The sequence below is a fragment of the Methylibium sp. genome (assembly GCF_013817345.1).
GTDB lineage: Bacteria > Pseudomonadota > Gammaproteobacteria > Burkholderiales > Burkholderiaceae_C > Methylibium.
In genome coordinates, this window is record NZ_JACDCW010000016.1 from 1 (window position 1) to 51,975 (window position 51,975).

The 51,975-nt window shown below is 69.0% G+C and carries 43 protein-coding genes; 21 read left to right on the forward strand and 22 right to left on the reverse strand.

Annotation, left to right across the window (positions count from 1 at the left end):
• Positions 1-1,345, forward strand: a 1,345-nt coding sequence (locus H0W40_RS04730; protein ID WP_292443762.1) for an aminopeptidase P N-terminal domain-containing protein, incomplete at its 5' end; no start/stop codon positions are given.
• A 134-nt stretch (positions 1,346-1,479) separates the two neighbouring features.
• On the opposite strand, the gene H0W40_RS04735 is transcribed toward H0W40_RS04730, so the two are convergent.
• Both H0W40_RS04735 and H0W40_RS04740 read right to left on the reverse strand, forming a co-directional pair.
• Entirely contained in the window at positions 1,480-1,854 is a 375-nt protein-coding gene (locus H0W40_RS04735; protein ID WP_367153736.1) for a helix-turn-helix domain-containing protein, read from the reverse strand.
• Positions 1,855-1,948: 94 nt separating this feature from the next.
• A complete protein-coding gene (locus H0W40_RS04740) occupies positions 1,949-3,040 on the reverse strand; it encodes a tartrate dehydrogenase (RefSeq protein WP_292443765.1) in 1,092 nt (363 codons plus the stop codon).
• Between the two features lie 305 nt (positions 3,041-3,345).
• Here H0W40_RS04740 and H0W40_RS04745 point away from each other — a divergent pair, with 305 nt between their 5' ends.
• The gene (locus H0W40_RS04745; RefSeq protein ID WP_292443767.1) at positions 3,346-4,614 is read left to right on the forward strand and encodes an FAD-dependent monooxygenase; all 1,269 of its coding nucleotides are present in this window, start codon (positions 3,346-3,348) and stop codon (positions 4,612-4,614) included.
• A 217-nt stretch (positions 4,615-4,831) separates the two neighbouring features.
• Here the strand turns inward: H0W40_RS04745 and H0W40_RS04750 are convergent, their stop codons facing one another.
• Together H0W40_RS04750 and H0W40_RS04755 are read right to left on the reverse strand one after the other, a co-directional pair.
• Positions 4,832-5,653: a carbon-nitrogen hydrolase family protein gene (locus H0W40_RS04750; protein ID WP_292443769.1), complete on the reverse strand. Its 822-nt coding sequence runs from the start codon at positions 5,651-5,653 to the stop codon at positions 4,832-4,834.
• 16 nt (positions 5,654-5,669) lie between these two features.
• The gene (locus H0W40_RS04755) at positions 5,670-10,229 is read right to left on the reverse strand and encodes an AsmA-like C-terminal region-containing protein (protein WP_292443771.1); all 4,560 of its coding nucleotides are present in this window, start codon (positions 10,227-10,229) and stop codon (positions 5,670-5,672) included.
• A gap of 179 nt (positions 10,230-10,408) precedes the next feature.
• On the opposite strand from H0W40_RS04755, the gene glnE reads away from it, so the two are divergent.
• Both glnE and rrtA read left to right on the forward strand, forming a co-directional pair.
• Positions 10,409-13,240, forward strand: a complete 2,832-nt coding sequence (glnE, locus tag H0W40_RS04760) for a bifunctional [glutamate--ammonia ligase]-adenylyl-L-tyrosine phosphorylase/[glutamate--ammonia-ligase] adenylyltransferase (RefSeq protein ID WP_292443772.1) — start codon at positions 10,409-10,411, stop codon at positions 13,238-13,240.
• Positions 13,241-13,393: 153 nt separating this feature from the next.
• Positions 13,394-14,002: a rhombosortase gene (gene rrtA, locus H0W40_RS04765; RefSeq protein ID WP_292443773.1), complete on the forward strand. Its 609-nt coding sequence runs from the start codon at positions 13,394-13,396 to the stop codon at positions 14,000-14,002.
• On the opposite strand, the gene rfaE2 is transcribed toward rrtA, so the two are convergent.
• The 3 genes from rfaE2 to H0W40_RS04780 form a co-directional block, all read right to left on the reverse strand.
• Positions 13,963-14,442, reverse strand: coding sequence for a D-glycero-beta-D-manno-heptose 1-phosphate adenylyltransferase (gene rfaE2, locus H0W40_RS04770; RefSeq protein WP_292443825.1), 480 nt, complete (start codon positions 14,440-14,442; stop codon positions 13,963-13,965). The two genes, rrtA and rfaE2, sit on opposite strands and share 40 nt — an antisense overlap.
• A 327-nt stretch (positions 14,443-14,769) precedes the next feature.
• Positions 14,770-15,636 carry a ferritin-like domain-containing protein gene (locus H0W40_RS04775; protein ID WP_292443775.1) on the reverse strand — a complete coding sequence of 289 codons (867 nt, stop codon included), beginning with the start codon at positions 15,634-15,636 and terminating at the stop codon, positions 14,770-14,772.
• A gap of 131 nt (positions 15,637-15,767) precedes the next feature.
• Complete coding sequence (locus H0W40_RS04780) at positions 15,768-16,760, reverse strand: MerR family transcriptional regulator (protein ID WP_367153737.1); 993 nt, start codon at positions 16,758-16,760, stop codon at positions 15,768-15,770.
• A gap of 51 nt (positions 16,761-16,811) precedes the next feature.
• Between H0W40_RS04780 and H0W40_RS04785 the strand changes: the two genes are divergently transcribed.
• The 4 genes from H0W40_RS04785 (at position 16,812) to H0W40_RS04800 (ending at position 21,087) form a co-directional block, all read left to right on the forward strand.
• Positions 16,812-17,429 carry a glutathione peroxidase gene (locus tag H0W40_RS04785; protein ID WP_292443777.1) on the forward strand — a complete coding sequence of 206 codons (618 nt, stop codon included), beginning with the start codon at positions 16,812-16,814 and terminating at the stop codon, positions 17,427-17,429.
• 97 nt (positions 17,430-17,526) lie between these two features.
• Positions 17,527-18,873, forward strand: coding sequence for an FAD-dependent oxidoreductase (locus H0W40_RS04790; protein ID WP_292443779.1), 1,347 nt, complete (start codon positions 17,527-17,529; stop codon positions 18,871-18,873).
• Positions 18,874-19,010: 137 nt separating this feature from the next.
• Positions 19,011-19,811, forward strand: a complete 801-nt coding sequence (locus H0W40_RS04795) for a DUF1365 domain-containing protein (RefSeq protein ID WP_292443782.1) — start codon at positions 19,011-19,013, stop codon at positions 19,809-19,811.
• 13 nt (positions 19,812-19,824) lie between these two features.
• On the forward strand, positions 19,825-21,087 hold the full coding sequence (locus tag H0W40_RS04800; RefSeq protein WP_292443783.1) for a cyclopropane-fatty-acyl-phospholipid synthase family protein: 1,263 nt from the start codon (positions 19,825-19,827) through the stop codon (positions 21,085-21,087).
• 30 nt (positions 21,088-21,117) lie between these two features.
• Here the strand turns inward: H0W40_RS04800 and corA are convergent, their stop codons facing one another.
• Positions 21,118-22,092 (reverse strand): magnesium/cobalt transporter CorA, encoded by a 975-nt coding sequence (gene corA / locus H0W40_RS04805; RefSeq protein ID WP_292443785.1) that lies wholly within the window; start codon positions 22,090-22,092, stop codon positions 21,118-21,120.
• 348 nt (positions 22,093-22,440) lie between these two features.
• On the opposite strand from corA, the gene raiA reads away from it, so the two are divergent.
• From raiA to hprK, 3 genes are all read left to right on the forward strand, one after another.
• Positions 22,441-22,785, forward strand: a complete 345-nt coding sequence (gene raiA, locus H0W40_RS04810; RefSeq protein ID WP_292443787.1) for a ribosome-associated translation inhibitor RaiA — start codon at positions 22,441-22,443, stop codon at positions 22,783-22,785.
• Between the two features lie 208 nt (positions 22,786-22,993).
• Positions 22,994-23,464: a PTS sugar transporter subunit IIA gene (locus H0W40_RS04815; protein ID WP_292443789.1), complete on the forward strand. Its 471-nt coding sequence runs from the start codon at positions 22,994-22,996 to the stop codon at positions 23,462-23,464.
• Positions 23,465-23,504: 40 nt separating this feature from the next.
• On the forward strand, positions 23,505-24,464 hold the full coding sequence (gene hprK / locus H0W40_RS04820; RefSeq protein WP_292443791.1) for an HPr(Ser) kinase/phosphatase: 960 nt from the start codon (positions 23,505-23,507) through the stop codon (positions 24,462-24,464).
• A gap of 24 nt (positions 24,465-24,488) precedes the next feature.
• On the opposite strand, the gene fur is transcribed toward hprK, so the two are convergent.
• Entirely contained in the window at positions 24,489-24,923 is a 435-nt protein-coding gene (gene fur / locus H0W40_RS04825; RefSeq protein WP_292443793.1) for a ferric iron uptake transcriptional regulator, read from the reverse strand.
• A 236-nt stretch (positions 24,924-25,159) separates the two neighbouring features.
• Here fur and H0W40_RS04830 point away from each other — a divergent pair, with 236 nt between their 5' ends.
• The 5 genes from H0W40_RS04830 to holA all read left to right on the forward strand — a co-directional run bounded on the left by H0W40_RS04830 (position 25,160) and on the right by holA (position 31,023).
• Positions 25,160-25,603, forward strand: a complete 444-nt coding sequence (locus H0W40_RS04830; protein WP_367153738.1) for an outer membrane protein assembly factor BamE — start codon at positions 25,160-25,162, stop codon at positions 25,601-25,603.
• Positions 25,604-25,701: 98 nt separating this feature from the next.
• Positions 25,702-26,514, forward strand: coding sequence for a 4-hydroxy-tetrahydrodipicolinate reductase (dapB, locus tag H0W40_RS04835; protein ID WP_292443828.1), 813 nt, complete (start codon positions 25,702-25,704; stop codon positions 26,512-26,514).
• 183 nt (positions 26,515-26,697) lie between these two features.
• Positions 26,698-29,373 (forward strand): leucine--tRNA ligase, encoded by a 2,676-nt coding sequence (gene leuS, locus H0W40_RS04840; RefSeq protein WP_292443796.1) that lies wholly within the window; start codon positions 26,698-26,700, stop codon positions 29,371-29,373.
• Between the two features lie 8 nt (positions 29,374-29,381).
• Positions 29,382-29,906 (forward strand): LPS assembly lipoprotein LptE, encoded by a 525-nt coding sequence (gene lptE / locus H0W40_RS04845; protein WP_292443797.1) that lies wholly within the window; start codon positions 29,382-29,384, stop codon positions 29,904-29,906.
• A 28-nt stretch (positions 29,907-29,934) separates the two neighbouring features.
• Complete coding sequence (holA, locus tag H0W40_RS04850; RefSeq protein ID WP_292443798.1) at positions 29,935-31,023, forward strand: DNA polymerase III subunit delta; 1,089 nt, start codon at positions 29,935-29,937, stop codon at positions 31,021-31,023.
• A gap of 97 nt (positions 31,024-31,120) precedes the next feature.
• Here holA and H0W40_RS04855 read toward each other — a convergent pair whose 3' ends face one another.
• The 6 genes from H0W40_RS04855 to H0W40_RS04880 form a co-directional block, all read right to left on the reverse strand.
• On the reverse strand, positions 31,121-32,050 hold the full coding sequence (locus tag H0W40_RS04855; RefSeq protein WP_292443799.1) for a glyoxylate/hydroxypyruvate reductase A: 930 nt from the start codon (positions 32,048-32,050) through the stop codon (positions 31,121-31,123).
• Positions 32,051-32,206: 156 nt separating this feature from the next.
• Positions 32,207-32,668 carry a CinA family protein gene (locus H0W40_RS04860; RefSeq protein WP_292443829.1) on the reverse strand — a complete coding sequence of 154 codons (462 nt, stop codon included), beginning with the start codon at positions 32,666-32,668 and terminating at the stop codon, positions 32,207-32,209.
• 73 nt (positions 32,669-32,741) lie between these two features.
• Positions 32,742-33,302: a phosphatidylglycerophosphatase A gene (locus tag H0W40_RS04865; RefSeq protein ID WP_292443801.1), complete on the reverse strand. Its 561-nt coding sequence runs from the start codon at positions 33,300-33,302 to the stop codon at positions 32,742-32,744.
• Positions 33,299-34,270: a thiamine-phosphate kinase gene (gene thiL, locus H0W40_RS04870; RefSeq protein ID WP_292443802.1), complete on the reverse strand. Its 972-nt coding sequence runs from the start codon at positions 34,268-34,270 to the stop codon at positions 33,299-33,301. The genes H0W40_RS04865 and thiL overlap by 4 nt, the downstream gene beginning before the upstream one ends.
• A gap of 276 nt (positions 34,271-34,546) precedes the next feature.
• A complete protein-coding gene (locus tag H0W40_RS04875; RefSeq protein ID WP_292443804.1) occupies positions 34,547-35,206 on the reverse strand; it encodes a response regulator in 660 nt (219 codons plus the stop codon).
• A gap of 58 nt (positions 35,207-35,264) precedes the next feature.
• Positions 35,265-37,400 carry an ATP-binding protein gene (locus H0W40_RS04880; protein ID WP_292443806.1) on the reverse strand — a complete coding sequence of 712 codons (2,136 nt, stop codon included), beginning with the start codon at positions 37,398-37,400 and terminating at the stop codon, positions 35,265-35,267.
• A 191-nt stretch (positions 37,401-37,591) separates the two neighbouring features.
• On the opposite strand from H0W40_RS04880, the gene H0W40_RS04885 reads away from it, so the two are divergent.
• The 3 genes from H0W40_RS04885 (at position 37,592) to H0W40_RS04895 (ending at position 41,001) form a co-directional block, all read left to right on the forward strand.
• Positions 37,592-39,886 (forward strand): NADP-dependent malic enzyme, encoded by a 2,295-nt coding sequence (locus tag H0W40_RS04885; RefSeq protein ID WP_292443807.1) that lies wholly within the window; start codon positions 37,592-37,594, stop codon positions 39,884-39,886.
• 229 nt (positions 39,887-40,115) lie between these two features.
• Complete coding sequence (locus H0W40_RS04890; protein WP_292443809.1) at positions 40,116-40,565, forward strand: ribonuclease domain-containing protein; 450 nt, start codon at positions 40,116-40,118, stop codon at positions 40,563-40,565.
• A gap of 37 nt (positions 40,566-40,602) precedes the next feature.
• Positions 40,603-41,001 (forward strand): barstar family protein, encoded by a 399-nt coding sequence (locus H0W40_RS04895; protein ID WP_292443812.1) that lies wholly within the window; start codon positions 40,603-40,605, stop codon positions 40,999-41,001.
• A gap of 231 nt (positions 41,002-41,232) precedes the next feature.
• On the opposite strand, the gene rsmA is transcribed toward H0W40_RS04895, so the two are convergent.
• The 3 genes from rsmA to H0W40_RS04910 form a co-directional block, all read right to left on the reverse strand.
• Entirely contained in the window at positions 41,233-42,000 is a 768-nt protein-coding gene (gene rsmA / locus H0W40_RS04900) for a 16S rRNA (adenine(1518)-N(6)/adenine(1519)-N(6))-dimethyltransferase RsmA (RefSeq protein WP_292443813.1), read from the reverse strand.
• Between the two features lie 103 nt (positions 42,001-42,103).
• Positions 42,104-43,447 (reverse strand): peptidylprolyl isomerase, encoded by a 1,344-nt coding sequence (locus H0W40_RS04905; protein WP_292443815.1) that lies wholly within the window; start codon positions 43,445-43,447, stop codon positions 42,104-42,106.
• An 8-nt stretch (positions 43,448-43,455) separates the two neighbouring features.
• Positions 43,456-45,855, reverse strand: a complete 2,400-nt coding sequence (locus H0W40_RS04910; protein ID WP_292443816.1) for an LPS-assembly protein LptD — start codon at positions 45,853-45,855, stop codon at positions 43,456-43,458.
• 249 nt (positions 45,856-46,104) lie between these two features.
• On the opposite strand from H0W40_RS04910, the gene H0W40_RS04915 reads away from it, so the two are divergent.
• Complete coding sequence (locus H0W40_RS04915) at positions 46,105-47,172, forward strand: phosphotransferase (protein ID WP_292443818.1); 1,068 nt, start codon at positions 46,105-46,107, stop codon at positions 47,170-47,172.
• On the opposite strand, the gene H0W40_RS04920 is transcribed toward H0W40_RS04915, so the two are convergent.
• Complete coding sequence (locus tag H0W40_RS04920; RefSeq protein WP_292443820.1) at positions 47,160-48,167, reverse strand: LysR family transcriptional regulator; 1,008 nt, start codon at positions 48,165-48,167, stop codon at positions 47,160-47,162. The two genes, H0W40_RS04915 and H0W40_RS04920, sit on opposite strands and share 13 nt — an antisense overlap.
• A gap of 98 nt (positions 48,168-48,265) precedes the next feature.
• On the opposite strand from H0W40_RS04920, the gene H0W40_RS04925 reads away from it, so the two are divergent.
• On the forward strand, positions 48,266-49,003 hold the full coding sequence (locus tag H0W40_RS04925; protein WP_292443821.1) for a 16S rRNA (uracil(1498)-N(3))-methyltransferase: 738 nt from the start codon (positions 48,266-48,268) through the stop codon (positions 49,001-49,003).
• A gap of 191 nt (positions 49,004-49,194) precedes the next feature.
• Here H0W40_RS04925 and H0W40_RS04930 read toward each other — a convergent pair whose 3' ends face one another.
• The 3 genes from H0W40_RS04930 to atpG are packed head-to-tail and all read right to left on the reverse strand — an operon-like array spanning position 49,195 to position 51,954.
• A complete protein-coding gene (locus H0W40_RS04930; protein WP_292443823.1) occupies positions 49,195-49,611 on the reverse strand; it encodes a F0F1 ATP synthase subunit epsilon in 417 nt (138 codons plus the stop codon).
• Between the two features lie 9 nt (positions 49,612-49,620).
• Complete coding sequence (gene atpD / locus H0W40_RS04935; protein WP_292443830.1) at positions 49,621-51,027, reverse strand: F0F1 ATP synthase subunit beta; 1,407 nt, start codon at positions 51,025-51,027, stop codon at positions 49,621-49,623.
• Between the two features lie 42 nt (positions 51,028-51,069).
• Positions 51,070-51,954, reverse strand: a complete 885-nt coding sequence (gene atpG / locus H0W40_RS04940; protein WP_292443831.1) for a F0F1 ATP synthase subunit gamma — start codon at positions 51,952-51,954, stop codon at positions 51,070-51,072.
• Positions 51,955-51,975: the final 21 nt, after the last annotated feature.

The following is a 51,975-nucleotide window of genomic DNA, read 5'->3' on the forward strand; positions in this document are numbered from 1 at the left end:
GCGCGCGGCCGGCGGCGGGCTCGCGCTGCTGCCCACCGCGCCCGAGCGCGCGCGCAACGCCGACAGCGAGCACGCGTTCCGGCACGACAGCGCCTTCTTCTACCTGACCGGCTTCACCGAGCCGGGCGCCTGGTTGCTGCTCGATGCCGTCGGCAGCAGCCTGCTGCTGTGCCGGCCCAAGGATCCGGAGCGCGAGATCTGGGACGGCTATCGGCTCGGCCCCGAAGCCGCGGCCGAGGCGCTGGGCTTCGACGAGGCGCTGCCGATCGCGCTGCTCGACGAGCTGCTGCCCGAGCGCCTGGCCGACCAGCCGGCCGTGTGGTTTCCATTCGGCGGCCACGACGGGCTGGCCGCACAGGTAAACAGATGGCTCGACGCGGTGCGCGCGCGTTCGCGCAGCGGCGTGCAGGCGCCGACGCAGCAGCGCGATCTGTCCGTGGTGCTCGACGAAATGCGCGTGTTCAAGGACGCCCACGAGATCGCGCTGATGCGCCGCGCCGGAGAGATCGGCGCCGCGGCCCATGTGCGCGCCATGCGTGCGTGCCGCCCGGGCCTGCGCGAGTACGAGCTCGAAGCGGAGCTGCTGCACGAGTTCCGGCACAGCGGCGCCAGCGGGCCGGCCTACGGCAGCATCGTTGCGGCGGGACGCAACGCCTGCATCCTCCACTACCAGGCCGGCAGTGCCGATCTCGGGCTCGGCGGCGCGGGCGATGCGGCGCTGAAGGCCGGTGAACTTTGCCTGATAGACGCCGGCTGCGAATACGGCGGCTACGCCAGCGACATCACCCGCACGTTTCCGGTGAACGGCCGCTACACACCGGCGCAGCGCACGCTGTACGAGCTGGTGCTGGCAGCGCAGGAAGCCGCGATCGCGCAGACGCGCCCCGGCGCGCGCAAGCAGGACAGCCACTGGGCGGCGGTGCGCGTGCTGAGCGAAGGGCTGCTCGAGCTCGGCCTGCTCGACCGCAACACGGTGGGCGGCGTGGACGACGTCGTGGCCAGCGCCGCCTACCGCCGCTTCTACATGCACGGCACCGGCCACTGGCTGGGCTTGGACGTGCACGATGCGGGCGAGTATTCAGCCCTGGACGAAGCGCCCGCCGAGCAGCCCGACGGCACTGGCGGGCGCGTCGTGAAGAAGCCCTCGCGCGTGCTGCAGCCGGGCATGGTGCTCACGGTCGAGCCGGGCCTTTACGTGCGCCCGGCGCCCGATGTGGATGAGCGCTGGTGGCACATCGGCATTCGCATCGAGGACGACGCGCTGGTCACGCCCGAGGGCTGCGAACTGCTCAGCCGCGGCGCGCCGGTCAGGCCGGACGAGATCGAGATGCTGATGCGGAAATAAAGCGACGATTACGAGGCGCCTTCGACGGCGTCCCGGCGAGTCACTGCGAATTCGGTGAGTCGGCGCTTCGGGAACGGACCACCCAGGCGACCTCGATCAGTCGCGCAAGCAGCGAGATGCAGTCTGCTCGGCCATCAGGCACTTCCTGGGTCTCCCCGGGGAGGCTCACCCGAGTCCTCGGAGTCTGTCTTGCGCCGACGCGGAGCGCGGCGCTCGGGAATTTCCTGGTCTTGCAGCATGCGTCCGAGCGTGTCGTCGCGCGCCACCAACTCCAGGTCGTTCTCTAGTTTGAGGACGGCCAGGATACGCAGGTAAGTTCCGAGCGACACCGCGGAGTTGCCGGACTCCGCCCGGTACAAGGTCATGCGAGAAACGTCCGCACGAGCGCAGACTTGTTCGAGCGTCATGTGGCGGCGAAGACGAGCCACTCGGAGTCGCTCGCCGAAGCCGGCGAGCAGACGATTGAGCGATGGGAAAAGGGCGGGTTGTGGGGCAGGCATGTATCTCATCTTAGACAAGCAACATGGTCTTGTAAACAATGAGATACATCGTTGTCGGAGCACCTCCCGTGAATTTCCGCTGGTTTGCCCCGGAGGTGTGGAGTCAAAGCGACGCAGCGATGGCTTTGCCGATCTCCTGCGTGCCTGCTGTGCCGCCCAGGTCTCGCGTGCGAGGCCCCTCGACCAGCACGCGTTCGATCGCCGCGACGATGGCGTCGTGCGCCTGCACGTGCTTGGCGGTGTCCGCGCCCGGCGCGCGGCCCAGGAAATCGAGCATCAGCGCGCCCGACCAGATCATCGCGATCGGGTTGGCGATTTGCTGGCCGAAGATGTCCGGCGCCGAACCGTGCACCGGCTCGAACAGCGACGGAAACCTGCGCTCCGGGTTGAGGTTGGCCGACGGCGCCAGCCCGATGGTGCCGGTGCACGCCGGGCCCAGGTCGGAGAGGATGTCGCCGAACAAGTTGCTCGCCACCACCACGTCGAAGCGCTCGGGCTGCAGCACGAAGCGCGCGGAGAGGATGTCGATGTGCTGCTTGTCCCAGCGCACGTCGGGGTGGTGCGCAGCCATCGCGGCAACGCGCTCGTCCCAGTACGGCATGCTGATCGAGATGCCGTTGCTCTTGGTGGCCGCGGTGAGTGTCTTGCGCGGGCGGCGCTGGGCCAGCTCGAAGGCGTATTTCAGGATGCGATCGACGCCGTGGCGCGTGAACACCGCTTCCTGCAGCACGAACTCGCGCTCCGTGCCTTCGAACATGCGCCCGCCGACCGACGAGTACTCGCCCTCGGTGTTCTCGCGCACGATCATCATGTCGATGTCGCCCGGCTTCTTGTTGGCCAGCGGCGAGGGCACGCCGGGCAGCAGACGCACCGGCCGCAGGTTCACGTACTGGTCGAAGTCGCGGCGGAACTTGAGCAGCGATCCCCACAGCGAAATGTGGTCGGGCACCACGGCCGGCCAGCCGACGGCGCCGAAGTAGATCGCGCTGAAGCCGCTGAGCGTGGCCGCCCAGTCGTCCGGCATCATCTGGCCGGTGCGCTGCCAGTAGGCCGCCGAGGCCCAGTCGAATTCCTCGAATTCGAGCGCGAGGTCGAAGCGCTTGGCAGCGGCCTGCAGCACACGCACGCCTTCGGGCATCACTTCCTGGCCGATGCCGTCGCCGGCGATCACGGCGATGCGATGGGGTTTGATCATTGGGAGCTCCTTGAATGAAGTGGCGACTGATTTCGCTGGCCGGCTCGTTTCGGTAGCTTGCGAAGGACCAGGGGCCGGGAAGCGGCTGCAGCAGGCCGCCGATACCGCCGAGTTTCGCCGCTCCGCAATAGGCGCGCTGCAAGTGCGTGGCCGGCGATGAAGGAGGCAGCCGCGCAGTGTCGCGCCGCATGACAGGCTGCATCGCAGGGAACCGCGCCCTGCGCCCACAATGTTCGCACCCTCGAAACGCCGCCCCGAGCCTGCTTCGGGCACGGCGCATGACCTGCAGGAACGAAAGCCTCAGCATGACCCCCGATCTTTCCCTTGCCGTGGTGGGCGCCGGCCCCGTGGGCCTGACCTTGGCACTGCACGCCGCGCGCGCGCTACCGGCCGCGCGCATCAGCGTCTTCGACTCCCGGCCGGCCGAACTCGACGTGTCTCGCGACCCGCGCACCCTGGCGCTCGCGCTGGGCAGCGTGCAGGAATTCGAGCGCCTGGGCGTGTGGCCGCAGATCGCGCCGAACAGCGTGCCGATCGCCGCGGTGCACGTGTCGCAGCAGCAGCCTTCGATGCTCGCCTCGGTGCTGCGCCTGCCCGAGCCCGAGCTGCTGCTCACCGCGCAGGACTGCGGGGTCGACCGGTTCGGCGCCGTGGCCAGCTACGGCGCCATCGTGGCCCCCTTGCAGGCGGCCTGGCTGGCCGCCGTGGCGGCGGAGCCCGGGCGGCTGGCCGCACGTTTCGCCACGCCAGTGGCGGCGCTGAAATCGCTGCCCCCAGCGGAGAGCGGCGGCAGTGGCGGTGTGGAAGTGGATGCCGGCATCGCCGAGCGTTTCGATCTCGCTGTCGTCGCCGAGGGCGGCGTGTTCGCCCTGCAGGCCCGCAAGTCGCTGACCCACGATTACCGCCAGACCGCCTGGGTCGGCCAGGTCACGTTGCAGCCCGGTGCTGCCGGCCCGGCGCTGGCCGGCACGGCTTATGAGCGCTTCACGCCGCACGGACCGGCTGCGCTCCTGCCGCTGCCGCCCGCCGAAAATGGCGCCCGCCGAGCCGCGCTCGTGTGGTGCGTCGATGCCGACGACGATCCGGTGCAGGACTTGACCGACATGCAGCGCCTCGCCTTGCTCAACACCATGTTCCACGAGCGCGTCGGCCGCCTCACGGCCATCACGCCCCTCAAACGCTTCGCGCTCGGCCTGAACGCCGAGCGCACGTTGGTCGAAGGGCGCAAGCAGGGCGAAGCAGGCGGCCGAGGCCGGGTGGTGCGCATCGGCAATGCCGCGCAAACGCTGCACCCCGTCGCTGGACAGGGCCTGAACCTCGGCCTGCGCGACGCGCATGCGCTGGTCGCCTCGCTGCAGCGCAGCCCCGACATCGATACCGCCTTGCAGCGGGTCGAGTGGCAGCGCGCCCCGGACCGCTGGACGCTGATCGCCGCCACCGATTTCCTGGCGCGCAGCTTCACCTGGCGACTGCCCGGACTGACCAGCGCGAGAGGCCTCGGTCTGGCGGGCCTGCAACTGCTGTCGCCGGCCAAGCGGCTGCTGGCAAGGCAGATGATGTTCGGGTGGCGCTGAGCTCGCCTAATCAGGTACTGCCATGAATGATCGATACGCAGCAGAACGGGTCGCACCCGCGTTCCGCCGTGCGCACGAGCGCAGATAGCGCTCTGGTTCGATGGTCATGTGCTGACCGGATAAGGCTCGAAGGTCGTCATCGTCTATACGGCCGTTTCGGGAACGGTGATCGAAGGCAAATTAGTTGAAGCGGCTGCGCATTTCGCGTACTTCGCTTCTACAGCACCCGATGCTCCAAGGCCGGCAAGGCCGTCCTCACCTCGGCCAGCCGCTGCGCGTCGAACTCGGCCAGCACCACGCCTGCACCTTCCTCCTCACGCACCGCGATCACCTCGCCCCACGGGCCGACCGCCATCGCGTGGCCCCAGGTGCGCCGGCCGTTCTCGTGCGCCCCGCCCTGGGCCGGTGCCAGCACCATGCACTGGTTCTCGACCGCGCGCGCGCGCAGCAGCAGCTCCCAGTGCGCTTCGCCGGTTGGATAAGTGAAGGCCGCGGGCACCAGCAGCAGGTCGCAGGGCGGCTGCGTGAGTGCGCGGTAGAGCTCGGGAAAGCGCAGGTCGTAGCAGATGCTCAGGCCCACGCGCCAGTCCTGGCCTGACCGATCGGTGAGCTTGAAAGCCACCGGCTCGCTGCCGGCCACCAGGGTCGCCGTTTCGTCGTGCCGGCGCTCGCCGTCGTTGAAGCGAAACAGGTGGATCTTGTCGTAGCGCGCCGCCACATTGCCGTCAGGCGCGAACACGAGCTGGGTGTTGTTGACGCGGTCGCTGCGCCCCTCGATGCGCATCGGCAGCGTGCCGCCGGCCAGCCACACGCCGTACTCGCGGGCGGTGTCGGCGAGCATGCGCTGGATCGGCCCGTCGCCGGGCTGCTCGGCGATGTCGAGCTTGTCGGTTTCGCGCCGGCCCATCAGGCAGAAGTACTCGGGCAGCGCCACCAGTTCGGCGCCGGCCGCGGCCGCCTGTCCGATCAGCGCGCGCGCCTTGGCGAGGTTGTCTTCCACGCGGGGCGTGGACAGCATCTGCACGGCAGCGATCTTCATCGCGTCTCCTGGTTTGTCATTGGCCCGGCATGGGTTCGGGCGGCACGGGCGCCGGCGTGTCGAGCATCGGCGGCGCCTCGCCGAGACCCCGCTCGATGCGCTCGACCTCAGGCTCGGCCCACGGCCCTGTGACGTGAAACTCGCGCGTGCCGGCCAGTGCCAGCGGGCGGCGCAGCAGCCATTGTGCGAGGAAGCTGCCCAGGCCGACGGCAGGGTTGATGACCGCCACGGCGAGCGAGGCGGCGCCGGCGTTGATCTCGGGCACCACCCACACCTGCAGGTCCTGCGTCTCGCGCACGGTGTCGGCGCTGCCTTCCATGAGCACCACCGCCTGGACGCCGCGCATGCGCAGGTTGCGGGTGCTGGCCACGCCCTGTTCGAGAGTGGCATCGCCGCTGACGCTGTCGAAGGCGAAACCCTGCTCGAACACGTCGCGGAAGTCGAGCAACAGGCGGCGCGGCAGCGACTGCAGGCTCAGCACCCCGAGCAGCTTGGCGATGCCCGGGTCGGCACGCAGGAACTGCCCGCCATCGAAGGCGATGTTCACGCGCCCCGCCAGGCTGGGATAGTCGATGGCCAGCGGCGAGCCGAGCCAGCTGATCTGCCCGCCCAGCTTTCCCTTGGCGCCGCGCACCACGCCGGCCTGGCCGAGCCGCGCAAGCAGTTCGCCGCCATCGGCCACATCGAGTTCGAAGTCGAGCACCGCACGGCGGCGCGCGCCCGGGCTCGCGGGTGCAACCCATTCACCGTAGGCACTGAACCGCGCGTCGGGCGTGGTGAGCCCCAGCCGCTCGAGCTGCCAGCCGGCCGCGCCGCCCGGCAGCAGGCGGTTGTGCGCCACGATCTCGAAGCGACCCAGGCGCTTGCCGCGCAGCTCGAGGTCATCGATGGCGACATCCAGCGCCGGCAGTCGCGTGGGCGGCGCTTCCTCGAGCAGCGAGCCCACGGCGTCGGCCTCGCTCTGCGGCAAGGCGAGCCGGGTCAGCCGGGCATGGATGCGCCCGGCACCCTGGGCGCCGCGCACGCCGGCCGGGTGATATTCGCCGTAGCCGTGCAGTTCGCGGGCGTCGACGTTGATCCGCCACAGCGCCGACTCGGCCCCCTGGCCACGCGACAGCCCGGCGACCACGCCATTGAATTGCCGGCCGCCGAATTTCAGCGTCTGCACCTGCAAGGCCAGTGAGCTCGGCGCATAGCCGGCGTCGAAGGCGCCCGCCGCCGCGCTCGCCTGGGCACCGGTACCGGCATCCGAACCCCAGCTTTCGGCGAGACGCTGCCAGGCGTCCACATCGAGATGGCGCACATTGATGCTGGCCGCCACGCCCCGAGCCGGTTGGGGTGCCGCCTCGAAGACACCGATGCCGCCGCTGAGCACGCGCGTACCGCCTGGCGCCAGTTCGCGCAGCCAGCGCGCCTGCAGCACGCGTGCCCCTTCGGCGCCGAGATCGACACTCAGGAGATCGCGCGCCGCCTCTCCCGCAGCCGGCGCCAGCCCGGCCGGCGCAGCGGCCCGCACGCGCAGCGGCCACGCCTCCTGCGCGCTCTTGCGCAACGGCACCGGAAGATCTGCGGCCAGGCCAACGAGGTCGCTGTCGAGCTGCCATTCGGTCTGGCCGTTCGCGAAGCCGAGCGCGAGGCGGTAGCCGGTCTGGCCGCTGAACGGCGCGGCAGCACGGGCCAAGGCCCCGAGTTCGGTGGCGTGCGCCAAGCCCTCGGCACTGACGGTGCCCTGCACGTCGAAGCGCAGGCCGCCGTCGTCCTGCCGAGCGCCCTGCACGCTGGCCTGGCCGCCGAGCACGTCGGCGCTGCCGTTGGTGAGCACGAAACTGTTCTCGGTGAAAGCGATGCGCGCCTTGGCGTTGGCCAGCAACGGCAGGTCAGGGCGCAGGCGCAGATCATTGCTGGCCAGCACGAGGCTGCCGCGCACGCGGGCCGGCGCTTGGCCGACCGCCGAGCGCGGCAGGCCCTCGCGGGCACCGCTCGCCGCGCCCTTCGCCACCTCGTCACCGGTTTGGCGGCCGGCTGCATCGCCCTGCAGTGGGATGTTCAGCGCGAGTTGCAGCGCCAGCGGCGCCTGGTTCACGCCGCCCGTGCTGGTTTGCGCCAGCGCATCGCCGATCCAGCCGCCCACGGGGGTGCTGTTCACGAACGCCAGCGCGTCGGCCAGCGGGCCACTGCTCTGGCCTTCGAGCCGCAGCGTCGCCTGGCGGTCCCAATCGGCGATACCGCCCTGCACGCCGCGGACCCTCAATGCGCCGCTGCCCACCGAGGCGAGCCGGCCCTGCAGCCCGCGCAGCACCATGGCCCGGCGCTCGAGTACCAGTTCGCCCTGCACTTCGCTGAAGACCGGCCAGGCGCGCGCATTGGCCGCAGCGGAGCCGGCAGCGCCCCCGGCGTCAGCGGTCTCGTCGGGCAGGACGGCCAGGCGCATGCCCTGCAGTTGCGCGGCGACACGGAACTCGCCATTCGCAGCTTGCGCTCGCGCACCCGCAGCAAACGGGAAATCGCGCAAGTCGCCACGCAGCTTGAAATCGACCGCCGTCGCGCGCCCGCCCTGCACCGCCTGTTCGACATAGCGGCGCACGCGAACCGGAATGTGCAGCGGCAGATAGCGGGCCACGCGGGTGGCCTGGGCTCGGCTCAAGCGGCCCTGCAGGTCGAGCACGCCGGGCAGGCGGCCGGAGCCGGCTGCCGCTGCAGCGCTGGCAGCTGCGGCGTGGGCAGGCACAGCCGCAGTTGCCGGGGGTGCACTCGGCCCTGAAGTGGACCAGGTCGCATCGAACTCGCCCTGCGCATCGGCATTGGCAAAACGCACGTCGCGCGCGCGCAGCTCGAGCTGCGGCGCGCCGCCGGCAGGGCCTGAATCGATGCGCCAGCTCAGCGCCGCGCTGAGTTCGTCGAGCTCGACCCGCGGCTGTGCGAACACGCCCGGGAACTCGAGGGCGCCTCCACGCAGGGCGATGCGCGCGCTGCCGCCCGCTTCGGTCGCCTGCAGTTCCACGTCCGCGCCATACACGCCGGGCCGGCCGAGCACGACGGCGCCGGAGGCTGCCGCGGCCGACGGTTCGATGCTTGCGGCCGCAGCTTCGGCGGCGAGCCGCAGCCCGGCGAGTTGGGCCTGCAGCCGGTAGCGAGCCGGCGCATGCAGCGCGCCGTCCCAGCTCGCCTGCACGTCGCTGGCCACGCCGCCCGGGTCCAGCGAGCTCAGTCGCTCGCGCAGGGGGTCGTCGAGCCAGCCGGGCGGCAGCCGGGCCAGCGTCTGGTGGAGCAAAGCGAGATCGATCCGATCGGCTCGAAGCTCGCCACCGGCCACTGCACCGTCGGCGCCGCTGCGCCAGCGCAGCCGCGCGTCGCCGGCAGGCCAGACCTCACCGTCGGCGGTGGTGAAACCGAAGCGCTCGGCCGCGATCTCGCCGCCCGTCGGTTGGCCGTCCACCGTTCTGTCGAGCCGGCCGCCAAGGCGCCCGGACATTTCGGAAAAGACCAGCGGCTGACCCTGCGCCTGCCCCTGAAGATCGGGCCGCAGGACGACATCGCGCAGACCCAGTTCGGTGCGAGCGCCCAGCACGCGCGCCTGCCGAACATCGAGTTCGGTGCTCAAGGCGCCACGACCGCTTTCCAGCCCGAACGGCAGCTCGGCGTGCGGGCGCAGCGCCGCCAGGTCGATGGCCGCGAATCCGGCCTGCAGCGTGCCGCGCCATTGCCGCCAATCGCCGGGTCGCGCCAGCACGCCCGAACTGCCGCCGCCGGTGCCCGCAAGCAGCGGCTGCGTGAAATCGCCCTGCAGCGTGAAGCGCGCGCCCCAGTCCGGCGGCGGCGTCGCTTTCAGGCTCAGCACGTGGCGGCGCGCGCCGTTGCGCACGGTCAGGTCCACATCACTCAGCACCACCGGCACTGCGGCACGCTGCTCATCGAACCAGGTGAGCGTGGCGTCTTCGAGGATGAAGTCGGGCTGGCTGAAGAACCAGTCCTCGGCACGGCCGTCGCCGCCGCCCTCGCCCTGCGGCGGCAGCCCGGCCAGGCGAATGCGGCCTTGCGCATCGCGGCGAAGCTCGAGCCGGGCGCCCTCGATCCGCAACTGCGTGAAGCGCAGCCGCCAGTGCCCGTCCCAGCCGGGCAGGAGCGAGGTCGGCGACAGCGCGATGCGCACGCGCGGCAGGTGCAGCGCTTCACGCACCGCCGCCGATGCGGACGGCTGAAGCTCGGTCGGTCCGGCAGACGGCGCCGGCGTCGGCGCGGCGCCAGTGCCCGCCGGCTCGTTCAGCACGACATCGCGCAGCTCGATCGCGCGCGCCCAGCGCAGCCCGCCCTCGTCGTGCGTGACGCTGATCACACCGATGCGCACCGGCACGCCCAGAGCCTCGCTCGCGCGGGCTTCCAGCAGCGGACGCCAGTGTTCGATACGCGGCAGAATGCCCCATTGAAGAATGAGCCAGGCCGCGACCACGAGGCTGCACAAGAACAACAACGCAGCCGCCAGCCAGCGCAGCGCCGTCAACCAGCCGGCGCGCGAAACCCGCTGCGTGCCGGGGCTGGCATCGCGGCGGGCGCGGGGGGAAGGCGGGATGGTCAGCATTGGCGAAAGCGTGATCGGCAGGGCACCGGGTACCGGACGACTCCGCTCCCGCACGCGCCCGTACGGCGCTTGTACGACTTCATACGGCTCGGTACCGTTCCATGCGTCCCGAATCGCTCCGCCGCGAGCCGGCACCGCGCCGTGAACGGCCGCCACGCTAGCACAGCCTCGAAGCACAGATGACGGTTTCCTCGTCCGAAGCATCGGCGGCCAACGCCGGTCGCGCCACCTCCATCGCGCTTGGCAATGCGCGGGCCGATCATTCGCGCTTCGTGCAACGCATCCGCCGCCGCTACGCCGGCGAACTCGCGCTGCTGCCGCCGGGCCTGCCCTCGCGCGACTCGATCCACGCGCTGATCGACACCCTCGTCAACGGCGGTCGGGCCCTGCCCGCCGCCCTGCGCGTGGCGCGCCAGCTCGTCCTCGAACGCCTGGCCGTGCTGGACGTCGAGGCGCAGCTGCCGCTCGATGCCGTGACCCGGACCATGAGCCTGCTGGCCGAGGTGACGCTCGACCGCGCTCTGGCGCAGGCCTTCGACGAACAGGACGCGAAGCACGGCGCACCACTGCGCGCCGACGGCATGCGCTCGTGCTTCTGGGTGCTGGGCATGGGCAAGCTCGGCGCGCGCGAGCTGAATGTGTCGTCCGACATCGACCTCATCTACGTCTACGAGGAAGACGGCCCCACCGCCGGGCGAGCCGAAGGCCGCGGCATCGTCACCGGCCACGAGTACTTCAGCCAGGTGGCCCGCACGCTCTACGCGCTGATCGGCGAGACCACCGAAGACGGCAACGTCTTCCGAGTCGATCTCGCGCTGCGCCCCAACGGCAACTCCGGGCCCGCGGTGGTGAGCCTGGCCATGCTGGAGGAATACTTTCTCGTGCAGGGCCGCGAGTGGGAACGCTTCGCGTGGCTCAAGAGCCGCGTCGTGGCGCCCGCCTCGGCGATGAGCAACGGCGAGGCGCTGGGCCTGCGCGACGTGGTCGTGCCCTTCGTGTTCCGCCGCTACCTCGACTACGGCGTGTTCGAGGGCCTGCGCCAGCTTCACCGCAAGATCCGCGACGAGGCGGCCAAGCGCGCGGCCGGCCGGCCCGAACGCGCCAACGACGTGAAACTCTCTCGCGGCGGCATCCGCGAGATCGAGTTCACCGTGCAATTGCTGCAGGTCGTGCGCGGCGGTCAGTACCCCGAGCTGCGCACGCGCTCGACGCTCGCTGCACTCGACCGGCTGGTCGCCGTGGGCGTGATGAAGCCCGACACGGCCCTGAGGCTCGGCGAGGCCTACCGCTTCCTGCGTCGCCTCGAACACCGCATCCAGTACCTCGACGACCAGCAGACCCACGTGCTGCCGACCGACGACGCCGATCTCGGCTGGATCGCGCGCTCCATGGGCCTGGCCTGCCGCGAGGACGCGTGCGAGCTGCTCGACACGCTGTGCGGCCACCGCGAGTTCGTCGCGACCGAGTTCGACGCCTTGCTGCACGACGGCCGCGCGCCCACGGCCAACGGCGACTGCAAGCGCTGCGGCGGGCCGCCGCCGGCGCTGGACAGCGAAGCCTTCCTGAGCCGGCTGCCGGCACCGATCGCCGAGCGCGTGAAGACGTTCTGCGCAACGCCCAAGGTGGCCTTGCTGCGCGACGAGACCAAGCAGCGCCTGGCCCGGCTGATCGCCCGCGCCGCCGTCTCGGTTGCCGCGACCGCACCGCATTCGGAAGCATCGCCGGCGCGCGACGCGGCCCACTACCAGCCGATGCTGCGCTTCATCGACTGGATCGAACCGCTCCTGCGCCGCGAGAGCTACCTGGCCCTGCTCGCCGAGCGGCCCGAGGTGCTGGCGCGGCTGCTGCGCCTGCTCGGCCTCGCCCGCTGGCCGATGCGCTACCTGATGCGCTACCCCGGCGTGATCGACGAGCTGGCCGATGCGCGCGCGCTCAGCGTGCGCTTCGAACGCGAGGCCTATCTGCGCGACCTGCACGAGCGCCACGGCGCCTGGACCCGCGGCGGCCAGGCCGACGAGGAGTCGCTGCTCGACACGCTGCGCCGCGCCCACCATGCCGAGGTGTTCCGCACCCTGGTGCGAGACGTCGAAGGCCAGCTCACGGTCGAGCAGGTCGCCGACGACCTCTCGGCGCTGGCCGACGCCACGCTCGACTGCGCCATCCGCTGGGCCTGGCAGCACCTTCGGCAGCGACATCGCGACGACCCGCGCTATGCCGTGGTCGCCTACGGCAAGCTCGGCGGCAAGGAACTGGGCTACGGCTCGGACCTCGACGTGGTGTTCCTGTTCGACGACGCCGACGAGCCCGACGCCGACCGCGCGGCCGAGGTCTACGCCGCCTTCACGCGCAAGCTGGTCAACTGGCTGACCTTGCGCACGCCGGCCGGCGAGCTGTTCGACATCGACACGGCGCTGCGGCCCAACGGCAATTCCGGTCTGCTGGTCACCTCGATCGCGGCGTTCGAGCGCTACCAGACCCAGCGCGGCAGCAACACCGCCTGGACCTGGGAGCACCAGGCCATCACGCGCGCGCGCTGGTGCGCCGGCGAACCGAGTCTGGCGCCGAGAGTGGAGGCGGTGCGCCGGGCGGTGCTGGCCGCGCCGCGCGATCCGCAGGCCCTGCGCGAAGAGGTTCAAACGATGCGCGAGCGCGTGCGTGCTGCGCATCCACTGCCCCGCGCCGACGGCCCGCCGCGCTTCGACGTGAAGCATGGCGAGGGCGGCATGATGGATGTCGAGTTCGCGGTGCAGACCCTCGTGCTCGCGCACAGCGCCGAGCACCCGCCGCTGCGCGAGGACGTCGGCAACATCGCGCTGCTGCAGCTCGCCGAGGCGCGCGGCCTGTTGCCGGCCGGCGTCGGCCATGCCGCCGCCGATGCCTACCGCGAGCTGCGCCGCGCCCAGCACCGGGCGCGGCTGGACGAAGCGCCCACGCAGTTCGATGCCGGCAGCCACAAGGTGGAGCGCGACGCGGTGCGGGCGCTGGTTCGAGCGGTTTTCGGCCCGCCATGACGTGGCCCCGGGCCACGCGGCGATGTCCTTGCGCAGGCGTCGCGCGGTAGGCGACCGAATGCCAGCATGTCCGAGCCGAACACTCAGCCCGGAGCGATGCGACAGGCAACCGATGGCCACGCCGAGCACCCCCGCGAGGTTGAACTGACTGTCATGACGCGTGCACCGGTCGGCACGCTCGCCTGGTGCCTGGTCGGTGCCGTGCTGCTGCTGCCCAGCCTCTTCATTGCCACCGATCCCGCCGCGGCCACTGTGCTTAGCTGGCGGCCGGCGCTCTGGCCCGGCGAGCCGTGGCGTGCATGGAGCGCGGCCTGGGTGCATCTGAGCACGCTGCACCTGGTTGCCAATGTGATCGGGGGCGTGCTCGTCATCGCGCTCGGCGTCGCGGCTCGGGTCGATGCGCGCGCCGCGCTGGCCTGGGCGCTGGCCTGGCCGCTGACGCACGTCGGCTTGCTGCTCATGCCGGAGCTGCTGCGCTATGGCGGCTTGTCAGGGGTGCTGCACGGCGGCGTGGCGGTGGTGGCTGCGGTGCTGCTGCGCCAGGGCACCGCAGCGCAGCGAAGAGTGGGTGGGGTGATCGCCGCAGTGCTCGGCTCCAAGCTGCTCTTCGAGGCGCCGTGGCAAGGGCCCCTGGCTTATCCCGACGGCTGGGACATCCCGGTCGCGCCGCTCGCGCACACTACCGGCGCAGTGGCCGGCGCCGCGCTGGGCTGGCTGCTGGCTCAGCCGCGGATGCGGCGCACCAGCGAAGTGGTCGAGTAGCCCGCGACGAAGGGAATGGCGATCGCCCGGCCGCCCCAGCTGCGCACCAGCGCGGTTTCGGCCAGCGTCTCGATGTCGTAGTCGCCGCCCTTGACGTAGAGGTCGGGCTTCACCAGCGCCAGCAGTTCGACCGGCGTGGCCTCGTCGAACAGCGTCACCAGGTCCACGCTTTCCAGCGCGGCCAGCACGGTGGCGCGGTCGGCGTCGCCGTTGAGCGGGCGCCCGGGGCCCTTGCCGAGGCCGCGTGCGGAGGCATCGCTGTTGAGGCCGATCATCAGGCTGCCGCCGAGGGCGCGCGCTTGCGCAAGACAGGTCACGTGGCCGCGGTGCAGCAGGTCGAACACGCCGTTGGTGAACACCACCGGGCGGGCCAGCGCCTGCAGGCGCGGCAGGAGCGCGTCACGCGTGCAGAGCTTGTCGCAGAAGGCAGGCAAAGGCAGATTCACCGGTTCATTGTCACTCTGGCGGCAACCGCCGACAGGCTTCGACCTAGACTGCGCGGCACCCCTCCGAAGGAGCGATTCGATGATCACGCGAACTCTCGGTGCGCCAGCTCTACCCGCAAGCCTTCTTCAGTTCGCCGCTGCCGGAAAAGTGTGTACGGCACCGATCTAGTGACCGCGGCCGGCATCGACTGAAAAGCCTATGTGAAGCTGATCGAGCAACGGCCCAGCGCGCAGATGGTGGCGGCGGACCGCAAGGCAGATCAGCAGCGCCTCGCTGCGTCGCGTTGAAACGCTCGACGCGCTGACCGTCCGCGACGTCGATCAGGTCGGCTGCGGACCGCGCGCCGCAGCCGCGGCGGCCAGCGACTGCGTGAGTTCCTTGCGGTAGCGGTTGAGCTCCTGCACGCTGGCGAAGCTGCGCTCCATCAGCAGGCTGAGGTTGTGCAGGATGCGCTCGACCACCTTGCTTTCCCATACGGCGTCGAACTGGATCTGCTTGTCGAGCCAGGCCTCGAGCCATTCGGGGTTGGGCAGGCGTGACTGCACGGTATCGCGCGGGAACAGCGCCTCGTTGACATGCAGATTGGTCGGGTGCAGCGCCTGCGCGGTGCGCCGCGCGCTGGCCATCAGCACGCCGACCTTGGTGAAGGCGGCGCGCGCCTCGTCGCCGAACTTGTTCATGGCGCGCTTCATGTAGCGCAGGTAAGCACCGCCGTGGCGGGCTTCGTCGCGCGCCAGCGTCTCGTAGATGACCTTGATGACCGGCTCGCTGTGCCATTCGGCGGCCCGCCGATACCAGTGATTCAGGCGGATCTCGCCGCAGAAATGCAGCATCAGCGTTTCCAGCGCCGGCGCAGGATCGAACTCGAAGCGCACCTCGTGCAGTTCGGCCTCGGTCGGCACGAAATCGGGCCTGAAGCGCCGCAGGTATTCCATCAGTACCAGCGAATGCTTTTGTTCTTCGAAGAACCACACGCTCATGAAGGCAGAGAAATCGCTGTCGTCGCGGTTGTCGCGCAGGAACATCTCGGTGGCCGGCAGCGCCGCCCACTCGGTGATCGCGTTCATCTTGATCGTCTGGGCGTGCTCATCGGAAAGCAGACTGGCGTCGAACTGGTCCCAGGGGATGTCCTTGTCCATGTTCCAGCGGACGGATTCGAGCTGCTTGAAGAGTTCGGGGTAAAGCATGACGGCGACCTCCTTGTAGCCAGAGGAATTGTAGGTGTGGGGTATTTCACATTTACCACAGGGTCTCGAAGACCGTGGCCTGAGCTTGACGTGCAGTGAGGAGCATTCGGCGCTCCATGCCCCCGACCTGCCTACGATCGCGCGGCTTTCCAGCGTCGTACCTCTTCCGCAATCTGCGCCAGCGACGCGATTGCAGTGACGCCCTGAATCGGCCGCCGGTGCAGCACCGGCGCGGCGCCGCCGGCCCACACATCGACCAAGCGGGGCAGTTTGCCGCGCAACTCGGTCAGTCCTTCCGTTACAACGGCCGGCGTGAGGACGGCCGTGAAGGCAATGGCCACGATGTCCACACGCAGCGCGGTGGCCGCCAGCACGGTGTCCCAGATCGGTGTCTGCGCCCCCAGGCTCACGCAGCGGCAACCCTCCAGCAGGAACAACGCCTCGGCCATGAGCAGCCCGATTGCGTGCGTCTCGTTCGGGAAGGTGCTCATTAGCACCAGCGGGTGGCTGCCCGGGTGAGGCACCGGCACGCTGTCGATGGCCTTGCGCAGCACGACCTGCAGCGACTCGGTGTAGAGGTGCTCCTCGAAGATCTCGAGGTGCCCGCGCATCCATGCATCGCCGACCAGCGTATTGAGCGGGGAGATGATCTCGACCACGAATCGCCCCAGCCCGAGCCGCAACTGCGCCTGCGCCAGTTCGCGCCGCAGCCCTTCCACGTCGTGAGCGCGCACACGGTCGACGTAGGCGCGCAGATCGGGCAAGGCCGCCGAAGCGCCGGACTCGACCGGCGTTTCGGGATCGCCGAGCCGCTGCAGCGCTTCGATGGGCTGCGCCACGATGCGCCCCGGCCGGTGGCCGGCGTCCATCAGCCGCTTGATGATGCGCAGCCGCTCGACCTGCTCGGCCGAATAGGCGCGCTCCCCGAAAACGTCGCGGGCGGGAGCCGGAAAGCCGTAGCGGCGCTCCCAGACGCGCAAGGTGTCCTTGCTCAGGCCGGTGTCGCGCTCCACGGCGGCGATCGAAAGCAGTCCGGGCTGCCGCGGGTCATGCTGATTCATGACGGGCAACCCGGCCAGCGGCTCGCAGCCGGAAACGAAGGTGATGGAGAATGTCCAGGACAATCATCGTTGTTCAACGCAGTGTTTGAGCATCATGCAGTTTAGAACCCCGTCATGACCAAGACAAATTTCTATCTTGGCCGGCCTTCGATTCGGCTGATCGGCGACTTTCGCGGCGCCGCACGCAGCATCGCGCTCGTACTGTGCCTCGGCACGGCCGGCGCGGGGCAGGCCGCCCCCGCCTGCGGCCCGCTGCTCGACCACAGCTTCCCGCGCCTGCAGGACGAAAAGCCCCAGCACCTGTGCCAGTACGCAGGCAAGGTGGTGCTGCTGGTCAATACCGCCAGTTTCTGCGGCTTCACTTCGCAGTACCAGGGCCTGGAAGCGCTGAACGACCGCTTTCGCTCGCGCGGACTCGTCGTGCTCGGCTTTCCGACCAACGATTTCGGCGACCAAGAACCCGGCAGCAATGGCGACATTGCTGCTTTCTGCGAGAACACCTTCGGCGTGCAGTTTCCGATGTTCGCGAAGACGACCGTCAAGGGCAGCGCCGCCAACCCGCTGATCCGCGAGCTGGCGCGGCGCACCGGCCAGACGCCGGTCTGGAACTTCCACAAGTACGTGATCGGCCGTGATGGCCGGACGGTGAAAAGCTACGCGAGCCGCGTCGATCCGCAGGACCGCGTGCTGGTTCAGGAGATCGAGCGGCTGCTCGAGGCGAAGGCAGATTGAAGCGCCTTTTCGCTGGAAGGCGCGGCGCGGCTCTCCCCACTGTGCCGTACCGTGCCGCCTCGCTTCCGGGCGGGGCCGCCGCTCGGGAAGCCAGCCGATGAGCGCGCAGCGCCGCATCGCCGTCATCGGTTCAGGCATCTCGGGCTTGGCCGCTGCCCATCGTCTGTGCGACCCGCGAGAGCCGAACCGCGCCGCGGTGACCCTGTTCGAGGCGGGCAGCCACTTCGGCGGCCACACGCACACGGTCGATGTCACGCTGCCCGGCGCGCACGGGCCGGCGACGCACGGCGTCGATACCGGGTTCCTCGTCTTCAACCACCGCACCTACCCGAAGCTGGTGGCGTTGTTCGACGAACTCGGGGTGGCGAGCGTGGCGTCAGAGATGTCGTTCTCGGTGCAAGTACCGGATGCCGGGCTCGAATGGAGCGGTTGCGACCTGGGCAGCGTGTTTGCACAGCGGCGCAACCTGCTGCGGCCGGGCTTTTGGCGCATGCTGATTGACCTGCTGCGCTTCAACCGCGTGGCCCGAGCGCTCGCGGAGCGGGGCGACGGCATCGAACTCGAACAGTCGATCGGGGATTTCCTGCGCGAGCAGCGCTTCAGCGGCGAGTTTCGCGACTGGTATTTGCTGCCGATGCTCGGCTGCATCTGGTCCTGCCCGACCGACCAGATGCTGCGCTTTCCGGTGGCGACGATGGTCCGCTTTTGCCACAACCACGGCCTGATACAGATCACCGATCGGCCGCAGTGGTACACGGTGCGCGGCGGCGCGAAGCACTATGTGGACAAGCTGCTGCAGCGCCTGCCCGATGTGCGGCTGGCCACGCCGGTCCTGCAAGTGCTTCGCAGCGAAGGCGGCGTCCAGGTCGTCACGCGCCGCGGCGGCACCGAGCGTTTCGACGAGGTGGTCTTCGCCTGCCACAGCGACCAGGCGCTGGCGCTGCTGGCCGATGCCGCGCCGGCCGAGCGCGCGGTGCTCGGGGCGATCCGCTACCACGCCAACCACGCGGTGCTGCACACCGACACGAGCGTCCTGCCCACGCGTCGGCGAGCGTGGGCTGCGTGGAACTACGAGCGCGCGGCGAGCGACTCGGGCGAGCAGGTTGGCGTCTGCCTGCACTATTGGATCAACCGGCTGCAGCCCCTGCCTTTCGCACAGGACGTGGTCGTTTCGCTGAATCCGGGGCGTGAACCGGCGCCAGCCAGCGTGCTGGGCCGCTTCGATTACGCCCACCCGGTGTTCGATGCCCCCGCCTTGGCGGCACAACGCCGCCTGCCGGAGATTCAAGGCCGCCGGCGCAGTTGGTACTGCGGCGCCTGGACCGGCTACGGCTTTCACGAAGACGGCCTGACATCGGGGCTGGCCGTAGCCGAGGCGCTGCTCGGCGAAGCCGGTGCGCCCGAGCGACATGCCGCCCCGCGCGCGCAGCGAGAGATCGCATGAAGCACGCGTTGCGCTTCGCAGCGTCGAACACCGCTGGCGCCCCGCCCGCAGGCTCGACCGAACAGGCTGAAACGCCAGGGTACGGCGCTGCGGACCCTCCGGGCAGACCGGCGAGCGAGTGCGCGGGCGCCCCCGCAATGGCCCCGGCGACACGCGCGCTGATTGCTTTCGGCACCGTCCGTCACCTGCGGCTGCGCCCGGTGCGGCACGCGTTCACCTACCCCACCTACTTCCTGCTGCTTCCCCTTCGCAGCCTGCGACGTCAGCCCGAGGCCGCGTTGCCGCGCAACCGCTTCGGCCTGATTGCCTTTCACGATGCCGACCACGGCGATGGCCGCGGCGACGCGCTGGCCTGGCTCGACGAACTGCTGGCGGGCGAAGGCATCGATGACGCGCAAGGCGAGGTCTGGCTGCAGGCCTACCCCCGCGTGCTCGGCTACGCGTTCAAGCCGGTGAGCTTCTGGTATGCGCACCGCAGCGATGGCTCGCTGGCGGCCATCGTCGCCGAGGTCAACAACACCTTCGGCGAACGGCACTGCTACCTGCTAAGCGGCGATGGCCTGGGCTGGGGCAGCGAGCAGACCGCCGCCAAGGTGTTTCATGTCTCGCCCTTTTGCGCCGTCAGCGGCCGCTACCGTTTCCGCTTCATGCGCAGCGCGCATCCGGCGGCCACCGCGGCCCGTAAACACCCGGATGCCACCGGCCACCTCGTCGCCCGCATCGATCACGACGACGACGAAGGCCTGCTGCTGCAGACGCGCGTCAGCGGCACTCTTGTGCCGCTCGATGCAGCCAGCCTGCGCCGCGCCTTTCGGGGCATGCCGCTCATGACGCTCACGGTGATTGCGCGCATCCACTGGCAGGCGCTGCAGTTGTGGTGCAAGCGCGTGCCCTTCTTCGGCAAACCCGTCCCGCCCCGCGGCTTCGTCACCCGCTGAACGCTTCCTTTCGATGAACTCCCCCTCTTCCTCGCAGAACGTCCTCGATCGCGGCGCACCCTTTGCAGTTGCCGGCGCGCTTCCGCCCTCGGCGCCAGCCTCGGCGCGTGCCGTCTTCCGCCTGCTCTCGCGCCTGCGCCACGGCCAGCTCGACGTACACCTGCCCGACGGCTCCAGCGCACGCTTCGGCAGCCTGCACGAGGACAGCGACACGCGCGCGCTGATCCACCTGCGCAACTGGAACGTCTGCGGTGCCGCGCTTGCGAGCGGCGACATCGGCTTTGCCGAGGGCTATATCGCCGGGGACTGGAGCACACCCGACCTGCCGGCGCTGCTCGAGCTGTTCATCGCCAATCGCAACGAGATCGAAAGGGTGGTCTACGGCAGCTGGTGGGGCTCGCTGCTGCACCGCGTCCGGCACCGGTTCAACCGCAATTCGCGCGCCGGATCCAGAAAGAACATCCACGCCCACTACGACCTCGGCAACGCCTTCTACAGGCTCTGGCTCGACGAGACGATGAGCTACTCGAGCGCCTGGTTCGCCGGCGACACCCGGCAGCCGACCGAGCGAGCCCAGCTCGCCAAGATCCGGCGCGCCCTGGTCGAGGTCGGCGTGGCGGCGGGTGCACGTGTGCTCGAAATCGGCTGTGGCTGGGGTGGCGTGGCCGAAGTTGCGGCGCGCGATTTCGGCGCGCATGTCACCGGCGTCACGCTGTCTTCCGAGCAGCTCGACCACGCGCAGGCCCGCCTGGCACGCGGGGGGCTCACGCAGCGCGCCGACCTGCGCTTCCAGGATTACCGCGACATCCCCGACGGGCCTTTCGATGCAATCGTCTCGATCGAGATGTTCGAAGCCGTCGGGCGTGAGTACTGGCCGGACTTTTTCCGAACCGTGCACGACAAGCTGGTGCCGGGCGGCCGTGCCTGCATCCAGAGCATCACCATCCGCGAAGATCTGTTCGAGCGCTACATCAGGAGCACCGATTTCATCCAGCAGTACATCTTCCCGGGCGGCCTGCTGCCGAGCGTCGGCGCCTTCGAGGCGGAAGCGGCCAAGGCCGGTCTGGAGGTGGAACAGCGCCTGTGCTTCGGCAAAGACTACGCCGTGACGCTGACGCGCTGGCGTGAGCGCTTCGCGAGCCAGGAGCGGCAAGTGCTCGCCCTCGGCTTCGACACCCGTTTCCTGCGCATCTGGGAGTTCTACATGGCGTACTGCCAGGCGGCGTTCGCCACGGGCAACACCGACGTCGTGCAATTCACGCTGCGCCGGCGCTGACAGCAGCGCATCGGCGCCGCCACCGAGCCCTTACAACCAGCCCTTGCGCCGGAAGTACCAGAACGGCGTGACCACGCTCGCAAGCATCACCGCCAGCGCGAATGGGTAACCCAGGCTCCAGTCGAGCTCGGGCATGACCCGGAAGTTCATGCCGTAGATGCTGGCGATAAGCGTCGGCGGCAGCAGCGCCACGCTGGCCACCGAGAAGATCTTGATGATCCGGTTCTGGTTGATGTTGATGAAGCCGACCGTGGCGTCCATCAGAAAGTTGATCTTGTCGAACAGAAAGGCGGTGTGCGAGTCGAGCGAGTCGATGTCGCGCAGGATCTGGCGCGATTCCTCGAACTGCTCGGCATTGAGCAGCCGGCTGCGCATCATGAAGCTGAGCGCTCGGCGCGTGTCCATCACGTTGCGGCGGATGCGGCCGTTGAGGTCTTCCTGGCGCGCAATGGCCGCCAGGATTTCGGCGGCATCGGCATCGGTGACTTCCTTTTGCAGCACGCGGGTGCTGACCTTCTCCAGGGCGTCGTAGATGCCCTCGAGCGAGTCGGCCGAGTACTCCGCGTCGGCATCGTAGAGCTTGAGCAGCACGTCCTTGGCATCTTCGATCAGCGCCGGGATGCGCCGCGCGCGCATGCGCAGCAGCCTGAACACCGGCAGGTCGATCACGTGCACGGAGAACAGCACGTTGTCGCGCAGGATGAAGGCCACGCGCACGTTGCGCGCCCCCTTGCGCTCGGGGCCGGCGTCTTCGTCGACCAGGAAGTCGGAGCGGATGTGCAGCTCGCCGTTGTCTTCTTCGTAGAAGCGTGCGGATTCCTCGATGTCGTCGTCGACGATGTCATCGGGGATGACGAGGCCGAAGCGGCTGGCGATCCAGCCCTTTTCCTCGGCGGTCGGGTTTTCCAGATCGACCCACACCGGCTGCACGTCGGCCAGCGCATCAGCGCTTTCGATCTCTTCCTGGAACAGCCGGCCATTGGCGAGCGTGAAGACGTTGAGCATGCGTACTCCAACTACCGGGGCGGCGTGGCGCGCCGCGCATGGCGCCCGACGGGAGGGGTCAGGCGCCGGGAGAAGGCAACCGCCTCACTCCCGGCAACCCCTCGCACAGGGCGGCGCGGGGGCGGTTGGAGTGGACGGTCACCGAGACGGGGTGAGGTCCAACGAATGCTCCGAAAACTCGACTGCGAATTATGGCATTGGGCTCCGCAGCGCAAGGCCGCGCCGGCCCTGTGGAGGGCCGGTCATCGGCTTGTCACGAGACAAGCCGGGGCGCACACTGGATTCGACCGCTCCGGCGTGCCTGGCCGCCGGAGCGCTCTGCCTTCCAACCCCGTGAAAGGAGCGCTTATGAACCTGACGATCAGCGGACATCACCTCGACGTGACCCCCTCTTTGCGCGAGTACGTTCTCACCAAGCTGGACCGTGTTACCCGGCACTTCGATCAGGTGGTGGACATCAACGTGCTGCTGAGCGTGGAGAAGCTCAAGGAAAAGGAGAGGCGCCAGAAGGCCGAAGTGACCCTGCACGCCAAGGGCAAGGACATCTTCATCGAGTCGGCCAACGAAGATATGTATGCCGCGATCGACGAGCTGATGGACAAGCTCGATCGCCAGGTCTGCCGCCACAAGGACCGAGTACAAGACCATCACCACGCGTCGGCCAAACGGCTCGACGCGACCGATCTGCAGTAAGCGGCGTGGTCTGACGCACACAGGAGCGGCCGCCAGGCCGCTTTTTCGTGGTCTGCCGTCCGGAGCCGTTGCCGCACGGCAACCCTTGCCACCTGCATGCGGGGTGAACGGCCAGCGCATCTCCCCATGCTGGATGCGCTTCCTATAATTTCATTTCAGTTCTAGCCACGTGTCGGCCAAGGCCCGCCGAAACCGACACCCCGATCCGATGAATCGTCTCGCCGCCATCCTGCCTGCCAGCAATGTTCTGGTCGCCGTGGACGCCACCAGCAAGAAGCGCGTGTTCGAGCAGGCCGGCCTGCTGTTCGAGAACCGCCACGCAATTGCCCGCGCCACGGTCACCGACAACCTGTTCGCCCGCGAACGCCTCGGCTCGACCGGCCTGGGGCACGGCGTAGCCATTCCGCACGGCCGCATCAAGGGCCTGAAGAATCCGCTGGCCGCCGTCATCCGCATGCAGCAGCCGATCGGCTTCGACGCGCCCGACGACGAGCCGGTATCGCTGCTGATCTTCCTGCTGGTGCCCGAGGCGGCCACCCAGCGTCACCTCGAGATCCTTTCCGAGATCGCCGAACTGCTGTCCGACCGCGGCTTGCGCGAGAAGCTGAAGGCCGAACCGGACGCCGCCAAGCTGCACGAACTGATCGCGAATTGGGAACCGCTGAAGTCGGTCGCTTGAGCCCCGGGCAGCGCGCCCGCCGGCTGCGGCGCGGTCACCGATGAAGCCGACCGTCATCAGCGCCGAGGCGCTGTTCGAGGCCCACCGTGCCGCCCTGCGCTGGGAGTGGCTGGCCGGTCATGCCCACCCGGAGCGCCGTTTCGACGAGCTTGCGGTGCGAGACGCGCAGTCGGCGGCCGACCTCGTCGGCTACCTCAACTACATCCACCCCTACCGCGTGCAGATCGTCGGACGGCGTGAAGTGCGCTACCTGCTCGACTGCTCGCCCGAAGATCAGGCCCGGCGCGTCTCGCGCATCGTCACTCTCGAGCCGCCGGTGGTGATCATTGCCGACAACCAACCGCCCCCCGAGCAACTGGTGGCGATGTGCGAACGCGCCGAGATACCGCTGTTTGTAACCGCCGAGCCGGCGGGCCATGTGATCGACGTGCTTCGAACGCACCTGGCTCAGCACTTTGCCGACCGCACCACGCGCCACGGTGTCTTCATGGACATCCTGGGCCTGGGCGTGCTGGTCACCGGCGAGTCGGGGTTGGGCAAGAGCGAGCTCGGCCTTGAGCTGATCTCGCGCGGGCATGGACTGGTGGCCGACGACGCGGTGGACCTCTACCGCATCTCGCAGACCGCCATCGAGGGCCGCTGCCCAGAGTTGCTGATGAACCTGCTGGAGGTGCGCGGCATCGGCCTGCTCGACATCAAGGCCATCTTCGGCGAGACGGCGGTGCGCCGCAAGATGCGTTTGAAGCTCATCGTGCACCTGGTGCGCACCGAGACGCTGGAGCGCGAGTTCGAGCGGCTGCCCTACGAGCCGCTCTTCGAGCCCGTCATCGATGTGCCCGTGCGCAAGGTGGTGATCGCGGTGGACGCCGGCCGCAACCTCGCTGTGCTGGTCGAGGCCGCCGTGCGCAACACCATCCTGCAGCTGCGGGGCATCGATACCTACCAGGAGTTTCTGGCCCGCCACCGCCTCGCGCTCGAAGCCGGCGAATCCACCGACTGAGCGCCGGTCGCTCGCCGGCCGATGCTATTTGCGCACCGGCCGGTGCGGGCAGGGATTCTTGGTGCAATTCGCGTACAGCGACAGCGCATGTTCCTGCAGCGCGTAGCCGCGGGTCTGCGCCACCGAGCGCTGGCGCGCTTCGATCTCGGCGTCGAAGAATTCCTCGACGCGGCCGCAATCGAGGCACACCAGATGATCGTGGTGCTGGCCCTCGTTGAGCTCGAACACCGACTTGCCGGACTCGAAGTGGTTGCGCGAAAGAATACCGGCCTGCTCGAATTGCATCAGCACCCGGTACACGGTGGCCAGACCGATGTCGGAGCCTTCGGTCAGCAAGTGCTTGTAGACGTCTTCCGCCGTCAGGTGGCGCACGCTCGAAGTCTGGAACACCTCGAGGATCTTGATGCGCGGCAGCGTGGCCTTCAGGCCGCTGCTCTTGAGTTCGTCGGCGTGGCTCATCGGCTTGTCCTCGGCCGCAGGCGGCTCCACTAGAATTTGCCGATGATATCGACCCCGACGCGCTGTGTTGCGTCGGGTGCTTGCCGCCCCGCTGTGGTGGCCGTTCCTGCTCCTGCATCCACCTCATGCGCCAGCCTTCAACACGTCATCGTCACGCCCGCATGCCTGCGCTGCTGCTGGCCTCACTGGCGCTTGCCGGCTGCAGCTCGCTTCAATCGTCCGACAGCTTTCTCGGCGTGATCACGCCCTACCGCATGGAAATCGTGCAGGGAAATGTGGTGACGAAGGAGATGGCCGCAGCCATCAAGCCGGGCATGACCCGCGCGGAAGTTCGCAGCGTCCTCGGCTCGCCGCTGCTGACCGACATTTTCCACGCCGATCGCTGGGACTACGTGTTCACCATCCGCCGGCAGGGCGCGCCCTATCAGCAGCGCCGCGTTACCGTGCGGTTCGACGGCGAAGGCATGAAGTCCTTCGAAGCCGACGAACTGCCCAGCGAGCGCGACTTCGTCGCCTCGATCGACACCCGGAGCACCGGCCGCGTGCCGAAACTTCAACTGACCGAAGAACAGCTGGAGGCTTTGCCTATCCCGGCTGAGCCGGTCGTCACCGGCGCGGCGGCCGCGTCCGCACCCGAGGGCCCGACGCGCAGCTACCCGCCACTGGAGGCGGTGCGGTGAGCGAAGCGGGCAGCGGCGACTTCGCGCGCGTGCTGGCGGCGAACGACCGGCGCTCGCAGGCTGCCGAGGCCGACGGGCAAGGAATCGCGGGCACGACGCTGCGACGCATCGCCATCGCCGGCGCCTCCGGCCGCATGGGCCGCACACTGATCGAGGCGGTGCTCGCCTCGCCTGACTGCGTGTTGAGCGGCGCACTCGACGTTGTCGACAGTCCGGCGCTCGGTCAAGATGCCGCAGCCTTCCTCGGCCAGACCAGCGGCGTGCCGATCGGGGCCGATCTTCGCGCCGGGCTGGCCGATGCGCAGGTACTCATCGACTTCACCCGCCCGGACGGCACGCTTGAACACGTTCGCCTGTGCCGTGAACTCGGCGTGCAGCTCGTCGTCGGCACCACCGGCTTCGACGAGGCGGGCAAGGCGGCGATTGCGGCGGCATCCGAGGACATCGCCATCGTCATGGCGCCGAACATGAGCGTCGGTGTGAACGTGGTGATGAAGTTGCTGGCCATCGCCGCCAAGGCGCTCGGCGAGGGCTACGACGTCGAGATCGTCGAGGCGCATCACCGCCACAAGGTGGACGCGCCAAGCGGCACCGCGCTCGCGATGGGCGAGGTGGTGGCGGGTGCGCTGGGCCGCAATCTGCAAGATTGCGCGGTCTATGGCCGCGAAGGAACGACCGGCGCGCGTGATACGCAAACGATCGGCTTCGCCACCGTGCGCGGCGGCGACATCGTCGGCGACCACACCGTGATGTTCTGCGGCACCGGCGAGCGCATCGAGATCGCGCACAAGTCGGCCAGCCGCGCGACCTACGCGCAGGGCAGCCTGCGCGCGGTGCGCTTTTTAGCGGGGCAGCCGCGCGGCCTGTTCGGCATGGACGACGTGCTCGGACTGCCGGCCACAGTCACTTGATCGACACGAGCCCCGCGCGGGCCGGCACGCGCGAAGCCCCGACACATCGCATTCATTGCGCAGGCAGCGGTCGCGGGGGCCGCGCGCGGCGCTCCGACCCCGTGCCGAACGGCCGCGCGCCGAAAGAGCGCCCCTAAAATCGAACGACCTTTCCGAGCCCGGCGCCCGCGCACCGGCCCTTGCATGAGCGCTGCCACGCCCCCTCCCGCCCCCTACGACCACCGCGCCATCGAGGCCGCCGCACAAGCGCACTGGCGTGCGAGCGATGCCTACCGGGTTGTCGAGGACGCGGCCCGGCCCAAGTTCTACGCCTGCTCGATGCTGCCCTACCCGAGCGGCAAGCTGCACATGGGGCATGTGCGCAACTACACCATCAACGACATGCTCACGCGCCACCTGCGCATGAAGGGCATGAACGTGCTCATGCCGATGGGCTGGGACGCCTTCGGCCTGCCCGCCGAGAACGCGGCGATGAAGAACGGCGTGCCGCCGGCGCAGTGGACCCACTCCAACATCGCCCACATGAAAGGCCAGATGCAGGCCATGGGTCTGGCCATCGACTGGTCGCGCGAAATCACGACCTGCTCGCCCGATTACTACCGCTGGAACCAGTGGCTGTTCCTGAAGATGCTGGAAGCCGGCATTGCAGAGCGCCGCACTCAGGTGGTGAACTGGGACCCGGTCGATCAGACCGTGCTGGCCAACGAGCAGGTCATCGACGGGCGCGGCTGGCGCTCCGGCGCGCCGGTCGAAAAGCGCGAAATCCCCGGCTACTACCTCAACATCACGCGCTACGCCGACGAACTGCTCAGCGAAGTCACCGACGGCCTGCCCGGTTGGCCGGAGCGCGTCAAGCTGATGCAGGAGAACTGGATCGGCAGGAGCGAGGGCGTGCGCTTCGCCTTTGCGCACGACATCCGCGATGCGAGCGGCGCGCTGATCCAGGACGGGCGCATGTACGTGTTCACGACGCGGGCCGACACGATCATGGGCGTGAGCTTTTGTGCCGTCGCGCCCGAGCACCCTCTCGCTGCGCATGCCGCGGCCTCGAACCCGGAACTGGCCGCGTTCATCGAGGCCTGCAAGGCCGGCGGCACGACCGAGGCCGAGATCGCCACGCGCGAGAAGGAAGGTCTGCCGACCGGGCTGTTCGTCAAGCACCCGCTGACCGGCACCGACATCGAAGTGTGGGTCGGCAATTACGTGCTGATGAGCTACGGGGACGGTGCCGTCATGGGCGTGCCGGCCCATGACCAGCGCGACTTCGAGTTCGCCAAGAAATACAGGCTGTTGATCACGCAGGTGATCCATGTCGACGGCAAACACTACGACTACGACCACTGGCAGGACTGGTACGCCGACAAGCAAGGCAGCGTGACCATCAACTCCGACAACTTCAGCGGCCTGAGTCATTCGCTCGCCGTCAACGCCGTTGCCAAGGCGCTGGCCGCCAAGGGCCTGGGCGGAAAGAAGACCACTTGGCGCCTGCGCGACTGGGGCATCAGCCGCCAACGCTACTGGGGCACGCCGATCCCCATCATTCATTGCGACGGCGCCGGACCCGGGTCCGACCAGCCCGGCTGCGGTGCCGTGCCCGTGCCGGAGAACGAGCTCCCGGTGGTGCTGCCCGAAGACCTCATCCCCGATGGCTCCGGCAATCCGCTCGCCAAATGCGCCTCGTTCCTGACCGTCGCCTGCCCGCGCTGCGGTCAACCGGCGCGGCGCGAGACCGACACGATGGACACCTTCGTGGATTCGTCGTGGTACTTCATGCGCTACTGCGATGCCACGCTCGACACCGCCATGGTCGGCGCCGGCACGAAGTACTGGATGCCGGTGGACCAGTACATCGGCGGCATCGAACACGCGATCCTGCACCTGCTGTACGCGCGCTTCTGGACCAAGGTGATGCGCGACATGAAACTCGTCGCGATCGACGAGCCCTTCACGCGCCTGCTCACGCAGGGCATGGTGCTCAAGGAGGCCTTCGTGCGCAGCGGCGCCCAGGGCGGCCGCCAGTACTTCTGGGAGCATGAGCTCGACATCGAGCGCGACGAGCATCAGAAGGTGGTGTCTGCCCGCGCCAAGGACGATGGCGAGGCGGTGCAGTACGAGGGCTGGACCACCATGTCCAAGTCCAAGAACAACGGCGTTGATCCGCAGCAGGTGATCGATCGCTACGGCGCCGACACCGCCCGCCTGTTCGTGATGTTCGCGTCACCACCCGAGCAGTCGGTCGAATGGCACGACGCCGGCGTCGAGGGCGCGCACCGCTTCCTCAAGCGCGTGTGGGGTTTCGGCCAGAAGCACGCCACGGCGGTCAGCGGCGCGACGGACGTCGGTGGCGAGCTGCCGGCCGCCGCGAAGGCCCTGCGGCGCGAAGTGCACGGCGTGCTGCGGCAGGTCAGCTACGACTACGAACGCATGCAATACAACACCGTGGTTTCCGGTGCGATGAAGCTGCTCAATGCGCTCGAGGCTTTCGAAGCCGACGGTAGCCCGGGCGCCAATGCCGCGCTTCGCGAAAGCTATTCAGTGCTGCTGCGCGTGCTCTACCCGGCCTGCCCGCATGTGACTCATTCGCTGTGGCAACAGCTCGGCTATGCCGCAGCATCGGAAGAGCTGCTCGACGCGCCTTGGCCACAGGTCGACGAGTCCGCGCTACTCCAAGACGAGATCCAGCTGGTGCTGCAGGTCAACGGCAAGTTGCGCGGTTCGATCACCGTCGCGGCGACAGCCGACCGCACGCAAATCGAGGCTGCCGCGTTGTCCAGCCCCGAGGTGGCCAAGTTCGCCGAGGGCCGCAAGCCCAAGAAAATTGTCGTCGTGCCGGGGCGCTTGGTGAACGTCGTCGTATGACGCGCGCCGTGCCAGTCACGCCCACCCGCCGCCGCCTGTTGCAGCTCGGCCTCGGGGCCGGCGCCAGCGCCGGCGCCGCACTGCTTGTGGGCTGCGGCTTCCAGTTGCGCCGTCCGCCCCGGCTCGACTTCGACACGGTGCAGCTGGTCGGCTTCCCCGCGCGATCGCCCTTCACCGAAGAGCTGGAGCGTGCCGTCGAGGCCAGCGGCAGCACCCGCGTCGTCGAATCCGCCGCGCAGGCCGAGGTGGTGCTCGAAGCACTGGCCGACGTGCGCGACAGGACCGTCGCCGCGCAGACCTCCGCCGGCCAGGTGCGGGAGTTCACGCTGCGCACGCGCCTGCGCTTTCGGCTGCGCACGCCCGCTGGCCGCCTGCTGATCCCCGACACCGAACTGCTGCTCACGCGCGACATGACCTACAACGAAACCAACGCGCTGGCCAAGCAGCAGGAAGAGCAGGCACTGTTTCGCAGCATGCAGAGCGACATCGTCGAGCAGGTGATGCGCCGGCTTGCCGCGGTGCCGGCCCCTTGAAGCCCGGCCAACACGCGCTTCATCCCTGATGCAACTCAAGCCTGACCAGCTCGCCGCGCACCTGAAGAAGGGCCTGCAGCCGCTCTACACGCTGCACGGCGACGAGCCGCTGCTGGCGGTGGAGGCGGCTGACGCGATCCGCGCCGCCGCGCGCGCCGCCGGCCACAGCGAGCGCGAGGTCCACACGGTCGCCGGCGCGCATTTCGACTGGAGTTCGCTGCTCGGCGCGGCAAGCGCGATGAGCCTGTTCGGCGACGCCAAGATCGTCGAGATCCGCATTCCCTCGGGCAAGCCGGGCAAGGACGGTTCGGTGGCGCTGCAGCGCTATTGCGAGCGCCTGCCGGAAGGCGTGCTCACCCTCGTCACCTTGCCGCGACTGGACCGCCAGCAAACCGCGAGCGCCTGGTTCGGCGCGCTCGAGACCGCGGGCATCACCTTGCGCCTGGAGCCCATCGAGCGCGCGGCGCTGCCGCAGTGGCTGGCGCAGCGCCTGGCCGCGCAGGGCCAGCGCGTCGCCCCCGGCGAAGAAGGCCAGCGCACGCTCGCCTTCTTCGCCGACCGGGTCGAAGGCAACCTGCTCGCCGCGCAACAGGAACTCGCCAAGCTGGCCCTGCTCCATCCGGCCGGCGAGCTCGGCTACGAGCAGGTCGAGGCGGCGGTGCTGAACGTCGCCCGCTACGACGTGCGCAAGCTCGGCGAGGCGGTGCTCGCCGGCCAGGTGCCGCGCGTGCTGCGCATGCTCGCCGGCCTGCGCGCCGAGGGCGAGGCCGCCGTGCTGGTGCACTGGCACCTGACCGAGGACATCCGCGCACTCAAGCGCTGCAAGGACGCCCTGAGCGCTGGCAAACCCTTGCCGATGGCGCTGCGAGAGAACCGCGTCTGGGGCCTGAAGGAGCGGCTGTTCGAACGCGCGCTGCCGCGCCTGGACGAGGCCATGCTGGAGCAGCTGGTGGAGTCTGCGCATGTCTGCGACGGCCTGGCCAAGGGCCTGAAGCACCCACTGTGGCCCGCCGATCCGTGGGACGGTCTACAGCGCCTGGCGCTGCTTCTGGCAGGCCCGCTCGCCGGCGCACCGGCCCGCGCCGGCGCGACCGCGCGGTTGGTGCTGCAAGGCTGATCTCTGGAATCTGCGTGAGGGCGGCGCATGACCTCGCAGGTCATGGACGCGATGCGGCTGGGTTCGCCACTGCCGCCCCGTTCGGCTGAGAAAGCGTTCAGTACCCGCGCGCGCGGTCGACCCGATGCGCGAGAGTCCGCCCTTCGCGCAGCGCCTGCACATTGGCCGCGGCGACCGCCGCCGCAGTGCGTGGATCGGTCTGCGCAGCGACGTGCGGCAAGACGCTCACGCGCGGATGCCGCCAGAACGGATGCTCCCGCGGCAAGGGCTCGCTGCCGAACACATCGAGCACGGCATGCACCACCTGCCCCTGGTCGAGCGCGGCGAGCAGGTCGGCCTCCACCACGTGGGCGCCGCGCCCCAGATTCACCAGGCCGGCGCCACGCTTCATTCCGGCCAGCCGGTCGGCGTCGAAGAAGCCCTGCGTCCGGGCGGTCAGCGGCAGCAGATTGAGCACGATGTCAGCACACGCCAGCAGGGGCGCCAAGGCCGCCTCGCCAGCGCTGGTTTCCACACCGGCCAGCGCAGCCGGGCGCGCGCTCCAGCCGAGCACGCGGTAGCCCTGATCCGCCACCCGCCGAGCCACCGCGCCGCCCATCTGCCCCAGACCGAGCACAGCGACGGTCACTTCGTCGGCGCGGCGCTGGGGGTGCGGCGCCCAACGCGCTTCATGCTGCAGCCGCGCATAGCGAAAGAAGCCGCGGTGCAGCGCCAGCGTGGCCCACACCGCGGTCTCGGCCATCGCCGCACTCATGGCCGGATCGACCATGCGTGCGATCGGCACGCTGCCCGGCACGCTGGTGTCCGCGAGCAGCCGCTCGACGCCCGCCCACAACGACTGGATCAGCCTCAGGCGCGGCAAGCCCGCGAGCGCGCCGGCGGGCGGATTGGCGACGATGGCCACGTCGATATCGTCAGGCGTCTCGGCGGAGGTGACGAAGCGCTCACCCGGCATCGCAGCCTGCAGCGCCGGGCGCCACAGCGCCCATTCGGCGGCATCGAAATCACAGGCCAGCAGGATACTCACAAGGCAACCTCCGTGCTACGCGCTGCGGTGTTTGCCTTGGGAACGGCCCCGCGGCTCATACGGCGCCCTCCGCAGGCAAGGTCGTCGCATCACGCGATCGGGCGCATGCCGTCTCCGGCTCCTCGATCTCCGCTGGCGCCAAGTTCTCTTGGGGGCTCAAGCGGCACTCGCGTCGATCAGCCGCTGCAGCGCATGCCGCACGGTTTGGCCGCGCACCGCCGCGCGGTCGCCGCTGAACTGGAGGCGTTCGGCCTGCGCCGGGCGGCCCGGCAACACCCAGCCCATCCACACCGTGCCGACCGGCTTGCCCGGCACCGCGCCGCCGGGGCCGGCGATGCCGGTCACGCTCAGGGCGATGTCGGCCCGGGCATGGCGCAGGGCGCCCTCGGCCATGGCGAGTGCCACTTCGGCGCTGACCGCGCCGTGCTGCGCGATCAGCACGGCCGGCACTTCGAGCAGCTCGGTCTTCGACTCGTAGCTGTAGGTGACGAAGCCGCGGTCGAACCAGTCGCTCGACCCGGCCACGCCGGTGCATGCGGCCGCCAGCAGGCCGCCGGTGCAGCTCTCGGCCGTGACGAGTCGCCACGACCGCGCCCGCAGCGCAACGCCGAGTTGCATGACAAAGCCTTCGTTCAAGAGTGCCTCCTGCGGCGCAGCGCCACGCGTGCCGAATCGTGCCGGCAGATCGTCTTCATGCGATGGTCCGCCACACCGCGATGACCAGCAGCGTGCACAGCGCCGCGACTGCATCGTCGAACAGGATGCCGAAGCCCTGGATCCAGCCGATGCGGCCTTCGGTGTGCGGCCGCTTGAAACGTGCGTCGGCCCAGCCCACCGGCCCCGGCTTGGCGGCGTCGAAGAAGCGAAACAGTGCAAAGGCCATCAACTGGCCCACGGGGCTGGCCGGCATCATCAACCACAGGATCGCCCAGAAGGCGAGCACCTCGTCCCACACGATCGAGCTCGGGTCGGCCGTGTTCAGATGTCGAGCGGTGACCGTGCAGGCCCACCAGCCGATCGCTGTGCCGGCGGCCAGCAGCAGCGCCCACTGCACGTCGTCGAGCCAACGGTCGAGCACCACGAAGCTGAGCCAGGCCCACAGGGTGCCGACCGTGCCGGGCGCCAGGGGGCTCAGCCCGGCGCCGAAGCCGAGCGCGATGGCGTGCGCGGGGTGCGCAAGCAGGAAGCGCACGTCGGCACGGCGCGGCGCCGGCAGGGCCGGCGGCTCCAGCGGCGTCGGCGCGGTGTTCACGAGCGGAAGTGGTCGAACGAGGTCCACGCGTCCGCCAGCGCGCGGCCTTGCGAGTCGACGACGCGCAGTCCGCTGGCCGCCTCGATGCGGCCGATGCGGGTGACCGCTACCGCCGCCTCGTGCGCGGCTGCCTGTACGCGGGCTCGCGCCGCTTCGGGCGCGGTGAAGACCAGCTCGTAGTCATCGCCGCCCGACAGGCCGCAAAGCCGCTGCAGGGCCAGCGGTTGCGCGGCCAGATCGCTGCTGCGCGGCAGGGCGTCGGCGTCGAGCGTGGCGCCCACGGCAGAGCGGCGCAACAGGTGGCTCAGGTCGCCGAGCAGGCCGTCCGACACATCGATCGCTGCGCTGGCGATGCCGCGCAGCGCCACGCCAAGCGCGACCCTCGGCTGCGGCTGCTCCATCGCGCGGCGCACGCGCTCGAAGGCATCTCCTGGCAACGCCACCGTCCCGCGAAAAGCCTCGAGCGCGAGCCGTGCATCGCCGATGCCGCCGTCCGGCGCATGGCTGATCCAGACCGCATCGCCGGCCCGCGCACCGTTGCGCAGCAGTGCGCCGCCGGCCGGAACTTCGCCGAACACGGTGATGCAGATGTTGAGCGGCCCGGCCGTGGTGTCGCCACCGACCAGTTCGCAGCCATGCGTCTCGGCCAGCGCATAAAGACCGGCCGAGAAACCTTCGAGCCAATCGGCATCGACGCGTGGCAGCGCAAGCGCCAGCGTGCAGCCCAGCGGCTCGGCGCCGCACGCCGCCAGGTCGCTGAGGTTGACGGCCAGCGCCTTGTGCCCGAGCCGTGCCGGATCGACGGTGGGCAGGAAATGCCGGCCCTCGACCAGCATGTCGCACGACACCGCCAGCTGCATGCCCGCGCGCGGCGCCAGCACCGCGCAGTCGTCGCCCGGCCCCACGGCGGCGCGGCGCGTGGGCCGGTTGAAGTACCGCGCAATGAGGTCGAATTCGCCAAGACTCATGCGGGCGATTGTCGCCGTGCCGCCAAGCCCCACGGCGGGCCGACCGACCGTGCTCCCAAGCCAACGATGTGTCACAGCCGGTCCAGCAAAGCCGGACCGTTCACGGCGAAGCAAAAGCACAGGCTCATCAGTACGACCGGCCGGTCGGGGCTCCCGCCCCGCGGGGGCGGGCGGGGGGTGGGGCCTTTGTCCCCGGCCCCTCGGGGGCGGGGAAGGGGCTGGGGCTGTCGTCACGCCCGCGGCGTCGATCGGGCGCCAGCCCGACCGGCGGTGGAATTAGCCGGTTTGCTCCCTGAGCAAATTGGCTAACTCCACGGCGGACCGCACTCCCATCTTTTCGAACACGCGCGCCCGGTGCACCTCCACCGTGCGCACGCTGATCGCCAGTGCATCGGCGATCAGCTTGTTGGGACGGCCATCGACCACCAGCTGCATCACTTCGCGCTCGCGTTCCGTCAACTCGGCCAGCTGCTTTTGCAGGGCCATGTGCAGGCGACCGCGCTCGAGTGCGCCGCGGCTTCGCTCCAGGGCCCGCTCGATGCGGTCGACCAGCGCGTTGTCGGAGAAAGGCTTTTCGACGAAATCGAAGGCGCCGCGCTGGATCGCCGCGACGGCAGTGGGCACGTCGCCGTGGCCGCTGAGGAAGATGACCGGCAGCACATCGGTGAGCGCGCGCTCGATCAGCCGCTCGAACAACTGCACGCCGCCCATGCCGCCGGGCATGCGCATGTCGAGCAGCAGGCAGGCCGGTGCGCCGAGAAGCGCCGAGCGGTGCCCCTCGAGCCAGGCCTCGAAGGCCTCGCCGGAATCATGCGGATGCGAAAGCAGCCGGCGCGTTCGCAACAGCCAGGCCAGCGCATCGCGGACTGCCGCCTCGTCATCGACGATATGCACCACGGGCAGGCCCAGGGGTGGCGGCGGCGGCGAATGATTCATCTGGACTCCCCGGGCGCTCGGCGCCGGTTTTCGAAGGGCAGGCAACCCGACGGCAGGCTCATGACAGGGCCTGCGCCGCGCGATCGGCCGGGCCGGAACTGCCGGCCGACGCGTTCGGAGCGGCATCGAGCGTTGCGTCGGCGCGTGCATCGGGGGCGCCGTTTGCCGGCCCGGCGGCGGCACGCGGCAGCGTGAAGGTGAAGCGGGTGCCTGCAATGCCGGCGCCGTCGTCGCTCGGGAGCGTCTCGAACACCAGTGCGCCGCCGTGCTGCTCGATCACGGTGCGGCACAGGCTCAGGCCCAGGCCCATGCCTTCGCTCTTGGTGGTGAAGAACGGCGTGAACAGGCGCGCGGCCACCTCGGGGGCGATGCCGGGGCCGCGATCGCTCACGCTGATGTGCACCCAGGCACGGTCGGCCCGTGCGCTCACGTTGACCACGCGCTGCGCCGGCGGCTGCGCTTCCATTGCCTGGATGGCGTTGCGGGTCAGGTTCAGCAGCACCTGTTCGACCATGGTGCGGTCGCACACGGCACGGGGAGGCGGCCAGCCCAGTGCCAGCTCGATGCGCGTGGCGCTCTTGCGGGCCTGCAGGCGCACCAGCGGCAGCACCCCCTCGACCAGTTCGTCGCAGTCCACCGGCTCGCGGCTGTGCTCGCGACGACGCACGAAATCGTTCACGCTCTTGATGACCCGCCCCGCGCGCGCCGCCTGCTCGGCAATGCGCTGCGTAGCTTCACGGATCATCGACAGATTCGGTCCAGCGGAGGCCGGCATTTCGTCAGCGATCAGGTTGAGCGAGCCGCTCGCATAACTGGCGATCGCGGCCAGCGGCTGGTTCAGCTCGTGGCTGAGCAGCGAAGCCATCTCGCCCACGGTGGCAAGGCGGGCGGTGGCCTGCAGCTGCTCTTGCTGCAGGCGGGAAAGCTCTTCGACGCGGCGCTGGGCGCTGATGTCGAGCACCGCGCTCATCCAGCCGCTTTGCCGGCCGTCCGCGCCGATCAGCGGGGCCTCGAAGATCAGCACCGGAAAACGCTCGCCGTTGGCTCGCATGAACGTGGTTTCGTAGCCGTCGCGCGACTCGTTGGGTGGGACGCCCTCGGCCATGCGGTGGACTTGGCGCGCCTCGTAATCGGCGCGCATCTCGGGCGGCCAGTAGGCCGGCGTGGCGTGGCCGACGAGCTGCTCGGCGCTGAAGCCGACCATCGCGCACAACGCCGGGTTCACGTAGGTGATGCGCCCGGCGAGATCGCGCGCCCGCAGGCCGGTGATCAGCGAATCCTCCATCGCGCGGCGAAGCGCCAGCTCTTCGCCGAGGCGCGCTTCGGCCTCGGCGCGCCGGCGCACGTCGCGCACGAGCAGCGCGACCACTGCGGTCAAAGCCAGCGACAGGCCGAGCACCAGCGAAGTTGCCAGGTTGGGAATCAGCCGCGGACCGCGCCCGGCGCTATCGAGGCGCAGCGCCAAGGTGGTCCCCGGCACATCCACGAGACGCTCGGCCTGGTACACGCCAGCGCCTCGCGGCAGCCCGGCGCGCGCCAGGCGCGTGCCGTCGCCTTCGACGAAGGAGAGCTCGTGCGAGCGAGCCACCTCGGGCGACACCGCCGCTTCGATGGTCGCGCTCAGGGCCAGGCTCGCTGCCATGACCCCACGCGGCCCCTCCGCACCGGTGATGGGCAGGCACACATCGATCACCTCCACGCCCAGGCCGCCGGCCTGCGGCACGAAATAACTGCGCGACCAGGCCGGCACGGTCAGGCGCATGGCGCTGTCGCAGGCAGCTTCGCTGTCGAGCGCCAGCGCGCCGCGGGGCAGCCGGCTGAAGAGCTGGCCGCGGTAGGGCGACTCGACCACGGCTTGAATCGTGTTGTCCTCCGAACGCCACTCGATGCGCAGCAGCTCGCGGCGCTCGCGCAGCAGATCGGCGGCGTCGCGGCGCCACTGCGCCAGATCCGGTTCGTTCCACAGCAGCGCCTGCAGGCTCTGCAGGTCGCGCGCGAACACCTGCCGCACATCGATTGCGGCAGCGGCGGCGGCGGCGTCGGTGCGTTCCTGGGCGCGACTGTGCTCGTAGCGCAAAGTCAGGCCGAGCAGCAGCGTCTGAACGACGCCGAGCAGCAGCACCAGCAGGGCCCAAGGCAGCATGCGCCGCCAGCGCCAGGAGGACGGCATCGGCGGCGCGGCGAGGTCGGACATGACCGAGTATGAAGAGCGGCGGCTCGGCATGGGTACGCAGTTTCGCGCATGGCCTCCGCACACGTCGTGCGAAACACTGCCTGCGGCAGCGCAGCAGCCCGGGCGCGCCCGCTTGCTCCGCGCTCGCGCCCGCAGGCGCATTCCTACAATCAGCAGGTCGCTGCGTCAGCCACGCCCTCACGGAAGATCCCATGACGACCCCCGAAGACAAGCGCACGCAACTGCGCCAGGCCGCCCTCGAGTACCACGAGTTCCCCGTGCCCGGCAAGATCGCCATCGCGGCGACCAAGCAGATGATCAACCAGCACGACCTCGCGCTGGCTTATTCGCCCGGGGTGGCGGCGGCCTGCGAAGAGATCGCTCGTGATCCCTCGACTGCGTTCCGCTACACCGCGCGCGGCAACCTGGTCGCGGTGATCACCAACGGCACCGCGGTGCTCGGGCTGGGCAACATCGGCCCGCTGGCCGCCAAGCCGGTGATGGAAGGCAAGGCCGTCCTGTTCAAGAAGTTCGCCGGCATCGACGTGTTCGACATCGAGCTGGCCGAGAACAACCTCGACAAGCTGATCGATTGCATCGCCGCGCTCGAGCCCACCTTCGGCGGCATCAACCTCGAAGACATCAAGGCGCCGGACTGTTTCTACGTCGAGCGCGCACTGCGCGAGCGCATGAAGATTCCGGTCTTCCACGACGATCAGCACGGCACCGCCATCGTGGTCGGCGCGGCGCTGCTCAATGGCCTGAAGGTGGTCGGCAAGGACATTCGCGAAGTCAAGCTGGTGTCTTCCGGCGCCGGCGCGGCCGCGCTCGCCTGCCTGGGATTGCTGGTCAAACTTGGTCTGCCCCGCGAAAACATCTGGGTCACCGATCTGGCGGGCGTGGTTTATCAGGGCCGGACCGAGTTGATGGATCCGGACAAGGACGAGTTTGCCCAGCAGACCACGCAGCGCACCCTGGCCGAGGCCATCGTGGGTGCCGACATTTTCCTGGGCCTGTCGGCCGGCGGCGTGCTCAAGCGCGAGATGGTCGCCGCCATGGCGCCGCGGCCGATCATCTTCGCGCTCGCCAATCCCAATCCGGAGATCCAGCCCGAAGACGTGCTGGCGGTGCGCAGCGACGCGATCATGGCCACCGGCCGCACCGACTATCCGAACCAGGTCAACAACGTCCTGTGCTTCCCCTACATCTTCCGCGGCGCGCTCGACTCGGGAGCGACGACCATCACCGTGGAGATGGAGATCGCCGCAGTGCATGCGATTGCCGAGCTGGCGCAGGCCGAGCAGAGTGAAGTGGTGGCAGCCGCCTACGCGGGCGCAACGCTCTCGTTCGGGCCGGAGTACCTGATCCCCAAGCCCTTCGATCCCCGGCTGATGATGAAGATCGCGCCGGCAGTGGCGCGGGCCGCGGCGGACTCGGGCGTGGCCTCACGGCCGATCCAGGACTTCGACGCCTACGTTGAAAAGCTGCAGGCCTTCGTCTATGCCTCCGGCACGACGATGAAGCCGATCTTCAACGTCGCCAAGCGGGCCGAGAAGAAGCGCATCGTTTATTGCGAAGGCGAGGAAGAGCGTGTGCTGCGCGCGGTGCAGGTTGTCATCGACGAGAAACTTGCGCGGCCGACCTTGATCGGACGCCCGGAAATCATCGCGCAGCGCTGCGAGCGTTTCGGCCTTCGCCTGACAGCCGGGCGCGACTACGACGTGGTGAACACCGATCACGACGAGCGCTACCGCGACTACTGGCAAACCTACCACCGCATCATGGCGCGCCAGGGCGTCACCCAGCAGTTCGCCAAGATCGAGATGCGCCGCCGGCTCACGCTCATCGGCGCCATGCTGCTGCACAAGGGCGAGGTCGACGGCATGCTCTGCGGCACCTGGGGCACGACGGCAATGCACCTCAAGCACATCGACCAGGTGATCGGCCTGCGGCCGGGCGTGCAGACCTATGCCTGCATGAACGGGCTGATCCTGCCGGGGCGTCAGGTGATGCTGGTCGACACCCATGTCAACTACGATCCCAGCGCCGCACAGCTGGCCGAAATCACCGTCATGGCGGCCGAGGAAATGAAACGGTTCGGCCTCGTGCCCAAAGCCGCGCTGCTCAGCCACTCCAACTTCGGCTCCAGCAGCCAGCCTTCTGCCGTGAAGATGCGCGAAGCGCTCGCCCTGGTGCGCCAGCAGGCGCCGTGGCTGGAAGTGGATGGCGAAATGCACGGCGACACCGCCCTCGATCCCGCCCAGCGCGCACAGCAGATCCCCGACAGCACCTTGACCGGCGAGGCCAACCTGCTGGTGCTGCCCAACATCGACGCCGCCAACATTGCGTACAACCTGTTGAAAACCGCCGCGGGCGGCGGTATCGCCATTGGCCCGGTGCTGCTCGGCGCGGCCAAACCGGCGCATATCCTGACGCCTTCGGCGACGGTGCGACGCCTGGTGAACATGACTGCCTTGACCGTTGCGGACGCCAACGCGACGCGTTGAATCGCTGCGGCGCAACAAAAAGTCATGCAAGTATCGAGCGCCGTCCCGCCTTCCCTTTCGACAGGAGTGTCGGGATCATGAAACGGCCCTGAGCCTTGTCTTCTGGCTGGAGTTGGTGCCCGCTTATAGTCTCGGAATAGCCCGGGCCGCCTGCTGAAATTTGAGGCAGGCCCTTGAGATTTTCGTCCGGCTTCGGTACCATCTGCCCTTCGAATTACAGGGAAAACCCGTGCGCTTTACCGGTGGGTCGAAGCGGGCAATCCGAACTTCCGGCTGGCGTGTGGGGATCGGCGTGGTGCTCGTGGCAGTGGCGGCCACGGCGGCGGTTTTCGAGTCAACCGTTCCGGCTCGAGGCACGCACGCCGAAGGGCGGAAAACGGGCGAGCGAGCTACGGCAGTGGCCTTGTCGGCACTACCGCCCGAAGCCCGAGGTACCCATGCATTGATCCGCGCCGGGGGTCCTTTCCCGTATTCGAAGGATGGTTCCGTGTTTGGCAATCGGGAGCGTTTGCTTCCGGGTCGCAAACGCGGCGACTACCGCGAGTACACAGTACCGACGCCGAAGTCCCACGATCGGGGGGCCCGGCGGATCGTTTGCGCAGGGACAGTGCCATCTGTCCCCGAAGCTTGTTATTACACCGACGATCACTATGCGAGTTTCCGCCTCATCGCACAGTGAGCCGACCCATCAACAAGGAACGAGGGGGATCACGACCATGATGCCGTTGCAGACCGTCCGTCCCAACATCGTGCAGGCCATCCGCGCATTCCGCGTGGAAGACCTGCAGACTGCCGCCCAGGATCTGGGCCAGCACTTCCTCTACGCCCACCTCGGTGCGGCGCAGTCGAAGCAGGAAGTGCTGGAAGCGATTGCCGAGGCTTTTCTATTCCCAGCGCACTTCGGCAAGAACCTCGACGCGCTGTTCGACTGCATGACCGACCTGGTCTACAAGGCCGGCGGCCAGCCAGGCTTCGTGCTCGTGCTCGAACAGCTCCCCGACAACGCCAGGTTCGACCGGGAGGCGCGCGAGCAGTTGCTCGATGTCTTCCGCGACGCCGCAGATTTTTGGGGGGAACGAAAAATACCCTTCAGGTGCTTCTATTCTTTTCAGTAGCCCGCTCCCCGGAATTCGGGCAGGGAGAGCGGGGGATGGAAGCCCAGAACGACGCCAAGCCGGTCAAGACGCCGGCCGGCATCATCACGGTTCACTTGCCGCCGATGAGCAGCGCGTTCGACACCGCCGGGTGGCTGGTCGCGGCTTGAGCCGCCGCCGGCAGACGTAAAAACAGGCCCTACGGGGCCTGTTTTCATTTTTGCGCCGCTCCTCGTGACGACGGCCAGTCCTTCAGCCTTGATCTGCCGACTCCAGCGCCAGGTCCACGTACTGCGACACCGGCACCTCTTCGGCCCGGCGCTGAACATCGAAGCGCCCGGCAAAGCCGCGCGCCTCCAGCCAGCGCCCCAGCGTGTGGCGCAGCAGCTTGCGGCGCTGCGAGAAGGCCACCTGCACCAGTTCGCCGAGCAGCGCGGCGTCCACGGGCGGCGGCTGTGCGAACGGCTGCATGCGCACCACAGCGGAATGCACCCGCGGCGGCGGCTCGAAGGCCTCGGGCGGCACCTCGAGCACCGCTTCGATGTCGTAGCGCCACTGCAGCATCACGGAAAGCCGGCCGTAGTCCTTGCCGCCCGGCGTAGCGGCCATGCGCGAGACGACTTCCTTTTGCAGCATGAAGTGCTGGTCTTTGACCTGCCCGGCGACAGGCAGCAGGTGAAACAGGATCGGGGTGGAGATGTTGTAAGGCAGGTTGCCCACCACTCGCAGCTTCGCACCCGCCGCCTGCGCCAGTGCAGCGAAGTCCGCGCTCAGCACGTCGGCCTCGATGACCTGCAGTTCGCCCCGCCGACGCAAGCGCGCCGCCAGATCGCGGTCGAGTTCGATGACGGTGAGGCGCTCGCTGCGCGCCACGAGTGGGTCGGTCATCGCGCCCAGGCCGGGGCCGATCTCGACCAGCGCCTCGCCCGGCTTGGGCGCGATCAGTGCAACGATGCGGTCGATCACCGCGCGATCGGTCAGGAAGTGCTGACCGAAGCGCTTGCGGGCAATGTGCTTCACGGGCTGCGCCGGCGGGGCCGGCATGGGCTGGAAGCTGCCAGCGCGAGCGTCACCACGGCGCCCCGGAGCTCATGCGTCGTCTCCGCCACCGTCGGAGCCCCCGTCACTGCGGCGGCTCGCGCATCTCCACATAGGCGCGCGCTCGCACCTCGCGCGACCATTCGAGGTAGGCAGCCTCGAACTTGCGCTCGCGCAGCAGGTTGCGAGCGATCTCGCGTTGCTGCTTGCGATCGACCGCCTGCGTGCGCCGCTCCAGCACCTGGATCAGGTGCACGCCGAAGCGCGAGACCACCGGATCGGAGATCTGTTCGGGTTGCAGCGACTTCATCGCGTCCTCGAACTCCGGCACGAACTGTCCGGGCGAAGCCCAGCCGAGTTCGCCACCTTGTGCGGCACTGCCGTCCTCCGAGTTCTGCCGGGCGAGCTGCTCGAAGCTCGCCGCGCCCGCTGCAACCTGCTGCTTGAACTCCGCCAGCCGCTCGATGGCCGCACTCTCGCTGAGCTGCGATGACGGACGCAGCAGGATGTGACGAGCCCGCGTCTGCGTGACGCGCAGGCCCCCGTCGCGGCGCTCGAGCAGCTTGAGCACGTGAAAGCCTGCCCCCGAACGCAGCACCTGCGGCGCCGTCTGGCCGGCACGCAGCGGCGCCACGGCAGCGACGAACAGTTCGGGCAGCCGGTCGGCAGGGCGCAGGCCGAGCGCGCCGCCCTGCTCTTTGGGGCCCGTCGACAGCTCGTTCACCAGCTGGGCGAAATCTTCCCCGTCGCGTGCTCGCGCCAGCGCCTGCTCGGCGACCCGGCGGCGCTCCGCAACTTCGGCCTCGCCGGCGCCTTCGGGCACGCCGATCAACAGCTGAGCGACGTTGTACTCGGGCGGCGCCGCCCCACTGGCACGCGAGGCAAGGAGGGTGTCGATTTCGGCCTCGCTGATGCGGATGCGCGAATTGACCTCGCGCTCGCGCACGCGCTCCAGCAGCATCTGATCGCGCAGGGTATTGCGAAAGCGCGTGAAGTCGATGCCCTCGCTGCGCAGCCGCTCGCGCAACTGGGCCAGATCGATGCGGTTTTGCGCCGCGACGTTGGCCACGGTGCGGTCGAGCTCGGCCTCGTCGATGCGCATGCCGCTGTCACGTGCATGCGTGAGCTGGGCACGCTCGTTGATCATGGCCTCTAGCACCTGGCGGCGCAGTTCGTCGTCGACCGGCAGGCGGGCGCCGCTCTGCGCGGCGTCGCGCCGCACCGCGGCCACGCGCTGTTGCACCTCGCCGTTGGTCACCAGTTCCTGATTGACGACAGCGACGATGTAGTCGGCGGAGCGCGCCGCGCTGCGCTCGCCTTGCACGGGCTGCGCAACGGCCGCAGCTGCAACCACGAGGCCGGCGACGAGCAGACCGGCGGCAAGGGCGCCGCGCCGCAGGGCGTGTACGAAAGAAGGAATGGAAGGCATGGCCAGGTTCAGGGAATCGCCAGGGCCGGCGCGACGAAGGGCTCGTCGTCGCGCAGCAGCCGGTAGCCAGAGATATTGTCCCTCAGCGCTCCCAGGGGGTTGGAACCCAGGCGAGAGAGTCCCACCAGCTCGAGCTGGAACATCAAGCGCGTGGTCGCCTCGCTGCGCCCGGTGGACAGCCGCTCGGCCACTACGCGGCCGATCCAGCAGCCGGAGTCGTACTCGAAGCCGATCAGCGAGTCCGTGATGCGCGAATCGCGACGGCTGTAGTTGAGGCGGCCCACGGTATACCAGGCGCCGACACAGCCGGTGGTCTGGACGGCGCGCGGCGGAACACCGCCCAGGACGTCGCGCGCTTGGCTCTCGCGCACCAGGGCGGCCGCCGCCTGCTGGCGCGCCGCGTCGTTGATCGGCCACTGCCAGCCGACTTCGACCTGCTCGCTGGCATTGCGCGTGTAGCGGTAGGTCGCGCCGATGGTGCGAAACGGCCCGGGGGAGTAGCGTGCGCCGACGATCGAGCGCGCGGTCCGGTCGGTTTCCGAGTTGTATTGCACCGTGGCGTCGAGCCACCAGCCGGGCACCAGGTTGGTGGCGCCGAGCAGGAGGAAGTCGGAGAAACGGTTGGTGATCGGCTCGCCGTCTGGCGTGATGCGCTGGGTGCGCAGCAGCATGCGCTGCGCAATGCCCAGGCGCAGCGCTTCGGCCCCGGTCTGGCGGTCGAGAAAGCGCGTGGTCAGGCCGGCGGTGAGCTGGTTCGCATCCGACACGCGGTCGATGCCGGAAAACACGTTGTCCGAGTAGATCGACGTGAAATTGAAGTCGTTGGCTGCGCTGTCGAAATTGGGCAGCTCGGATTGATCGCGATAAGGCGTGTTGACGTAGAACAGCCGCGGCTCGAGCGTTTGCGTGAGGTCGCGGCCGAAGGCGCCGGTCGGGCGCTCGAACACCCAGGCGCTGTCGAGCGACAAGCTGGGAATGGTGCGCGACGCGCTGACCCGCTCTCCCGTTGCGTCGCCCTCGCGCGGCGGCGCGATGTCATAGGCCGCACTGTTGAGCGACACGCGCGGAGTGATGGTCCAGCCCGGCACGCCCAGCGGCCAAAACGGCCGCGCCAGCGTGCCGAGCCCGTGCAGGCGGGCACCGGTCACGAGCGTCGGGTCGTCGTTGGTGAAGCGGTTGGCCTCGGTTTCCCAGCGCCATTCGAAGCCCGCTGCTGCACCGCGCTGGCGCAGGCCGACCTGCGGCTCGCGCTGATAGGGGGCGACGATGAAGGCGTCGGGCTCCCGCTCCTGCAGCACCTGCCAGTGCTGCACCTGCGCGTAGGCGACGGTGTCGCCGTAAGCGCTGTCGATGCGGCGCGTGGCGTAGGCGCTCGAGGGGAGCAGGCGAGGCGTGAGGCTGGGCAGCCGGCTGGAGAAATCCTTCCAGTATTCGTCGTCCGAAGCGCGTTGTACCTGCGCGCCGTAATCGACAGCGCCGACCCGCAGCCCGCTCCAGCGCGCTTCGTGCTCCAGGTTGAGCGACCAGCGTGAACGGTTCGCGACCTGGTCGTCGGGCAGCATGAAGACCTGCGCAGCACCTTGATAGCGCGGCTCGAGATAGCGGAACTCGGTGTCGAGCGCGGCGCCGCGCCGGCTCATCACCGTGGGCATCAGGGTCGCGTCGCGGTTGGGCGCGATGTTCCAGTAGTACGGCACCGAGAGTTCGAGGCCGCTCTTGCTGTCCAGACCGATGCTCGGCGGCAGCCAACCTGACTTGCGCGCGTCGGACAGCGGAAAGCTCAAGGTCGGCGCGGCCAGGATCGGCACGCCGTAAAAGCGCAGCACCGCACCTTCGGCCACGCCGATGTCGGCGGCGGTGTCGAGCATGACGCGGTCGGTGCTGAGAATCCACGCCGGATCGGGCGCGGGGCAGCTCGTGTAGGTGGCGCCGGTGGCGACGCCGCGGTACTCGTCCAGGAAGTCGAAGCGCTCGGCGCTGCCGCCGGCCTGGGTACGCCCGAAGTAGTAACTGGGCGACAGGAAGTAGCCTTCGAAGCGCTGCACGCCGATCTCGACTTCCGGGCCGCTGAAGGTGTTGCCGTTGCGGGTGATCTCGACGTTGCCGGTCGCACGCGCCGTGTCGGTGGGCACCTGGTACTCCACCCGATCGGCCTTCATCAGCAGCGGCCCGCGACGAAACACGACGTCGCCTTCTGCCACCGATTCGCGCTCCGGACGCCCGTATAGGCGGTCGGCCTCGATCACCACCGGTTCGTCGTCTTCGGCGCTACCGCGCGGCAGCAGCCGCAGGCCGCTGCCGGTGCCCGGCCGCAGGCCCGGGCCTTCGATCTCGGGGCTGTCTTGCGCTGTGGCCGTGCCAGCGCACACGGCCAGCGCCGCGATAGCGACGACGGCGCGGTGCAACAAGGGTCGGCCGTGCTGCAAACGACGGGCAGCGCAGGCGGCGACGGACAACAGCGAGGAAGGCAAGGAAGAAGGCTGCTGCAAGGGGCTGCGCAGCAGCCGCTGTGGCGGAACACCGCTGCGCCGGCAGGCGGTGCGATTTGTAGAATCGATTATTCCACGCGCCTCCTCGCTGGCGATCGCAGTCTTGCGTTTCGAACTGCTTGCGCGCGGATCCTTCAGCCTTTTCGACCGCACGCCGCGGTCCCTGCCGTGACTGCATCCTCCCTTCCCTTGCGCTGGACCGATACAGAGCGCGAGAGCGCCTTCAAAGCCTGGCTCGTGGCCTTGCCCGACGAGCTCGGCCTGAATGCCGACAGCCTGCGCGTGGCCAGCGCCGATGCGAGCTTTCGACGCTACCTGCGGCTGGACAGCGAGCAAGGCCCGCGCATCGTGATGGATGCGCCTCCCGCGCACGAAGACTGCGGGCCGTTCGTGAAGATCGCGGCGCTGCTGCGCTCCGGCGGCCTCGACGCCCCCGAAGTACTGCACTGGGACCGCGAGCACGGTTTCATGCTGCTCGGCGACTTGGGCAACACCACCTTCCTGACGGCGCTGGCCGGACGCGACGCGCGAGCGGCCGCCCCGCTCTATCTCGCCGCGATCGACGCCCTGGTGAAACTGCAGTGCATCGGCGCCGCCGAAGCCCGGGCCGCCGGCGTGGCCGACTACGACCGAGCGCTGCTGCGGCGTGAACTCGATCTCTTCCCCGACTGGTACATCGGGAAACACTGTGGCCGCACCTCGAGCGACGCGGAGCGCGGACAGCTGGAGCGTGCGTTCGAGCTGATCCTCGACGCCTGCACGGCGCAGCCGGGTGTGCTGGTGCACCGCGATTACCACTCGCGCAACCTGATGCTGAGCGGCGGTGAAAGCGCGGCCCCCGGAATCCTGGACTTCCAGGACGCGGTATGGGGCCCGATCACATACGACATCGCCTCACTGCTGCGCGACGCCTACATCGAGTGGGACGAGGACGTCCAGCTCGACTGGGCCGTGCGCTACTGGGAGCGCGCGCGCAAGGCCGGCCTGCCGGTCGATGCGGACTTCGGCGCGTTCTGGCGCGACTTCGAATGGATGGCGCTGCAGCGCCACCTCAAGGTGCTGGGCATCTTCGCGCGCTTGTCGCACCGCGACGGCAAGCACGGCTACCTGCGCGACCTGCCGATGGTGTGGCGCTACGCCCACCGCGTGGCCAGCCGCTACGCCGGCCTGCAGCCGCTCGCCCTCTTGCTCGAAGACCTGGCGGGCACCGAGCGCCGGACCGGCTACACGTTCTGAAGCGCCGGCGTGGCCCCGGCGGCGACGGCGGGCGCTTCGGTGAGCTGAGTCTCGCAACCGGCCGCCAGCAGCCACGGGTCGCGATCTTCGCCGCCGAAGGTTTCGATTAGGAAATCGACGAAGGCGCGCGTGCGTACCGGGATGTGCTGGCGCGTCGGCAGCGCCGCATAAAGCATGACGCTGAACACAGTCCACTCCGGCAACAAGCGCACCAGCGCACCTTCGAGCAGCGCCTCTTCAGCCACGAAACTGGGCAGCCCGGCGATGCCGAGGCCGGCCAGCGCCGCGGCGTAGTGGGTATCGACATGATGGGTGTGCAGAGCCGAAGGCCGCGGCACCACGCGGAAGACTTCGCTCGGCTCGCCGCCCGCTCCGGCGCTGCGCCGGAAGGTCAGTTCACGGGGGCGTGACGCACCGGCCGGCAGCAGCGCAACATGGCTGCCAAGGTCGCGCGGATGCTCCGGCACCTCGCGGCGCAGCAGGTATTCGGGCGCCGCGCAAAGGATCCCTTCCGATCGTGCCAGCCGGCGCGCAATGAACTCCCCCTGCAGCGGCGCGTCGACCATGAGGATGGTGACGTCCTGGCTCTCGTCGACCGCCTGCACCGCCCCGGGCACGGTCAGCTCGAGCGACACCTTCGGGAAGCGGGCATGAAAGCGCGGCAGGTGCTTGGCGATCTGGTGCACCGCGAAGGCCGGTGGCACCAGCACTCTGACCAGGCCGCGCGGTTCGCGCCCGGCGCTGCTGGCCAGGGCCTCGGCTTCGTCGACGTGCGTGAGGATCTGCCGGGCTTTCTCGAGATAGGCTTCGCCGATGTCGGTGAGTGCCAGGCGGCGCGTGGTGCGGTTGATCAGGCGCGCGTCGAGGTGGTCTTCGAGTTCGGCAATGTGCCGGGTCACCGCGGCGGGCGACAGGCGCAGCGCGGTGGCCGCGCCGTTGAAGCTGCCGGCCTCGATGACGGCGGCGAACACGCGCATCGCTCGCAATTGGTCCATGGCGCGATGATGCCGTGAACCGACGGCGGCGCGCGCGTGCGCCGCGGCACTCGGGCACACTGCCCGCCTCGCCACTGACGCCCGCTACTGTGCCCGCTTTGCCACGCTTTCACGTCGATCTGCCGCTCGCGCCGGGTCTCGAGGCTGCGCTACCGGCGGCCGCCGCGCGCCACGTGCAGGTGCTGCGGCTGCAGCCGGGCGATGCAGTCCTGCTGTTCGATGGCGGCGGTGCCGACTGGTCGGCCGAGCTCCTGCAGATCGGCCGCAGCGTCGTACAGGTCCGCGTCGGTGCGTCGCAGGCGGTGGATTGCGAACTGCCCATGGCGGTCACGCTGGCGGTCGGCATGCCGGCCAACGAGCGCATGGACTGGCTGATCGAAAAAGCCACCGAGCTCGGCGTGGCCGAGATCCAGCCGCTGGTCTGCGAGCGCTCGGTCCTGCGCTTGAGCGGCGAGCGAGCTGGCCGCAAGCTGACGCACTGGCAGGGCGTGGCGAGTGCCGCCGCCGAGCAATGCGGCCGCGCACGCCTGCCGACGCTGCAGCCGGTGCGCTCGCTAGCCGAATGGCTGGCCGCACCGGCGGCTGCGCCTGCGAGCGCGCGCTTCGTCCTCAGTTTGTCCGAAGGCACGCAACCCATTGCCGAGGCGCTCGGTCCCGCCGTGCGAACGGGCTCGGCGCTGGTGTTTCTGAGCGGACCCGAAGGCGGGCTCAGCCCCCGGGAAGAGGCCGCCGCGCTGGGCGCCGGTCTGCAGCCCGTGACGCTGGGCCGGCGCGTGCTGCGCGCCGAGACGGCGCCACTGGCGGTGCTGGCTGCATTGGCGGCGCTGTGCGCTTGAGGTGTCGCGCCTCTGATCGCAAGGGGCTGTTTCCGCACGCACGACCCCGTGCCACGCAAGGCTGAGCGGTATCGCGCCGCCGACCTGGGTTAGTCAGCGCAACGCCGGCGGGTCGCCGCTCGACGGCAGCCCGGCGGCTTCCAATGAACTAGGCCCGCACGCAGCGGGCCTGTGTCGGTGGATAAGCGCGCTTACTTCTTGCGGAATCTGCGCAGCGCCGCGATCTGCGCCGCCATGGCGGCGAACTCGCTTTGCGCCTTGGCGAAGTCGATGTCGCTCTTCGCGTTTTTCATCGCGTCTTCCGCGAGCTTCTTGGCTTCGCCCGCCTTGGCTTCGTCGAGGTCCTTGCCACGGATGGCGGTGTCGGCCAGCACGGTGACCGAGCCCGGCTGCACCTCGAGGATGCCACCGGCCACGAACACGAACTCTTCCTCGCCCGTGTCGGCACGCTCGATGCGCACCGCACCCGGCCGGATGCGGGTGATCAGCGGCGTGTGGCGCGGCAGGATGCCGAGTTCGCCGTTTTCGCCCGGCAGGGCGACGAACTTCGCCTCGCCGGAGAAGATGGACTCTTCGGCGGAGACGACGTCGACTTTGAGGGTGGCCATGCGCGCCCCTTATTGAATCTTCTTGGCCTTCTCGAAGGCCTCGTCGATGGTGCCGACCATGTAGAAGGCCTGCTCGGGCAGCGAATCGCATTCGCCCGCCACGATCATCTTGAAGCCGCGGATGGTTTCCTTCAGGCTCACGTACTTGCCCGGCGAGCCGGTAAAGACCTCGGCGACGTGGAAGGGCTGCGACAGGAAGCGCTGGATCTTGCGGGCACGCGCCACGGCCAGCTTGTCTTCCGGGCTCAATTCGTCCATGCCCAGGATGGCGATGATGTCGCGCAGTTCCTTGTAGCGCTGCAGCGTGTTCTGCACCGCGCGCGCGGTCTGGTAGTGCTCGTCGCCCACGACGTTCGGATCGAGCTGACGCGAGGTCGAGTCGAGCGGGTCCACCGCGGGGTAGATGCCCAGCGAGGCAATGTCTCGCGACAGCACCACGGTGGAGTCCAGGTGCGCGAAGGTGGTCGCGGGCGAGGGGTCGGTCAGGTCGTCCGCCGGCACGTACACGGCCTGGATCGAGGTGATCGAGCCGACCTTGGTGGAGGTGATGCGCTCCTGCAGGCGGCCCATTTCCTCGGCCAGCGTCGGCTGGTAGCCCACCGCCGACGGCATGCGGCCGAGCAGCGCCGAGACCTCGGTGCCGGCCAGTGTGAAGCGGTAGATGTTGTCGACGAAGAACAGCACGTCGCGGCCTTCGTCGCGGAAGGACTCGGCGATGGTCAGGCCGGTCAACGCCACGCGCAGGCGGTTGCCCGGCGGCTCGTTCATCTGGCCGTAGACCATCGCGACCTTGGACTCGCCCAGGTTCTCCAGGTTGACGACGCCCGACTCGGCCATCTCGTGATAGAAGTCGTTGCCCTCGCGGGTGCGCTCGCCCACGCCGGCGAACACCGACAGGCCCGAGTGAGCCTTCGCGATGTTGTTGATCAGCTCCATCATGTTCACGGTCTTGCCGACGCCGGCACCGCCGAACAGACCCACCTTGCCGCCCTTGGCAAACGGGCAGATCAAGTCGATGACCTTGATACCGGTCTCAAGCAGTTCCTGCGAGGGCGACAGCTCGTCATAGGCCGGCGGCTTGCGGTGGATGGAGGCGGTGAGCTCCTGGCCGACCGGGCCGCGCTCGTCGATCGGCGCGCCCAGCACGTCCATGATGCGACCCAGCGTGGCCTTGCCCACCGGCACCGAGATCGGCTTGCCGGTGTTGCTGATGATCATGCCGCGGCGCAGGCCGTCCGACGAGCCCAGCGCGATGGTGCGCACCACGCCGTCGCCGAGCTGCTGCTGCACTTCGAGCGTGAGGGCCGAGCCTTCCATCTTGAGGGCGTCGTACACCTTGGGCATCGCGTTGCGCGGGAACTCCACGTCCACCACCGCACCGATGCACTGCACGATCTTGCCTTCAGCGGTTTGCATGTTCATCGCCATCTTGATTTCCTTCGAGTCGATTCTTGAGGTTCAGACCGCTGCGGCGCCCGCGACGATCTCGGACAGTTCCTTGGTGATCGCGGCTTGGCGGGTCTTGTTGTAGATCAGCTTGAGCTCGGCGATCACGTTGCCGGCGTTGTCGGTGGCAGACTTCATCGCCACCATGCGGGCCGACTGTTCGGAGGCGATGTTCTCGGCCACCGCCTGGTAGATCAGCGCCTCGGTGTAGCGGACCAGCAGCTCGTCGATCACCGTGGCCGCGTCGGGCTCGTAGATGTAGTCCCAGCTGTGGTTCGCGCTGCCCGGCGCGGGCGCGTCGGCCGTCATGGCCTCGGCCGACAGCGGCAGCAACTGCTGCACCATGGGCTCCTGCTTCATCGTGTTGATGAAGCGCGTGTAGCACAGGTACACGGCCGAGAGCCTGCCTTCGGCATAGGCGTCGAGCAGTACCTTGACCGGGCCGATCAGCTTGTCGAGCGAGGGCTTGTCGCCGAGCTGGGTGGCGTGCGAGACCACCTTCGCGCCGATGCGGTTGAGGAAGCCCAGGCCCTTGTTGCCGATCGCCACCGCTTCGGACTTGACGCCCTGGCCCTCCAGCTCACGGAGCTTGGCGGTCACGGCGCGCAGCACGTTGGTGTTCAAGCCGCCGCACAGGCCCTTGTCGGTCGTCACCACGATGAAGCCGGCGGTCTTGGCGCCCTCGCTCTTCACGAGGAAGGGATGCCTGTACTCCGGGTTCGCCTGCGACAGGTTGGCCGCCATGTTGCGGATCTTGTCGCTGTAGGGCCGGGCCGCGCGCATGCGGTCCTGCGCCTTGCGCATCTTGGCGGCGGCGACCATCTCCATGGCCTTGGTGATCTTCTTGGTGTTCTCGACACTCTTGATCTTGCCGCGTATTTCCTTGCCGACTGCCATGAGCGTGTTCCTTGGCTTGTG

Bases quoted from the DNA above. Each gene is read 5' to 3' on its own strand.
- H0W40_RS04735 (WP_367153736.1), bottom strand. From the start codon at position 1,854: ATGAGATACATGCCTGCCCCACAACCCGCCCTTTTCCCATCGCTCAAT.
- H0W40_RS04740 (WP_292443765.1), bottom strand. From the start codon at position 3,040: ATGATCAAACCCCATCGCATCGCCGTGATCGCCGGCGACGGCATCGGC.
- H0W40_RS04745 (WP_292443767.1), top strand. From the start codon at position 3,346: ATGACCCCCGATCTTTCCCTTGCCGTGGTGGGCGCCGGCCCCGTGGGC.
- H0W40_RS04750 (WP_292443769.1), bottom strand. From the start codon at position 5,653: ATGAAGATCGCTGCCGTGCAGATGCTGTCCACGCCCCGCGTGGAAGAC.
- H0W40_RS04755 (WP_292443771.1), bottom strand. From the start codon at position 10,229: ATGCTGACCATCCCGCCTTCCCCCCGCGCCCGCCGCGATGCCAGCCCC.
- glnE (WP_292443772.1), top strand. From the start codon at position 10,409: ATGACGGTTTCCTCGTCCGAAGCATCGGCGGCCAACGCCGGTCGCGCC.
- rrtA (WP_292443773.1), top strand. From the start codon at position 13,394: ATGACGCGTGCACCGGTCGGCACGCTCGCCTGGTGCCTGGTCGGTGCC.
- H0W40_RS04775 (WP_292443775.1), bottom strand. From the start codon at position 15,636: ATGCTTTACCCCGAACTCTTCAAGCAGCTCGAATCCGTCCGCTGGAAC.
- H0W40_RS04785 (WP_292443777.1), top strand. From the start codon at position 16,812: ATGACCAAGACAAATTTCTATCTTGGCCGGCCTTCGATTCGGCTGATC.
- H0W40_RS04790 (WP_292443779.1), top strand. From the start codon at position 17,527: ATGAGCGCGCAGCGCCGCATCGCCGTCATCGGTTCAGGCATCTCGGGC.
- H0W40_RS04795 (WP_292443782.1), top strand. From the start codon at position 19,011: ATGGCCCCGGCGACACGCGCGCTGATTGCTTTCGGCACCGTCCGTCAC.
- H0W40_RS04800 (WP_292443783.1), top strand. From the start codon at position 19,825: ATGAACTCCCCCTCTTCCTCGCAGAACGTCCTCGATCGCGGCGCACCC.
- corA (WP_292443785.1), bottom strand. From the start codon at position 22,092: ATGCTCAACGTCTTCACGCTCGCCAATGGCCGGCTGTTCCAGGAAGAG.
- raiA (WP_292443787.1), top strand. From the start codon at position 22,441: ATGAACCTGACGATCAGCGGACATCACCTCGACGTGACCCCCTCTTTG.
- H0W40_RS04815 (WP_292443789.1), top strand. From the start codon at position 22,994: ATGAATCGTCTCGCCGCCATCCTGCCTGCCAGCAATGTTCTGGTCGCC.
- hprK (WP_292443791.1), top strand. From the start codon at position 23,505: ATGAAGCCGACCGTCATCAGCGCCGAGGCGCTGTTCGAGGCCCACCGT.
- fur (WP_292443793.1), bottom strand. From the start codon at position 24,923: ATGAGCCACGCCGACGAACTCAAGAGCAGCGGCCTGAAGGCCACGCTG.
- leuS (WP_292443796.1), top strand. From the start codon at position 26,698: ATGAGCGCTGCCACGCCCCCTCCCGCCCCCTACGACCACCGCGCCATC.
- holA (WP_292443798.1), top strand. From the start codon at position 29,935: ATGCAACTCAAGCCTGACCAGCTCGCCGCGCACCTGAAGAAGGGCCTG.
- H0W40_RS04860 (WP_292443829.1), bottom strand. From the start codon at position 32,668: ATGCAACTCGGCGTTGCGCTGCGGGCGCGGTCGTGGCGACTCGTCACG.
- thiL (WP_292443802.1), bottom strand. From the start codon at position 34,270: ATGAGTCTTGGCGAATTCGACCTCATTGCGCGGTACTTCAACCGGCCC.
- H0W40_RS04875 (WP_292443804.1), bottom strand. From the start codon at position 35,206: ATGAATCATTCGCCGCCGCCGCCACCCCTGGGCCTGCCCGTGGTGCAT.
- H0W40_RS04880 (WP_292443806.1), bottom strand. From the start codon at position 37,400: ATGTCCGACCTCGCCGCGCCGCCGATGCCGTCCTCCTGGCGCTGGCGG.
- H0W40_RS04885 (WP_292443807.1), top strand. From the start codon at position 37,592: ATGACGACCCCCGAAGACAAGCGCACGCAACTGCGCCAGGCCGCCCTC.
- H0W40_RS04895 (WP_292443812.1), top strand. From the start codon at position 40,603: ATGATGCCGTTGCAGACCGTCCGTCCCAACATCGTGCAGGCCATCCGC.
- H0W40_RS04905 (WP_292443815.1), bottom strand. From the start codon at position 43,447: ATGCCTTCCATTCCTTCTTTCGTACACGCCCTGCGGCGCGGCGCCCTT.
- H0W40_RS04920 (WP_292443820.1), bottom strand. From the start codon at position 48,167: ATGGACCAATTGCGAGCGATGCGCGTGTTCGCCGCCGTCATCGAGGCC.
- H0W40_RS04930 (WP_292443823.1), bottom strand. From the start codon at position 49,611: ATGGCCACCCTCAAAGTCGACGTCGTCTCCGCCGAAGAGTCCATCTTC.
- atpD (WP_292443830.1), bottom strand. From the start codon at position 51,027: ATGCAAACCGCTGAAGGCAAGATCGTGCAGTGCATCGGTGCGGTGGTG.
- atpG (WP_292443831.1), bottom strand. From the start codon at position 51,954: ATGGCAGTCGGCAAGGAAATACGCGGCAAGATCAAGAGTGTCGAGAAC.